We start from the raw sequence: 57,671 nt of genomic DNA on the forward strand, positions 1-57,671 counted from the left end.
GTGGCGGTCGTGCGCCGGATCACGCAAGGCTTCGCCGAGTTTTTTCCATTGTTTGTCCAGGCGCTTTTCAATGCGCTTGCGCAATCGCTTGAGCAGCCCTTCGCGTTGGGCGGCGCGCACGAAACGGGGGAACGCGTCGAGGATCATCAGCAGGTGGGCCAACTCAGGACTACCGGCCACCGCGGGATAGGCGTCGGTCATCTGCACCCGACGCCACTGGGCCGCTTCTGTCTGGCCGTGCAGCTCAAGATACGCCGCCAACACTTCCCGATCACGCAAAGGCGTGGTCAGGGCTCCCACTGCGGAAGCGGCGGCTTCCAGTTGCTCGACACCAGGTAATCCGCGCAACGGACGCAACAAGCTGCGCAAACGGCGCACCGTGGTACGCAGGTCATGCAGCGCTTCGCTGTCGGTATTGGCATTCAGGCGTGCCTGACACGCCAGCAGCCGCACTTGCAGGCCCACTATCCGGGCCACCAGACGATCGATCATGGGGCGCACTCCGTACGCAGTTGCAAGCTACAAGCTTCGAGCTGCAAGTGAGAAGCGATGCCCCCCTCTTGCAGCTCGAAGCTTGTAGCTTGCCGCTGCTTTTGTCCTTATCGCCCTGCGCGGGATTCGCGAATATAGAAGCGTGCCTTCTCGGCTTTGCGGGTGCAGCCTTCAAATGCCTCGAACTGCTGCTGGGTTTTGGCGCCGGTCAACAGCGACAAGGCCTTGGAGTAGCTGACGGTCCCGGCGAAGCCTTCGGCCTTGGCCAGGTCCAGTTCATGCCAGGCACTGTCGAGCTGGCTGCCGCAACTGTCACGGTAAGCGGTCTTGCCTGCGCAACCGGCCAGGGTCAGGACCATCAGGGATGCCACCAAGGGTAGGCAAATCCGGGCTTTCATCGATTACACCTCAAGTCAGGTAAAACAGTCGTGCTGATAAGACGGTCCCGCCGACAAAAAGTGCCTTGGCCAGACCGCCTCTATTCAAGTGTGGACGAGAATACGCAAATGCCACCCCGACGTGTCAAAAAACGACGCTTGTGCCGCAACGATTGAGCCGGGCCGTCGATGGGTGCATTGTTGAACCTGATCGACAAGAGGCCGGCTCATGACAAAACGTGTGGCATTGGTATTGGGTTCGGGCGGCGCCCGGGGCTACGCCCACATCGGGGTAATCGAGGAAATCGAACGACGCGGCTATGACATCGCCTGCATCGCCGGTTGCTCCATGGGTGCCGTCGTGGGTGGGATCTACGCCGCCGGCAAGCTCGATGACTATCGCAACTGGATCGAAAGCCTCGACTATCTGGATGTCCTGCGGCTGGTGGACGTCAGCTTTCGCCTAGGGGCGATTCGTGGGGAAAAAGTCTTCGGGCAGATCCGCAAGATCGTCGGCGAACTCAACATCGAAGACTTGCGCATTCCCTACACGGCCGTCGCGACCGACCTGACCAACCAGCAGGAAATCTGGTTCCAGGAGGGCTGCCTGCACCAGGCGATGCGGGCCTCGGCGGCAATCCCCAGCCTGTTCACACCCGTCATGCAAGGCAACCGGATGCTCGTGGATGGCGGTCTGCTCAACCCCCTGCCAATCGTGCCCGTGGTGTCGAGCCATTGCGACCTGATCATCGCAGTCAACCTCAACGCCACCAACCAGAAACAGTACGCACTGCCGGAGATCCCGCGTCCTGCGGCGTTCCGGCGCCGCTTCGATACCCTGGTCAGCTCCTTGGGTTCGCGCCTGCCGTTTCGTCGCAAACAGGCCGAGCAGTTGCTGCTGCTGGAGCAGGAAGCCTTGAAGGCCGAAGCCGCCGAGATCAGCCCATGGATCGAGTCGGCCGAACCCGAAGGACAACAACCGGCCGCTGCGCCTGAGGCCGACGGGGCACCGAAATCGGCCACCGGTTCGTTCATCATCGACAACGTCGGGCCGGCCTCGTTGCTGGACTTGATCAACCAGAGCTTCGAGGTGATGCAAACCTCGCTGGCCCAGTACAAGATCGCCGGTTACCCGCCGGACGTGCTGATCAACGTGCCGAAGCGGGTGTGCCGGTTCTTTGAGTTCTACAAGGCGCCGGAGCTGATCGCGTTGGGGCGGCAGATTGCCTGCGATACTTTGGATCGGTATGAGAACGAGCAGAACTGAGCAGGGTTTCTCACCACAACAGCACTTGGCTTAAACCTTATGGTTAACCCAACAACCGATACCCCACCCCCGCCTCGGTGACAATGAACCGGGGCCGGGTCGGGTCGTCGGCCAGTTTCTGGCGCAGGTGACCGACCACGATCCGCAGGTAATGGCTGTCTTCGGTGTGGGTCGGTCCCCAGATGTCCTTGAGCAGTTGCTGCTGGGTGATGACCCGCCCCGGATGCCGCGCCAGTTGCGCCAGCACGGCATATTCCTTGCGGGTCAGGGCCACTTCGGTGTCATCCAGCAGCACCCGTCGATACGCCAGGTCGACCGTCAGCGGACCGAATTTCAGCGAGGCTTCCTGGGGCTCGCCCGCCGGGGCCTGGCGCAACAAGGCGCGGACACGCGCCAGGAATTCCTGAATGCCGAACGGCTTGGTCACGTAATCGTTGGCACCGTTGTCCAGCGCCTCGACCTTCTGCGCTTCGCTGGCCCGCACCGAAAGCACCAGCACCGGCACCGTCGACCATTGGCGAAACTCGCGCAGCACCTGTTGGCCATCCATATCCGGCAGGCCCAGGTCGAGCACCAGCAAGTCGGGCTTGCTCAAGGCCGCCTGCGCCAACCCTTCTGTGCCGGTACCGGCTTCCAGCACCTTATAGCCTTGGGAGGAGAGGCTGATACGCAGGAATTTGCGGATCTGCGGTTCATCGTCGATGACCAGGAGGGTCGAGGTCTGGCTCATAGGGTCCGTTCAATGCAATCAACTGGAAAAGAGAGTAACGCAGAACCGCTCAAGCTTCATTTTCCAAGCCCGGTTGAGCCTGCAACGGCAAGTGCAGGGTGATACGGGTACCCTGTCCGTCGAGCCCATCGCCGACGCTGATCCGCCCGCCGTGGGCGCCGATCATGCCCTGGCAGATCGCCAGGCCCAGCCCGGTACCCTGCCCGCCTCGATCGCCACGGGCGGCGGTGTAGAACATGTCGAAGATTTTCTCCCGTTCTTCCTCGGGAATCCCGGGACCCTCATCGGCAACGGCAAACCGCACCTCGTCGTCGGTGGCCTCGACACTCAGCAACAGCCGCCCGTGGGCCGGTGAAAAGCGCGCCGCATTTTCCAGCACGTTCACCAAGGCCTGCTCGACCAGCGCGGCATGGACATACAGCAAGGGCAACTCGGCGGGCACCTCGATGCCGACCGCAAGAGGCGCCAGCACGGCCCGCAGGCGGTTCAGCGCGCTGCCGACGATATCGGCCGGCGCCACCCAGTCCCGCGCCAGTTTCAGGGCGCCGTGACCGAGACGGGTCATGTCCAGCAGATTCTGAATGTAGCGATCCAGGCGCTCGGCCTCATCACGGGTGCCCTCGAGCAGCTCGCGTCGATCCTCCATCGGGATGGCTTCCCCCAGCGCCAACAGGCTGTCGATGCTGCCGCGCATGGCGGTCAGCGGTGTGCGCAAATCGTGGGACACCGACGCGAGCAAAGCGCTGCGCAATTGTTCGGTTTCCCCGTGCAGGCGCGCGGCCTCCAGGTCCTGGGCCAGTTGTGCCCGGGCCAATGCCTGGGCCAGTGGCTGGCTGAGAGCAGCCAAGAGACGGCGACGCTGGCCGCTCAGGGGCTTGTCTTCCTTCGGACATACCCCGAGCAACGCCAGCGGCCCGCCCTCCGCCGATAACGGCCACCACCACCAGCGCCCCGACGGCAACGTGCCAGTGCCAGCGCCGGCTGGTTGATCGTGCTGCCAGGACCAATCGGCCGCGGCGCGCTCAGCCTCCGTGAACGTCATGGGCTCACCACTCTCGACCTTCCAGCCAGCCTGGCCGTCACGGTTGAGCAGGCACAGTTGCAAGTCATGCCAGCCATCGAGGTGCTGCGCGGCAGCGCTGATGACGGCCTGGCGGTCGGTGGCGGCGGTGAGTTTGCGCGACAGGTCGAGCAATTCGCCAGTTTCCTCCTGGGTGTCGCGCAGGGCTTGTAATTGGCGACGCTGACGGGCCGCCAGATTGCCGGTCAGGGCCGCCATCAGCAGGAAGAACACCAGCGTCAGTACGTCTTCTTCACGCTGGATGGTCAAGGAAAAATTCGGTGGGATGAACAGGAAGTCATAAGCCAGGAACGACAGCGCCGAGCATGCCAACGCCGGCCCGAGGCTGCTGCGCACCGCCACCAGCAACACCGCCATCAAGAACACCAGGGAGATATTGGGCAACGCCAACAGCCCCGAAATCCCCCAGGCCAATGCGCTGGCCACCAAGGTCGCCACCAGCGCCAGCACATAATCGAAGCCGGTTTGCACGGTGTTCGAGCGCACACGGGCCGGACGAGGCTGTTCGTCGCTGTCCAGCACGTTGATCTCCAGCCCGCGGGCATCGCGCAGCAAGCGTGACGCCAGGCTGCCACCGAACCATCGTCGGCGCAACCGCGGCCGCGATTGGCCCACCAACAGCAGGGTGGCGCGCCGCTCGGTGGCGTGCTGGATCAAGGTTTTCGCGACCTCGCCGGCCCGCAGCAGCACCACTTCCCCACCCAGGCGCTCGGCCAGTTGCTGGGCATTCTGCAAGCGCTGGCGCGAGGGCTCGTCCCGGGCGCTGCCGTTGTCCACGTGCACCAGGCTCCAGGGCAGATGCCGACGTTGGGCCACCCGGCTGGCGTGACGTACCAAGCGTTCTGCCTGAAGATCCCCGTCGACGCCCACCAGCAATCGACCACGCACCGCCGGTGCCGCCTGGCCCAACTGTCGATAACCTTGGGCAAGGTCATTGTCGACCTGGGCCGCAGCGGTCTGCATCGCCAGTTCACGCAGCGCGGTCAGGTTGGTCTGGGTGAAAAACGCATCGATCGCCGCGCGGGCCTGTTCCGGCACGTAGACTTTGCCATCGCGCAAGCGCTCCAGCAGTTCCCGTGGTGGCAGGTCGATCAGCAACAGCTCATCGGCTTCCTGCAGGACCCAGTCCGGCAACGTTTCGCGAACCTGTACACCGGTGATGCCGCGCACCTGGTCGTTGAGGCTTTCCAGGTGCTGGACGTTGACGGTGGTATAGACATCGATGCCAGCGGCGAGCAGTTCCTGAATGTCTTGCCAACGCTTGGCATGGCGACTGCCCGGCGCGTTGCTGTGGGCCAGTTCGTCCACCAGGACCAGACTGGGCCGGGCAGTGAGCAAGCCATCGAGGTCCATTTCCTCGAGCATGACCCCGCGATACTCCGAACGCACCAACGGCTGTTGCGCCAGGCCGCCGAGCAGCGCTTCGGTTTCACTGCGACCGTGGGTTTCCACCACGCCAGCAACGACTTTCACCCCCTGGCGCATCCGGGCATGGGCCGCCTGCAACATGGCGAAGGTCTTGCCGACACCGGGCGCCGCGCCCAGGAAAACCTTGAGCCGACCGCGATCGCTGCGGGGCAGATTGGCTAACAGTGCGTCGGCGCGGCCGGAGTCGCTCATGCTCGGGGTTCTCTTGTTTCGAGTAGATTCTTACAACTTTTCCAAAGCCAGGTTCAACGCCAGCACATTCACCACCGGCGGCCCCACCAGGGGCTGTTCGATGTGAGCATCGAGCAGTTGTTGCAAAGTCGACACCGGCAGGTTGCGCGCGGCGGCGACACGCGCCAGTTGATAGGCAATCGCCGCCGGTGGCAAGTGCGGATCCAGGCCACTGCCAGAGGTGGTCAGCAATGCCAGCGGCACCGGGCCCTGGTCCGGCACCTGAAGTTTGCGGGCATCATCGATCACCCGCGCCGCCAGGGCCGGGTTGCTCGGGGAAAGGTTGCTGGCGCCACTGGCGACCGTGGCGAAGGCACCGGCCGAGGGTCGTGGGTGAAACCAGGCATCGCCGGTGAAATCCTGGGCGATCAAGGTTGAACCACGGACCTTGCCCTCGGCATCCTGAACCAGGCTGCCATTGGCCTGGACGGGAAAGGCGACTTGCGCCACGCCGGTGACCACCAGTGGGTAAGCGACGCCGGTGATCAGGGTCATCAGAAACAATAGGCTCAAGGCCGGGCGAATCAGAGTGGACATCTCAAAATCCTCGAATTGAAGTAAATCCTGTGCAAGCAACGCCTGTGGAGATCACCTTGTGGGAGCAAAGCTTGCTCGCGATACAGACACTTCGATCTCAAGCAAGACCGCGTCATCGTTCATCGCGGGCAAGCCTTGCTCCCACAAGAAATGGTGAACTCAAACCAGGTGCAACGCCGTCAGCAACATATCGATCGCCTTGATCCCCACGAACGGCACCACAATCCCGCCCAGGCCATAGATCAACAGGTTGCGCCGCAACAGCGCCGCCGCGCTCGCCGCCTGCACCCGTACACCGCGCAGGGCCAACGGGATCAGCACGACGATGATCAAGGCGTTGAAGACGATGGCCGACAGGATCGCGCTCTGCGGGCTGCTCAGGTGCATGACGTTCAACACGCCCAGTTGCGGATAAATCGAAGCGAACAGCGCCGGCAGGATGGCGAAGTACTTGGCCACGTCGTTGGCGATGGAAAAGGTGGTCAGCGCCCCACGAGTCACCAGCAATTCCTTGCCGATCTGCACCACATCCAGCAGCTTGGTCGGGTCGCTGTCGAGGTCGACCATGTTGGCCGCCTCACGCGCCGCCTGGGTGCCATCGTTCATCGCCATGCCGACGTCAGCCTGGGCCAGGGCCGGGGCATCGTTGGCACCGTCACCGCACATGGCCACCAGCCGACCGTCATTCTGCTCATGACGGATACGCGCCAGTTTCTTCTCTGGCGTGGCCTCAGCCAGCACATCGTCGACGCCCGCCTCGGCGGCAATCGCCGCAGCCGTCAGCGGGTTGTCGCCAGTCACCATCACCGTGCGGATCCCCAACTTGCGCAGCTCGGCAAAGCGTTCGCGAATCCCCGGCTTGACCACGTCCTTCAGATGGATCGCGCCCAACAGTTTGCCGTCGGCGCAGACCAACAATGGCGTACCACCGCTCTGGGCGATCTTGTCGACTTCCCGCGCCAGCGCCGAGGGCAACTCATTGCGCGCAAGGCCGATGAAACTGAGCAACGAATCCACGGCGCCTTTGCGGTACACATGTCCCTGGTAATCGACACCGGACAATCGGGTTTCGGCACTGAACGGCACGGCCACCAACGAGTCCTTGCCGGGTTCGGGTTGCGCATGCAGGCCCCGCAGATACTCGACAATCGACTTGCCCTCGGCCGTCTCATCGGCCAGCGAGGCGAACAAGGCGCCTTCGGCCAGTTGCTTGATGCTCACACCGGGAGCGGCGTGGATCGCAGCGCAACGACGATTGCCAAAGGTGATGGTGCCGGTCTTGTCCAGCATCAGCACATGCACGTCCCCCGCCGCCTCCACGGCACGGCCGGACTTGGCGATCACATTCAGGCGCACCAGCCGATCCATCCCGGCGATACCAATGGCCGACAACAACCCGCCAATGGTAGTCGGGATCAAGGTCACCAACAGCGCCACCAGAAACACCAGCGGCAAGTTACCGTTGGCGAAGTGGGCGAACGGTTGCAGCGTCACCACCACCAGCAGGAAGATCAGGGTCAGGCCGATCAGCAAGATGTCCAACGCGACTTCATTGGGCGTCTTCTGGCGCTTGGCGCCTTCGACCAAAGCGATCATGCGGTCCAGGGTGGACTCGCCAGGGTTGCTGGTAATGCGCACCAGCAACCAGTCGGAGACCAGGCGGGTGTTGCCGGTGACGGCAGAGCGGTCGCCACCGGATTCGCGGATGACCGGTGCCGATTCGCCGGTGATCGCCGCTTCGTTGACCGCCGCGATCCCCTCGATCACCTCACCGTCGCCCGGGATCATTTCCCCGGCCTCGACGCGCACCACGTCGCCCTTGCGCAGGCGGGTGGCAGGGACCACTTCAAAGCCACTGGCGGTCTTGCGCCGGGCACTCAGGCCTTCGCTACCAGCCTTGAGGCTATCGGCCCGGGCCTTGCCGCGACCTTCGGCCAAGGCTTCGGCGAAGTTGGCGAACAGCACCGTGAACCACAGCCAAAGGGCGATTTGCGCGGCCACGAACGTTGGCACGGCACTGTCGGGAATAAAGCACAACACAGTGGTGAGGATCGCAGTCAGTTCCACCACCAGCATTACCGGGGCGCGGTGCAACTGGCGCGGGTCGAGCTTGCGGAAAGCTTGCACCAACGCCGGCCGCCACAGGGCCGAAATGGCGGTTTTAGATTGCTCCGGCGCCTTGGCGACGGCGGCTTTGCTCATCGGCATATTCATCATCAGATCCTCAGAAGCCCATGCTCAGGTGTTCGGCAATCGGGCCCAGGGCCAGGGTCGGCAGGAAGGTCAGGCCGCCCACCAGCAGGATGGTCACGGTCAGCAACGTCACGAACAGCGGACCGTGGGTCGGAAAGCTGTTCTGGCCGATCGGCGCGGTTCGCTTCAGCGCCAGGCTACCGGCCAATGCCAGCACCGGCAGGATGTAGCCGAACCGCCCGATCAGCATGCCCAGGCCCAACATGAGGTTATGAAACGGCGTGTTGGCACCGAACCCACCGAATGCCGAGCCGTTGTTGGCTCCCGCCGAGGTATAGGCGTAGAGCAACTGGCTGAAGCCGTGGGCGCCAGGGTTGCTGACGGCGCTCGCAGGGCCTGGCAGGCTCGCGGCGACGGCGCCCAGCACCAGCACACTCACCGGCATCACCAGCAAGGTCACCACCAGCAGTTGCACTTCCCGGGCACCGAGCTTCTTGCCCAGGTACTCCGGGGTCCGGCCGATCATCAGGCCGGCCAGGAACACCGCGATCAGCACGTTCAGCAGCATCCCGTAGAGCCCGGCCCCGACGCCGCCGAAGATCACTTCGCCGACCATCATGTTCACCAGCGAGACCATGCCACTGAGGGGGTTGAGACTGTCGTGCATAGCATTGACCGAGCCGTTGGACGCCGCCGTGGTGGTCACCGACCACAGCACCGTGGCGGTGGTACCAAAGCGTGCTTCCTTACCCTCCAACGGGGCGGTTTGCTCCACCGCGGCGTTGTTCAGCGCAGGATTGGGCTGATACTCGGCCCACAGCGAAGTGGCGCCGCCAATCAGGAACAGCGCGAGCATGCAGGCGATGATCGCCCGACTCTGGCGCAGGTCCTTGACGTAATGGCCGAAGGTGAACACCAGCGCGGCGGGGATCAGGATGATCGACGCGAGCTCAAACAGATTGCTCCAGGCCGTCGGGTTCTCAAACGGATGCGCCGAGTTGACGCCGAAGAAACCGCCGCCGTTGGTGCCCAGTTGCTTGATCGCGATCTGGCTGGCGGCCGGGCCCAATGGGATCACCTGGTCGGCGCCCTGCATCGTAATCCCGTGCACATAATGCGCGAAGGTCTGCGGTACACCCTGCCACACCAGGAACAACGCCAGCAGCAGGCACAGCGGCAATAATCCGTAGAGGGTCGCACGGGTCATGTCGACCCAGAAGTTGCCCAGCGTCTGGGTCGTCTTGCGCCCGATCCCGCGACACAGCGCCACCAGCACCGCCAGGCCCGTCGCCGCGCTGACGAAGTTCTGCACGGTCAGGCCAACCATCTGGCTCAGGTAGCTCAGGGACGCTTCGCCGCTGTAGGACTGCCAGTTGGTGTTGGTCATGAAACTGACGGCGGTGTTGAAGGCCTGGGTCCATTCCATGTTCGGCAATTGCTCGGTGTTAAGCGGCAAATAGCCTTGCAGCAGCAAAATCGCGAACAGCAACACAAACCCCGCCAGGTTGAAGGCAAGCAAGGCCAAGGTGTATTGCTGCCAGCTCTGCTCAACCGCAGGATCCACGCCAGCCAAGCGATAGCATCCACACTCCACTGGGCCGAGGACCGGCGAAAGCCAGGTACGCTGGCCTTCCATCACCCGGTAATAAAAACGCCCCAGAAACGGTGCCGGAATCAGCACCAGGGCGAAAAAGGCGAGGATCAACCCATAGTCATAACTGTGCATGGTCGCTCCTAGTTCCGATCCGCACGTAACAGCGCAACCAGTAGATAAATGAACAGCGCCACTGCCAGCAGCAGCGACACCCCGTCCAGAACACTCATGGGATTTCTCCGTGATACGGCGTCGTGCCGCGTGTGGAGTGATTGTCGGCAGGGAGGCTGTAAAGGAACGAGACCGAGGATGGGGTTGGGGGATAAAGAATCTGTAAAAAATCAGCTAGGAGTTGCCTGGGCAGGCCGTCAGATCGTCACCTGACGCAGGCTCGCGATGAGGCTTCTTCAGAAATTACCGCTCTAAACTGGGGCACAAAATCCAGGAATCCGATAGGAACATCCCCGAAACGACAAGATTTCACCCATTACGACCGCCCCCACCACACTGGCACGCCCACTGCACTCCCCTGCCCTAGCACTTTTGCCAAACATCAAGGGGACGCCAGCGATGAACACACAACTCAAACCCACCCTCGGCACCCTGCATTTATGGGGCATTGCCGTCGGCCTGGTGATTTCCGGCGAGTATTTCGGCTGGAGCTACGGCTGGGGCGTGGCTGGAACACTGGGGTTCCTGGTCACCTCATTCATGGTCGCGGCCATGTACACCTGCTTTATCTTCAGCTTCACCGAATTGACCACCGCCATCCCCCACGCCGGCGGCCCGTTCGCCTATAGCCGCCGGGCCTTTGGCGAGAAAGGCGGGTTAATTGCCGGACTGGCCACCTTGATCGAATTCGTCTTCGCGCCGCCCGCCATCGCCTTGGCCATCGGCGCCTACCTGAACGTGCAATTCCCGGCACTCGACCCGAAACACGCCGCCGTCGGTGCCTACCTCGTATTCATGGGCTTGAACATCCTCGGAGTGAAGTTGGCCGCGACCTTCGAGCTGATTGTCTGCATATTGGCTGTGTTCGAACTGCTGGTGTTCATGGGCGTCGTCGCCCCGGCGTTCAGCTTCAGCCACTTTGCCTTGAACGGCTGGGCCGGCTCCGATGCCTTCGGCGCTCCGGCCATCGCCGGCATGTTCGCCGCGATTCCCTTCGCTATCTGGTTCTTCCTGGCCATCGAAGGCGCAGCCATGGCGGCCGAAGAAGCCAAGGACCCGAAACGCACGATTCCCAAGGCCTACATCAGCGGCATCCTGACCCTGGTGTTCCTGGCCATGGGCGTGATGTTCCTGGCCGGCGGCGTCGGCGATTGGCGCACCCTGTCGAACATCAACGATCCGCTGCCCCAAGCCATGAAAACCGTGGTCGGCGAAAGCTCCGGCTGGCTGCACATGCTGGTGTGGATCGGCCTGTTCGGCCTGGTGGCCAGTTTCCACGGCATCATCCTCGGCTACTCGCGCCAGTTCTTCGCCCTGGCCCGCGCCGGCTACCTGCCCGCCTCCCTGGCAAAACTGTCCCGCTTCCAGACCCCGCACCGAGCCATCCTCGCCGGTGGCGTGATCGGCATCACGGCAATCTACAGCGACGGCCTGATCAACCTCGGCGGCATGACGTTGACCGCTGCGATGATCACCATGGCCGTGTTCGGCGCCATCGTCATGTACATCATGAGCATGCTCAGCCTGTTCAAACTGCGTAAAACCGAACCCAACCTGGAACGCACCTTCCGCGCCCCCGGCTATCCGCTCGTACCGGGAATCGCCCTGTTGCTGGCCGTGGTGTGCCTGGTGGCGATGGCCTGGTTCAACGCGCTGATCGGGCTCATCTTCCTCGGCTTCATGGTGCTGGGCTTCCTGTATTTCCTGCTCACCGCGCAATTGCGCGCCGACGCCCCGACCGATGCAATGTTGACCGGGCTGTGAGGTGAACCCGGCGCAACGGGCGTAATATGGAACCACTGCGAACGACCTTCGCTCATAAGTGGTAGGTGCGATGGATCAATTCATCCATCGCACCCTCGAGGAGAGCCCTATGCCCTGGTATGCCTGGTTGATCCTGATCGTTGCCATCGGCTCGATCGTTGGTAGCTTGATGCTGCTGCGCGACACCGCCAACAAGGTCGAGCTGACGGATGAACAACGCAAGCGTGTGGCCGAGCGCAATGCGGAAATGGATGCGAAGGAAGCCAAGGATCGCTGATTAGCATTCCGCTTTTGTGGCGAGGGAGTTCCCTCGCCACAAAAGCCTCGCGCATTGCGCGTGTTACTTCTCCCAATCCGCCTTCGCAATATGCAACCCATGCAGCCCCTTGTATGCCGCTCGCTCCGGCTGGCTCCAGCCCTGCAGCAACGAATCCTCCAACCGATAAATCTCCACCCCCAACGGACGACAAACGCTAAGAGGGTCCTGCGCATCCGGGCCCCACATCGCCAGCGACAAATCACCACCAGGACACGTGGACAAGGCGCACAACAGATCGATCTCGGCAAAGAATTCCAGGTAATCCCCCTTCTGCGCCGGACAGGCCTTCATGAAGTACATGTCGTCGTGGTTCAGGCCCGTGCACTGGAAAATATTCAACACGTCATGCACGTCAAACTCCGTCAGGCCGTGGGGCAGCACCGCACGGGTCAGGTTCGAGTGGCAGTGATGATGGAAGTCCTCCCCAGTCAGCATCTTGTTCACATACGGATCACAACGCGTCCCCAGTAGATCGTGCAAGCGTCCCCCGTGCTCGTCGATACCATAGCCGACCAGGCTGTCATCGGTGATAGTCACCAACGGCCGCAGAAATGGCAGGTTCGACCACAACCGATCATGGGTGCTGACATGGGCGCCCTGAAGCTGACGCGTGCGCGCCGCCCACAGGCGTTCGCGCGGATCGTTGGCATTCCACACATTGAAATCCCCAACCTGCGGGCCTACAGGGGTGGTGACGCGGAATACATGACCGGCCGGTACATGCCAGGCGCGACCCGTGCGGATCGGTACCTCGAACTGTTCGATCAGGGTGCGCTTGTCTTGCTGGGTGCGGATGCGGTCATAGAAAGGTTTGTCCACCTGCAGGGCTGAACCTTTGCTGACTTGGTAGGCGGCTGGGTAGTCTTTGTACATGACGCGGGTCCTCGATCAGCGATGATTGGTGGGTGCACAACTCGAATATGATGGGGTCAGCAAGCGTTCACAATTCATACCGCGTTGGGATTGCTCAACGATCACATAACCACGTTCTGTGCCAAGCGAATATCAGGGAGACGGCTCGTAATCGACCCTCGGTCGTCATCCCGACTTTTTCACCTGCCAGAATTGAAAAAGGCCGGTCATGCGACCGGCCTTCCGCCATACCTCAGTTCACTTCCAGCTTGTCACGGTTCCTGTCCAGGATTGCCTTGCCAATGCCCTTGACCTCCAGCAACTCCTCTACCGACGAGAAAGGGCCATTAGTTTCACGATATGCAACAATCGCATCAGCCTTGGCCTTGCCGACTCCCGCCAACTCCCGTTGCAGCGTAGCGGCATCCGCCTCGTTGAGATCCACTTTGACAGCGTGGGACTTCACCAGCTCTTCCGAGGCCTGCGGCGCAGCCATCGTCCCTGGCGTAGCCACCGGCGCCGCAATGCTAGCGATAGAAGCGCTGGTCAGAAGGGCAAAGACCAGCGAATAGAAGTAGCTTGTACGCATAAGTGACGCTCCATGACATCGTTAAGAAAGAAGCAGCTTTTCCGAAGCTGCTCCTCAAACTTAGGCGATGGTGGATGGCTGTCAAAAATGTGTACGTTACGAGGTGTGTAACAATCAGGGTTCGAGGCGACGTTGCTGGTAGATCCAGTCGACGATTTCGCCATCCGGGGAATAGCCACTGACGGTATCGCGAAGCAGCTGGCGAACGCGGGTGTAGTCGTCGCTCTCAATGGCCGCCAACAGATCCATCAGCCTGGCCTTGAGAACATCCCAAGGCAGGTAGTCCTCATTGGCGCTCATGATCATCGGGTGCTGGGTTGCTACGACGTTGTCGCCTATCAGCAATTCTTCGTAAAGCTTCTCGCCGGGACGCAGACCCGTGAATTTGATTGAAATATCACCTTGAGGGTTCCTCTCCGAGCGGACACTCAAACCAGACAGATGAATCATTTTCTCCGCCAGTTCGACAATTCTTACTGGCTCACCCATATCCAGAACGAACACATCGCCACCTAACCCCATGGAGCCGGCCTGAATCACCAGCTGTGCGGCCTCGGGAATGGTCATGAAATAACGCGTGATCTTCGGGTGTGTAACGGTCAACGGCCCGCCGGATTTGATTTGTCTATGGAACAAGGGAATAACCGAACCGGACGATCCCAACACGTTACCGAATCGGACCATGGTAAAACGAGTTTTATTGACCCGAGATACATTGGCATTATCGCCGAATAATACGGGCGCCAGTTCACGACTGAGGGCCTGCAATGTCAGTTCCGCGAGCCGCTTGGTGCTGCCCATCACATTGGTGGGGCGTACGGCTTTATCAGTGGAGATCAAGACGAAGTTCGATACACCTGCCTGTAATGCAGCCTGAGCGGTGTTGAGCGTCCCGATCACATTGTTCAGGACACCCTCGGCAATATTGTGCTCGACCATAGGCACATGCTTATAAGCCGCAGCGTGATAGACCGTATCGACATTCCAGGTCTTCATCACATCCAACAACTTGGCCTGATCCCGTACCGAACCTAATATGGGCAGTAAACGAACAGACAAGGACTCCCGCGTAGTCCGTGGTTCAAGTTCGGACAAAATGCTGTAAAGATTGAACTCGCTGTGTTCATACAACAAAAGCGTGGTGGGCTTGAGCGCCAGGATCTGCCGACAGAGTTCCGAGCCGATTGACCCGCCTGCTCCGGTGACCAGAACCGACTGCCCGGTGATGCAATGCTCGAGCAAATCAGGTTGCGCAGGTACCGGATCACGCCCGAGCAAGTCCGCAATATCTACTTCCTGGATGTCATCAACCTTGACCCGGCCACTGGCCAGGTCCATGAAACCCGGGACGCTGCGTACATGCAGCGGGAACCTCTCAAGCAAGGTCAGGATCTCTCGGCGACGACCTCTGGACGAGGAAGGTATTGCCAGTAAGATCTCCTGCGCACCTGTTGTATCGATCATCTTTTGAATCTGCTTGGGCTCGTAGACCTGAAGTCCAGCGATGACGCGATCTGCGATGCTGCTGTCATCGTCAATGAATGCGACCGGTCGCATTGCCCGCCCCATTCGCAGGGCAGCCACCAATTGGTTTCCAGCAGCTCCAGCGCCATAAATAGCAACCTTGGGCAAGCCATCGTCACGGTTGGCAAACGGGACATGTTGGGCAGCGGCGAACCAGTCTCCCAAGAAATACTGCCGCATCATCAGACGAAGGCCGCCAATCATGATCAAGCTCAACCACCAGTAGTTGAAGATGATCGAGCGAGGTACAACCGTTTTATGGTTGCTGTACCAATACACCACCAGGGCCAGCAGCAAGGCAGAGAGGCTGACCGCTTTACAGATGGCAATCAACGCGTCGTTACCGAAATAACGCATGACGGCGCGGTACATGCCAAAGCGTATGAAAATCGGAATGGCGACCAGCGGGGCGGATGCGAAAAGCCAAAGATGCGTTTCGACCGGAGTGGCCAGTGCCTCGATTCCGAGACGAACGACAAACGCGAGCCATAGCGCGACCCAGACCAGAATGACGTCTGTAGCTACCTGAATCGCCCGCTTGTGGCGCCTTGGCAATCCCAGCAACGCTGTTCTTAATTTACCCATAAATCCTTCGTGCACCTCGGCCAACTCCTAACCCAATCCGATCCTGATAGGCGCGGCCCCGTCATCGACCTTTGGACAACCGATAAACAAAAACGCGAATTTTTACCTTTAAATCAGGCCTTCCCAAGCTCGCCAGCATGAAATCTGACGGCCAGCGGTAGCAAAGGCACATAGACAACGATGAATGCAAGCCAGAGGGCAAGCCATACCAGCCCCTTCCTATTCCACGCATTCGTCCTGCCTGGGCGGTGTAACCTGACCAAAGGCAGAGAAGTTCGAACTTGGGCGGTATCACATGTTTTCATACGCTAGATACCATCCAGGATTTCATTTTCCAGCGGCGTCGTGCATGACCATTGTCAACACTTCGCAAGTCTTGGCCATTTCGGCGTCCGTCAGCGTTGGATGAACCAAGAACATCAGGCTTGTTTCTCCAAGTCGCGCAGCCACTGGCAAGCTCTCCTCGGGTCGCCACGGCGTGTTATCGAAAGCCTTCTCCAGGTAGACCTCTGAGCATGAGCCCGAAAAGCAAGGCACGCCGCGGGCGACGATCTCGTTAAGAATCCGGTCCCGATCCCACCCATCTGCGAGTTGATCCGACTCTACGAAGACATAACACTTATACGCTGCATGCACGCTGTCACTGGGAATCTCAGGAACACGCAAGCCTTGCAAAGCCTTGGCGCAATCCCAGATACGGCGAGCGTTAGCCAACCGCGACTGGTGCCACTGAGGCATCCGTTTCAGCTGAATCCTGCCAATCCCGCCTTGTACCTCCAGCATTCTCCAGTTGGTGCCGAAGCTCTCGTGCAGCCAACGAAATCCTGGGGCATGCTGTCGCTCATACACGGCTTCCCAGCTCTTCCCATGATCCTTGAACGACCACATTTTGGCCCAAAGTTCACGATCATTCGTCGTAACCATGCCACCTTCACCGGCAGTAGTCATAATCTTGTCCTGACAGAACGACCAAGCACCGATATGACCTATCGAGCCGATCGCCTTGCCCTTGTATCGGGCACCATGCGCCTGCGCACAGTCTTCAATTACTCGGATCCCGTGCTCAGTCGCCAGCGCCATGATGGGGTCCATATCACAAGGCCATCCGGCAAGGTGAACGCAAATGATGGCTTTGGTACGAGGAGACAGGACTGCCTTGATGGTTGACGCATCAATATTCTGCGAATCTGCATTTACATCCGCGAATACAGGGATGGCGCCAGCGTTAACGATGCTGGAAACAGAGGCTAAAAAGGTTCGGGAAGTTACAATCACTTCATCACCAGCACCAATATCCAGCGCGTGCAATGCCAAGTCGAGAGCTACCGTACCATTGGCCAGTGCGACTGCATAATCAGTCTCGGCCCAATCGGCAAACTCTCGCTCAAATTGGCGGCACTCCTGCCCGGTCCAATAGTTTACTTTGTTGGACAGAATGATGTCGCGAGCGCAGTTTGCCTCCTCTTCAGAGAAAGATGGCCACGGAGAAAAGGGGGTATTCAGCATTGAACTAATCCTGATTCGTCAAACTGGCAAGAACGCATACGGCTACAAAACACAGTCTACCGTCGCATGGCCAAAATTAGTGGAATTGTTTTAAAACCCGCGCCGGAACGCCAACCACTGTCATACCTTCTGCCACATCTGTCACGACAGCAGCCCCAGCCCCCACTACCCCGGCAGCACCGATGGTTAGCATTTGCTTTACGCACGCGCCGATGCCTACCCATGTGCGATCGCCTGCCACGACCCCACCGGCAAGCCTAGCACCAGGGCTGATATGAACGAAATCACCTAGAACGCAGTCGTGATCGACACTACACCCAGTGTTCAAAATCCCGCCCAGCCCCACCCTGGCACCGGCATTGAGAACAGCTCCGGCAAATATCACGGTACCCGCTCCCACTGTCGCATGGCAGCTGACATAAGCGGCAGGATGGATCAGCGTTAGTAAAATAGCGCCATGCTGAATGAGTGCGGCCTGCTTGGCCTGGCGAACAGCATTATTACCAATAGCTACAATTACACCGTCAAACTCACGGACTCGCTCAAGCAACTGGTTGCAAGTACCAATCACAGCCCAAACGCCATTATTGGTGACGGAAGGCCATGCGTCATCGAAGAAAGTAATATCTCCCCACCCGCAATATTCAGCGGTATCGGCAACCACTTTCCCATGCCCACTTGCACCAAGGATTGCGAGCTTTTTCATTACTTGTTGCCCGTGAATTTTGACATAGTGGCCTCTCCGCTAGCGCTAATACCATCCTTCTTCACAACCTTCTTCACTGTCAAAGCGATGATCTTCAGATCTAGCCAAAAAGAGCGATTTTCCACATACCAGACATCCAGTTCGAATTTCTCCGGCCAGCTCAAAGCGTTTCGCCCATTGATCTGCGCCCAACCGGTAACACCTGGCCTTACCGTATGCCGAAGGTATTGTCGCTCGTTATAGAGCGGAAGATACTCCATCAACAGCGGTCTAGGCCCCACGAGGCTCATGTCGCCTTTAAGTACATTCCACAGCTCCGGCAATTCATCCAGGCTGCTGGAACGTAGGAAACTACCGAACGGCGTCATTCGCTGTGCATCGGGCAGCGGAACATTATTGTGATCGTAAGCATCACGCATGGTGCGGAATTTGATCATCTCAAAAGGCTTACCCTCACGTCCGGGGCGAGCCTGCCGGAATAACACGGGCCCTCCTAGCCTGCGCTTTATCAATAATGCCACGATCAATATGACCGGTGACAAAATGATCAAGCCCATAAGGGCTCCGGCGAAGTCAATGACTCTCTTCATCTGCCGGTCTCACAAGCTTCATTCAAACAACGCGCCAAGCTTCCTGCAAGCTTGTCGAAACCATGCTCGACTTCTACGTAATGTCTTCCCGCGTTCCCCATGGCCGCTCGCTCGGCACTCGTCAGGCTGGACAGCCTGACGACCGCGTCGGCTAGCGCCTTGGGATTACCTGGCTCGACCGTATATCCGGAACCGGAATCTTCGATGGGGTTGTTGCCCGCATCACAACAGAACAGAACCGGACGCTGGCCTGCCATGAAATCAAACAACTTATTTGAACTGATTCCGTATTTGAACACTGGAGCGTTAATCAGGTTGAAAACAAACGCGTCCGCCTGCGCGGCCAACGCCGGTATCTCACGCTTGGGAACAGGGTCTTCAAAACTGACGCGTTTGAGGCCCAGCTCTTCAGCCAAGGTAATCAATTCGGCCTTGCACGGGCCATTGCCAATAATCCGTAGCCGAACATGCGACATTTCGGGATTTTCTTCGATGATATGTTGCGCACGCAGAACATTATCCAATCCATTGGCTGGACCATGAGCTCCGAAATACATAAGCGTGAACTCACCTCCAGCCACCTTATCCTCCGGGCGAGGAAAGTCTTGGAGATCGACGCCGTTGGGAATCCAGGCGATCTTCTTCGCATCAATGCCCATAGGCACTATGTATTCATGCGCCTTAGGCAGCAGCACAACAATCCGCTTCGCACGCTTATAAAGCCACTTCTCCAACACGCGAAGCGTCCGAGCGATCATGCTGTTGCGTTCTAACCGCCCCATATCGATCAGCGTTTCCGGCCACAGATCCCGCACTTCGAAAACGAAAGGTACTCTATATCGCCACGCAAGCACTGCCCCAGCGGCTGCCGCAAACGGATGAACACTCGAGCCAATGATGACGTCGGGCTTCTTCAATGCAGTAAGCTTACCGGGCTTAACAACCTGCCAGGTGTACTCCAGCATATTCCGCATGCGCGCAGTACCGTTCCCCTCATATTCCGATGTTTTCAACCACAGGAAGGGAACGCCGCCATACTGATCAAGCCTGGCGGACTCCGAAATTGCAAGACGCTGCCGACCAGACTGGTGTTCCACACTGGCTGCGACAATCGAAGCCTCCCACCCATGCGCAGGCAAATTCTTCGCCAACTGGTAATGACGAGTACCGCCGGCCCCCCCTGGTTCCTGCGCGTAGTGGTTGAGGATCCAGACATTCTTCATTCAGCAAGGTCCTCGACAAGGCGGCATATGATCAGCTCTGCCGCGTTGCCTTGACCATATGGCTGCACTGCCTGACCTTTGCTACCCAAGGCTTGACGAACGGCAGTTGCCACTTCTTGCGAAGACTTCGGCGAAACCAATCGATTCCATCCAGCCTCGACCAATTCGACCCACTCGGTTTCATCTCGTAGCGTGACACATGGAACGCCGTAAAAGAATGCCTCTTTCTGAACACCCCCTGAATCAGTGGCGATGAGTGCTGCATGCTTCTCAAGCTGTACCATATCCAGATAACCGACTGGATCAATAAGGTGCAGGTTCTCAGGTATATCATCCAACTGCCCGCGCTTCTGCAGAACCGCCTTCGTCCGCGGATGCACTGGCCACACGATTGGCAAATCGGCAGACAGGTCGCGGAATGCTTCAACAATCGCGGTAAGCCGTGCGGGGTCATCGGTATTTTCAGCTCGATGAACTGTCGCAAGTACAAAACCCGCTTTCTTGAGGCCAAGCTTGGCCATCACACGTCCACTGGCGTCAACCCGCTCGCCATGAAACTTCGCAACATCATACATGACGTCTCCGACAGGAATGATGCTGGCTGTCCTCACGCCCTCTTCTTTCAGATGCTTCGCAGCGGTTGCGGTTGGAGTAAACATCCAACGTGAAACCCTGTCGGTCAAAATCCTATTTACCTCCTCAGGCATCGCCATGTTAAAAGAGCGCAGTCCGGCTTCAACATGGGCAACTGGGATATGCAACTTGACCGCAGCTAATGCACCAGCCAACGTGGAGTTAGTATCGCCGTACACCAATACTATATCAGGGCACTCTTGCAGCAGAACCTTCTCTACTTCAATTAACATCCTGCCAGTCATGTCACCATGACCCCCACCGTGGATATCTAATTGATAAGCTGGCGCACTCATACCCAGCTCCTCAAAAAAAACATCGGACATATTCGAATCGAAATGCTGCCCTGTATGAACAACAACTTCTTCGACCCCCGGCAAAGTGGAAATGAAGTGAGACACAACACTCGCCTTAATAAACTGAGGGCGAGCGCCCAAAACTGTTAAGATCTTCATTTCTTTACCTTCTTCGAAAGTTGTTCATAACAAGCCAAAAGCTTTTTTGACTCGATATCCCAATTGTACTGTACGCTTACTGCTTTCCGACCATTCTCACCAAGAAGACGCGCGCGCTCAGGGTCTTTGGCCAAGGCATCAATGGCATGAGCAATTGAGCGTGGATCCATTGGATCAACCAATATGCCACACTTACTGCCATCTATTATCTGGCGCCACAGAGGAAAGTCCGACGCAATTACAGGTATCCCTGCAGACATATACTCGAACATCTTATTAGGTTGGGCATCAATGTGATTGGGTAACGGATGAAAGGTTACCAGACCAGCCAAAGATCGAGACAGAACATCTCTTACCTGCGATCGCTCGAGTTGACCTAGCTGATTAACAGAGGCCCAACCTTCGAGTTCCTGCACCCGTTGTTCGACATGAGGCTCGCTGAAACGCCCAACCAGATTGAGACGCACGCCCTCTGAAACGTGCCTGAAGGCATCAACGACTTGTGAGATACCACGAATGTTTGCGATACCACCAACATAACATACTTCTTTTTTCTTTTCTTCCCAAGAGACAGCAGCATCCAACTCGCCAACCATCGGGAAGTTATTTATATCGATACTGGCCGGATTTATGCGTAAAAACTTATCGCGAATAAAAGGCGTCGCCGCAAAGATAAAATCCAAGTTACGACATGCAAAACGCTCATACACAAAAAAAGCAACAGATATGCACCTCATAAGAAACGGGTGCAAATAGGGTTTACTCAAAAGTTGCTTAGGAACATCTTCATGAGAATCAAAAACAACAACTTTCCCTGCTTTTTTCAATTTCACACCCACCGGAAGCAATTCTGGGTCATGAAACTGATATATATCCGCATTAAGTAACAGCGCTTTAGTAAAAACATCATCCGTAGTTTTGAACATCCGTTGCAGCCTGCCTTTAGGCTTACCGACATCCAATATCTGGATCCCGTTTACTTGTTCATCACCTTTACCATCTGCAACGATCAACGTGACATCATAACCTGCACTTGCAAGCGTACGACATTCTTTTTGAAAAATTCGAATATCGTATCGAGAATGCACCGACGTCAAGTGAACTACTTTCATCATATAAACCTATGCAAATGGCTCTCAGGAATAGATTCGAACTTTTCTACCCATCAGCTTCTGGAGCAATCCTTGCGCACGTTTAGCAAAACGTTGCAATCCATCCCAGTTCTTGAAGTCGGAGTAGTCGTGTATGGGCACATTCATCAGCTCGTCGAACTGAGATCGCGAAATCCTGATCTTCTTGCAGAAGTACTCGATATCAGCCTCTAATTCCTCAGTGTCGTAGAGTGGCTCGGCAAGCTTTATAAGAGCAGCTTCTCGGGTCAGTTGACCTGAAAGAATCATACTAGAGTAATGAAGCTTTCGTTTATCGTAACCAAATCTAGTTGGCAGATAATAATTCTGGAAGAGCTTGGTAAAAATAGATTCACCATGTTTACGAGCGTAAGAGCGATACCCTATTGTATCTCGCAAATAGACTTCCGCCTCGGCTTTATTATAGTTCATATAATTCAACGGACGAACAGTTCGCATACCCTTCACGAAGGGATACCAGAAATAATATTCAAAAAAACTAATAGTCTTATAATCATTCAACGCGCGCTCCCCATAAGCTTTATGTATTGCGCGCAAATTAATCGCATCCATAGCACTGCCGTGCCATGATTCTGGGAAAACCGCTTCGGTCGCCAGATTTCCGCCACTAAGAATGTATTTAATATTATTCTTAACTGCAAAATGATACATACTTGAAAAGAAGGCATGATCCTGGGGTACATCCTGATTCGCGACAGCTGCACGCATGTAAGCCAACTGCAGATCCCGAACCTCTTCCCAGTTCATAACATGGGTGTGCAAATCATAACCGCAATACTTGATTATTTTTTCAATATTACTAACCGCAAGTTCGCTATTCCACCCAGCATCGACATGCACTACAAGCGGACGCAAGCCATAGTCTTTGACCTTAAGAGCCAAATAGGAACTATCGACCCCCCCGCTCAAGCCAATAATACAATCATATTCCTTACCGGCACCGTCTTTTTTTATCTGAGCAACGATATTCTCGAGTCGTTGAACACCCGAGTCATCGGTAAATAGCTGCTGACTCTGAACGTCATCAAATTTGCGACAGTGATTGCAAACGCCATGATCGTCAAAAACGATTTGGGAGTCTGAAGTATCCATTACACACCGGGAGCACACTTGGGTCACTGCACACCTCAATAGAATTCATTAGTTACGGAGATCGCTTGATCGAATTTAACCCTATAGTATGATGCTTCGGGAATTTTCTCAAACGCTACGCTTCGGTCGTTGACAGGTAGGTGTGGAAGCTGCTTCCAGAATACCACATCACTTGAATACTCAAGCTCCAAACTGGCAACACCTGGAACATCGGCTCTCTTAACATCAATATTCAAAACTTATTTTTTCATTTCACTTTTTGGGATCAGGAGCTAGCCTGCGCAGCGTACCGGAGTTCCGGTAGAGGGATCACCATCAGAAAATTTTTCTAGTGAAACAAAGTAATCACACCTATCGACTATATATTTCTCCGGATTCGCCTTAAACACAGCCACTCCATCCAAGGCCATATTCGATTACTGCTATCAGAAAGCATGTAAAATTTAATATAGCGAGTGGTCACGAGATAAGTAAAAGGCACAACAAGCCGATAATCGGCCATTCGCGCTTGCAAAATTCCCGGGCGTATCGAAAGCGGTGAACGCATGAACACCGATTTCTTTTCCAAAAGCGCTACTAAAGAAAAAAACCAGCAACAACGAAATGTATTTCACTTATTTTCCTTGTTAATGTCTGGATAGCTGATCAAGACTGCCCTGTGTTTTCCGTGAAATACAAAAAGACTACCTGCCGACACAGCAGAAACTTCGCAGTGGTTGAATACAGCAAGCAAATCATCTGTAGAACCGGCACCACCGCAGGCCACGACGGGTACATGTACACTATTAACCACATTTGAAATCAGCGAAAGATCGTACCCCTTTTGTGTTCCGTCGCGGTCAATAGAATTCAGAAATATCTCTCCTACCCCAGCCTGTTCTAAAGCCTTCGCCCACTCCACTGGAGACTTCTTGATATCTCTGGACCCGTTGTGAGTGCAAACTGTATACCCACCAAAAAGTCCCTTTCTGCAGTCGATTGAACCCACTACGCTCTGCGAACCATATTGTGCTGCAATGTTGCTGATCAGAGATAGGCCATCTGCCGAAGCCGAATTTATAGCAACTTTTTCAACACCCAAAGCAAAAAGCTTTTGTGCGTGCTCTAACTTGGTGATACCTCCGCCATAACAAATTGGCATAAAGCACTCACCCGCAATCTCTGCCACAAGCTCAAAGTCCGGATCACGCTTCGCTTTCGTAGCGCTTATATCAAGAAGAACTAATTCATCAACTTCTTTTTCGTTGAAGATTCTAATAGCATTAATAGGATCTCCAACATATTTCGGCTCCTTAAATTTTACCGTTTTAACCAATCCACGATCTTGCAAAAGTAAACAAGGAATAACACGCTTCCTAATCATTGCTCGAGACCTACAAAGTTTTTAAAAAGTTGCATACCAAACTTGTGACTCTTTTCGGGATGAAATTGAAATCCGAATATATTTTCCCTCATCACCCCAGCAGTAAATTCCTGGCCATAGTTAGCAATCAATAAAGTATCGCTTTCGACCTTGGGCAGCATGTAATAGCTATGGACAAAATAGAATCGACTTTGTTCGTCTAGCCCATTCAAAATGGGATGATCCGCTCTAGGCTGTACATAGTTCCAGCCCATGTGTGGAACCTTGCGCCCTTCTCGTTTTTCGAAGCGCACAATATCCATATCAATCCAACCCAAACCTTTCTCCTGCCCTTCCTCGGAACCGCATCCCAGCATTTGCGAGCCTAAGCAGATACCCATGACAGGTTTGCGAACGGTTAATGCCTGTTCATTCAGTACATCGATCAAACCGCTTTCACGTAGACAGCGCATCCCGGCATCGAATGCTCCCACGCCAGGAAGGATTAGTTTTTCCGCTTTTTCCAAATCAATCGGTGAATTTGATGCTTTGGCTTTGGCGCCAACTTTTTTGAGCATATTGAGTACAGAAGCAATATTACCGACACCGTAATCAACAACGACGATCATTGCGAATCTCCTTTCGCCGAACGATAGGACATCCAAAAATATATCATATACATCACCGCATATCCGATTGAATAAGACCACAGAGCGGCATCAATTTCCGGGGAAAACATGAAGCATAGGCATGTAAACAAAAGCAAACTTACCTGCCACAACAAGTCCAGCTTCTGCTTTTGCGCAATATAAATTGTATAACTTAGCGGACTTACAACAAATCTCATGAAAAATAACGGAATCAGTAGCACCGCATAGCGTCCTGACTCTGTCCACTCTTGGCCAAATAGTAAGCCGAAGATCCATTCACCCACCAATGCAAAAATCCCGAACGGAACTATAGCAAGTGATACCAACACGAAGAACGTCCTCAAGAATACTCGATAACAATTCCCTTGCGTTCTAAAATCACGTGCTGCCTGTTCTTTGAAAACATCAAGCACCGAAGCTGCCAATAAAGAAATAGGCGCGCCCATCATTTTTAACGTCAACGCAAACCAACCTGCTGCCTCGCTTCCAAACCGGGCAGCAATGAATATAACCGGAAGCTGGCTCGCAGCGGTGTTCAAAAGATCAGCAGGAAGCGAGAACTTTGGAAAGTTCTTATGCCGATATGCCGCCTCCTTCACAGACAACCAGCCCGAGCTAATGCTGCCCCTCAGCCAGGCACTGTTAATCCAGAACAATGAAAGGCACGTCGCTGTAATGACCCCGATTACTTGGCCGTGAATCAAACCCGAAACGCCCTGAGAAAAATAGGCGGCAACGACTTGTGCAACCGCAATACACGCCGCCAGGCTGATTCGAGAAATGCCAAGCTTATTGAACGCTTGCTGATAGGTCAGCAACGACAATACGACCTTATTCATCCCTATGCCAAAAATCACAGCAACAATCGACACCCAGAATATAGAAATCACAGGCGGCAATTTATAGAAAATTCCATCCCACAATATAGCGGCACCGACGATCCCCAACGAGGTGAATACCGCAATCATGAAGATAAGTTTGAGTATCGCCTGAACTTCATACGCCTCACTGCAGTTAAAAATCGCCATTTCATAACGACCTGTAATAGCAACTGCAGCTATTGTAGCAAATGATAGCCAGACACTAAATTCACCGAGATCGGCAGGTGTGTAAAGGCGAACAAGAAGGAGCATGACCCCCATCGTGATGAGCTGAGCTCCAATCGTGCCCAGTAGGACACGAGCGATACGCCCAAAGAAACTAGCGCTCATTGAATTTACTTCTCCCTGGGGTAAAGGGCAAGGAGACAAGCACAATGAACCCTAGCATAAAGAACACACCGGACCCCATTAACACAGTCAAAAGCGATTGTTCCAAGATCTTTGTCGCAAAGAGAAGCGCAACAGGGATCGTGAGGAAGGCGACATAGCGCATGTACAATAAATTCAACAGCAGCACAACCCCGCTTACAAACAGGGATTCAACGGCGACCCCGACATATTTAGCCTGCAAATAAGCAATAGCAAAAAAATTTACGTTGGCATTCAAACTCGGATTATCGAAAATTTCTCGCCCAATTCGAAAAGTCAATGGCTCTGACTTCGCCCCCCCCACAACAGAACTAAGAAGGGTATCACTATAGAAATTATAACCAAACAATAAAACAAAATTATCCACAGCCCCTAACAACGTTGAGGGAACGATGAATGCACGACGCACGAGATAGTCATTCAGATATGAATAACCAAACAACTCAAATTCAAGCGCTCCAGCCAACAGAAATATAATTGCACCAGACAACAACCAATAAATTTTTACACTACCGTATCGCCTAAAGTACTGCATGAAAAGATAAATAAGCAATAGCACCATAAACGGATATTTTTGACCAAATGCACCCCACAACACAAAGGCATTTGCCAAACCTAGCAGCATGTATATACGCGATTTCTGGTAGACACCCCATGCAAAAAGCACAGGAAAAAATGCCTGCGTGCCTATGGATGCGAGATAACCTCCAGCCGAACCCGCTTGGAATACATCACGCGCCATGGCTCTTCGCACGTACTGATCAGAAAAGCTAAAAGAAAAATAACTTGCACTTTTTAAAAAAATAAAAACAAGCACTAAAATATTGGCAAATGCTAGAACTGCCAAACACTTTCGACTTACTACATTACTTTGCCTACTTTGACTTTCGTAAAATCTAATTTTATTCGCGAAAGCGATTATCATCACCCCAAACATCACACCCAGTGACACACCATCCCATGGCTTCGCATAGGGTGAAAAAATATTTGCGGCATTCAGAACAAGGGCATGGGGTACTACTACGAGAAAAAGTAGACTGACGATAAAATCTCCTGGCCGCTCCACGCGCGCCCCACACAGCAACGCACATATCGAAGCCAGAACTGCCAGGTAAACTATCAGCCCGAAATCGATATGTTTTGCCGCAGCCCCCATGGATTCATGAAGTACATAAACATAGCTATTGTTCACCCATACCAAGGTCAGAAAATAGATGAAAAACAGCAAAGCATTCGACAATATCGACCTATCGAGACGGGCTGATAAATACATAATATTATCCCGCAATAGCTGCAGCGATTTCCATTACAGACGCCTCATCCAAATATGGATGCATCGGTAGGCTCACCACTTGCGTTGCAACTTCATCACCAACCGGCAGAGATACCGAAGAATCAGCTACTGCGGGCTGTTTGTTAAGCGGAATTGGATAATGAACAGCAGTTGGGATCCCTGCTGCTTTCAATTTTTCCTGAACAGTGTCGCGATCTTGTACGCATATCGTATATTGAGCGTAGGCACTCACATTCTGTTCAGCGATGTATGGAATGCTGTTTACTCCTGCCGTATTCAACGCAACGTCATACCATTTAGCTACTTGCTGACGCAGCGCAATCTCCTCTTCGAAGATTTCAAGCTTAGGCAGCAGAATGGCCGCTTGCAGGGTATCCAGCCGGCTGTTCACCCCAACCCGGATGTGGTGATAACGGCGATCCTGGCCGTGCCGGGCAACCTGGCGAATAACGGTGGCCAACGCTTCATCATTGGTAAAGATCGCGCCGCCATCGCCATAGCAACCCAACGGCTTGCTAGGGAAGAAGCTGGTGCAGGAAACGGTCGTAAGGTTGCACGAGCGCTTGCCTTTGTACGAAGCACCAAAGCTTTGCGCTGCGTCCTCGATCACTGGAATGCCGTATTTGGCAGCAATAGCGTTGATCGCATCAAAGTCAGCACATTGCCCGTACAGCGATACTGGAATAATCGCCTTCGTACGTGGCGTAATCGCCGCTTCGAGCAACTGCGGATCAAGGTTGTAGGTACGTGGGTCGATGTCCACATATACAGGCTTGGCACCCAGCAGGGCGACTGTTTCGGCAGTGGCAATGTAGGTGAAGCCCGGAGTGATCACCTCGTCACCTGGACCAATGCCCAGGGCCATCTGCACGATCTGCAGAGCATCGGTGCCGTTGGCGCAACTGATGCAGAACTTGGCGCCGACAAAGGCGGCCAGGCGCTCCTCCAGTTCCTGCACTTCTGGACCGAGAATGTACTGGCCGTGGCTTAAGACACGTTGGATGCCGGCATCAATCTTGTCCTTGATACGTGCTTGCTGACTTTTCAGGTCAATGAATTCAATCATGCTCAGGCATCCATCTTGTTCAAAAGTTTTCCGTTCAGCACATAGCGCGCTCCCGTATGCGAGCAGAAGGCCTCGCCCTGCTCGTCCAACTGCAACTGCTCGCCAAATTCGCTCATCCAGCCAATCTGCCGTGCGGGCACACCCACCATCAATGCATAGGCAGGCACATCCTTGTTGATGACCGCGCCGGCACCGACGAAGGCATATTCACCAATGATAACGCCGCAGACGATGGTGCAATTGGCGCCAAGCGTCGCGCCCTTTTTTACCAGCGTATCGAGGTACTGGTCCTTGCGCTCTATCAGCGAACGCGGATTATAGACATTGGTGAAGACCATGCTGGGGCCACAGAACACCCCCTCCTCCAGCGTGACATTGTCGTATACCGAGACATTGTTCTGGATCTTGCAGCGGTCGCCGATCACGACCTTGTTCCCCACAAACACATTCTGGCCGAGAGAAACGCCGGCACCGATCCGGGCGCCCCCACAAACATGGACAAAGTGCCAGACACGGGAGTTTTCACCGATCTGCGCGCCCTCATCGACGATCGCGCTGGGGTGCTGATAGTAATTCATGGCATCAGACTCACATTGGACTGAGGTTGATCGAAAGCACGCTGCAATTGCTCGGCAGCATAGTGCCCATAACGACTTGCACCTACCTCGTTGAGGTGGTGGCTGTCACGGTAGATGAGCAAGCCTTGCTGATAAGGCGCAGTGACGAAGAAGCTGCTGTTGGAAAAGTCCAGGAAGCGCGCTCCTGGCGTGCGCTCGACAATGGTCTGAACTTGCTGGTTGGCAACCTGCCACTCGCGATTCAATGTCAATGGCGCCGGCAGGCCAATCTCGGTAAAGCGCCTTGCCCGTTGTACATCTGTTTCAAACATGGGTATCTGGGCAAGCACCACAATGAGTTTATGGGCTCCTGCAGTATCGACGAGAAACTCAGCAAACGCCTTGGCGAATGCTTGGCTCTGCATCTGGTACTGCCACATGCCTGCGATGATCACCCGCTCCACCTTCGGCAACTCACGGACGACGGCCTCGATCTGCGCGCGACAAGCTTTTTGCGCCCAGGCTGGCAGGCGTTCAAAGTCGAAACCAGGGATAGGCACGCAACTGCTGGCGGTGAGCACGCGGTAAGCGACGCCCTTCTCTTCCCCCACCCGGTCGAAGAAGTAGTTCAACTGGGCAGCATGGCTATCGCCAATTACCAGGACTGACACTTCGGCATCTGCCTTACCTCGCTTGCACGCCCCCACCTGGGTGCCATGGCAAATCAGTTCTGGTGCAGCATAACGGGTGAGCTCCACAGGCAACGGAGCGACCAGCGAAGCGTTCACACGTTGCCCACCCCATACCACCAGCACGACGACAGCACCGGCTACAGCCCACTTGGGCACCTGGCGCATCATGCCGGAAGCGTTTCTGGCGGGTGTTTCGACCAAGCGATAGGAAAGCCATGCCAGCAGTACAGAGCTGGCCACGAAAACCGGCAACCAGGCAGCCGTCAGCTCGTACTGCCCCGTGTAATAGCGAATGAACGCCAGCACCGGCCAATGCCACAGGTACAACGAGTAGGAAATGCCACCGATCCAGACCATGGGCCGAGTGGCCAGCAACGCGCTAACCGGACCACGTCGGGCGACGATGAGCAACCCTGCCGCGACACAAGGCAGGATAGACCAGAAGCCTGGGAAGTGTTGCTTATCGATAGCCAGCACCGCCCAAGCCAGCAGGATTGCGCCCAGTCCCCCGAACACGCTTGCAAGCAACATGGGTAGCTCACGCTGGCGCATCAGTAAGGCAACGATGGCACCGACCATGAACTCGGGAATCCGTGCCGACAGGGAAAAGTACATCCCATCTTGCGATTCGCCCAGCCCACGGTAACCACTCCAGGCAAACAGACTGGCGGCTAGCAAGGCAAACACCACGAGACGCCATTGCTTTGGCAAGCAAATGACCAGCACTGGGAAGAACAGATAGAACTGCATCTCGATGGCCAAGGACCAGGTATGCAGAAGCGGCAACTCATCGGCCCGCGGCGCGAAATAACTGCCGAAGCCAGCGAAGTACTGGTTGCTGGTAAACAGCGCCGAGGACTTCAGGCTGGCGAGGAAAAATGCAAAGTCATCAGGCACAAACAGAAACGCTGACAGCGCACACACTACCACCAGCATGACGAAATACGCCGGCAGAATGCGCTTGATGCGGCTGGCATAGAATGAAACGAGATCGACCTTGTCGCTTCGCTCGGTCAACAATGCCGTTATGATGAAGCCAGAGATGACAAAAAAGATGTCGACGCCAACATAGCCGGCTTTCAGCCAGCCACTATTGGCGTGATAAAGCATGACCGCTAGCACTGCGATTGCACGCAAGCCCTGAATATCGAAACGAATACTACGCGCGTGGCGCATCGCACCCGCTTTGTTTGGCTTGTTGAAATTATCGTTCGACACGTTGACTCGCGATCCTGCTTTAGAAACTTGAAAATGGGTGGCGCAAAGCCACCCGTATTGTCTCGCAGGTCAGCGAGAAAGGGCTTGGACGAACGGATGGGCTTCGTTGTCCGCAGCCACGACGATGGCCGCACTGCGAATGGTATTGACCGTCTCCACGCAATGGCGAGCATCCTCGATGCCATAGCCACGACCAGCCAGGATTTCCTCGTAGCTGGTGGTGTGCAGGTCAGTGAAGCCTTCGGAGAACTCCATTTCCTCGCCGTTGACGGTAATCGAACGGTAAGTTGGCTTCTTGCCCTTCACCGATTCCGGCAGGTCGTTGGCGTCGACCGACAGGAACCAGCGTACGCGCGCTTTCTCGTACTCCAGGTAGCCGGCCGCCTTGTGTTCGGAAGTGAAGTGCACAACGTTACGCTGCAGCTTGCCGAAGATGAAATGCAGCATGTCGTAGAAGTGCACGCCGATGTTGGTGGCTACGCCGAACGACTTGCGTGGATCACCTTTCCAGCTTTGCAGGTACCACTTGCCGCGGGAAGTGATGTAGGTCAGGTCGACTTCGTATTTGTGCGGATTGTTCTCGCGGGCGACCTTGTCCTTCAGGGCAATGATTGCCTGGTGATGGCGCAGTTGCAGGATGTTGAAAAGGCGCTTGCCAGTTTCCTGCTCGATCAGGGCTAACTGGTCCAGTTGCTGTGGGGTCGGCACCAGCGGTTTTTCGCAGATCACATCACAGCCCAGGCGCAGACCGGCGGCAATGTGTGGGTGGTGCAGGTAGTTGGGCGAGCAGATCGACACGTAATCCAAGGCGGTCGCTGGGTCGCGCTTGAGGCCGTGGGCGTGATCAAGGAAGAACTCGAACTCGGTGAAGAATTCGCTTTGCGGCGAAATGCTGTCGATGATGCCTACCGAGTCATTGATATCGTAGGCGGAGACCAGGCGGTTGCCCGTATCTTTAATGGCGCGCATATGCCGAGGGGCGATATAGCCTGCGGCGCCGATGAGAGCGAAGTTTTTCATGAGGTTTCCTTTGAAAACGAAGGAATCCGCCTGGCCTTGGGGCACGGGCGGATCGACGGCGAACGATGCTGATCAGGCTTTGATGATGTGCGTGGCCGGGATGCGGTATTTACCACGGCTGTCAATGATCAGTTTGGCCTTGGACTCGATCAACTCATAGTCGAACTTGTCATGGTCGGTCGCCAGGACGACTGCATCGAAGCTTGCCAGGTTCTCGGCAGTCAGCGGCTCGCTGTCCAGTTCGAAGTGATGCTCGCGCATTTTCGGGAATTGCGGCACATGTGGGTCGCTGTACGCGACGACACCGCCCTTGGCCTCGATGAGTTCCATGATCTCCACGGAGGGCGACTCACGCATGTCGTCGACGTTTTTCTTGTAGGCAATGCCCAATATCAGGATGCGGCTGCCCTTGAGCGCCTTGCCCGATTCGTTCAGGCCATCCATCAGCTTGTTTAACACGTACTCAGGCATCGCCTGGTTGACTTCACCGGACAGCTCGATGAAGCGGGTGTGCAGGCCGTATTCGCGCGCCTTCCAAGTCAGGTAAAAGGGATCGATTGGAATGCAGTGGCCGCCCAGGCCAGGGCCTGGGTAGTAAGGGGTGAAACCGAACGGCTTGGTTGCCGCGGCATCGACCACTTCGAAGATGTCGATACCCATGCGGTCGGCGACGATCTTCATTTCGTTGACCAGACCGATGTTCACCGCGCGATGGATGTTTTCCAGCAGCTTGGTCATCTCGGCAGCTTTGGTGGAGCTGACCCGTACAACCTGATCAATGGCTTGCTCGTACAGGGCAACACCGACTTCCAGGCATTTTGGCGTATGGCCACCGATGACCTTTGGAATGGTGCGGGTTTCGAAGTTCGGATTGCCCGGGTCCTCACGCTCTGGCGAGTAGACCAGAAAGATGTTCTCACCGACTACCAAGCCACCTTCCTGTACGCGTGGCAGCAACTCTTCTTCTGTCGTGCCAGGATAAGTGGTGCTTTCAAGAGAAACGACCTGCCCCGCCCTTAGGTAAGGTTTGATTGCATCAGTAGTATTTATCACGAAACTCATATCCGGCTCGCGATACTTATTTAACGGCGTAGGCACACAAAGAATCAGTGCATCGCATTCAGGCACCCGAGTAAAATCGGTAGTCGCTTCAAACCCACTTTGGCAAGCGACCTCAATTTTTTCGCCTGGAATGTGCTCAATGTAGCTCTTACCTGAATTCAACAGACTGACTTTTGAACTATCGATGTCGAGTCCAATCACTTTAAACCCAATCGCATTATAACGTAGCATCAAAGGCAGGCCGACGTATCCAAGACCGACGATACCGATAACGGCCTTTTTTTCTTTGAATTTGGCGACGCTCGCCTGCTTTATGCTCGACATCCAACTCTCCATTTAACTTTTCAAAATCATCTAATTGTTAGAGGCCTGATCCAGGCTCAGCTTCTACCATAACGGCTGCTAAAGCCCTTACCTACCTACGAGACTGACGCTGAGCGCTGTCATTTCATTCCTTTCGCGCTTCCAGACCTCGCAAATGGTACGGTGTCTACTCCCAAGCCTAACGCTCATCCCCAACGCCGCACGGTTTGTCGCCGACAACCGCTAGCACATGTTCACCACCAAGCCATCACAGACCGCCATTATGCCCGTTACGTAATAAAATGGCTTTCTCGGATTGTACATTCATGAGCGCCCAACTTGCTTTCATCGGTTTTTCATTAGCTAGCTTGGCTTTTTTGCCATCACTATAGCATCAATCACTGAGCGCCTGTGCATCAAGCAGCCCTCCTCCCCCTAGCAGCCTGGATGATAACTCTAATATCACTCATCGATCTCATTGGCAGCCCAATAACTCATCCTCGCTCCGATAGCGCTTGTTTCATCTATCAACAAAAAGCCCATCCTTACAAAGATAGTCTTTATAAAGACGGGCTCAAACATAGCTGCTCGACAACGATCATCGCAACAGGAATATCTAATTCTTACTGTTAATCATGCCAGCGACTCATTTCTCTTTGGTTCGACTTATAACAACTCGAATCAAAGCCATGAAACCACCTAACAAGCCCCCCATAATGACACCCAACAATAAGATCAACATTCTCCTTGGTTTAATCGGACTCTCCGGCACCTCAACACTACCATCCTGTCGATAAACCAAAATACGCTCAGGATCAATATTCAGCTTGCGGTAAAAGTTATAACGCATCTGCAAGGTTCGCAAATCAGATATAAATGCGTCATCAGAAGCCCTCGACTCCAGCGCATTGATCTCGGCAGCCAAAGCCTTACTACCCCGCTGATAATCCATTTTACTTGCAGCCTCAACAGTAATATCTACGGCTGCCGAGGAGTTTATTGTTGGTGTTGTCAAGCCAATCGCCTCGGCGATTTTTAATGCCTCTCGCAACTGCTGAATCCGATCCTCACGTACCCGCTGTGCGGTCTCACGCAAGCTCACGATTCGCTGTTCCAGGTTGCGAGCCTTCACGATCGCCTCAGTCGTGACGTTCTTGATCAGCTCCGACTCTGCCGCATCACTAGCACGCTGTACGTAAATCTTCGTCCATTCAGTGACACGAACAGGGTCACCACCCTGGACAGTCACCGAATAGCGGTCCGGCGTATCTTTTCCCGGCCCTTTGATCACCAACTCGCGAGAGAAGCGCTCGTATATGCGATCGAGCGCCCCTTCCCGCTGAGACTCGTCGAGAGAGGGAAGATAGACTTGATTAAAGAACGCTTGACGAAGAGATTCAGCTTGCAGGTTCCGAGCGAATACATCGTAAACATAATTAATGGAGTACGGTTCCAGCTCAGTGCTTTTCCCCCGCCCATAATTCAGCTCAGCAATACCATTCTGAGTAGGCGGCATAATGAAGAGCTTGGCTTCATAGACAGGCTTGCTGCGGAACGCATAGGCGGCTGCGCCAGCGGTGACCAAAAGAGTAATGATCAGGATCAGCCATTTCTGAGCCCACAACCCACGCGCAAGCGCAATCAGATCGATCTCATCGGCACTATTGGCTTCAATACGATTATTCTGCATCCATGACCTCGCTCCCTTTCTTCAACATTGCGTTTGCAGACAAACCATACGCATTAAAAGGCAAGACGGGCACGTCCCCGGCAGACACAGCGATAAAATGAATCAAATTAACTAAAGACAAAAATATACCCTAAGTCAGAAAAATTTTAGAAGCGATCCTTACTCCAAGACTACAGGGTTCAAACATCCATTATTTCAACCGCCGACGCATCCCCCAGGACCACACGAGCAAGGGCCCGATCATCATGCCGACGAGAAATGCCAGCAACACAAAAAACGAAACAGGAAGTTGCGGGGCTGACCAGCCCAGGAACAGCAGCGCGACAGGCTGATTATTCTCAAGCACGAACAACACGACAGCCGCCGCGACGAGCACGAAGGTTACGACAAGAGCCAAACGCTTAAAGTTCCACATGAAAACCTCTTTTTGGGAGCGCCTCGTCAAAGATCACCACCCTCCTCTTCTTCATTCACACGATCCCTAAGCTCCTTACCCGGCTTGAAATGAGGGACGAACTTCCCGTCAAGACTGACGGACTGCCCGGTCTTCGGATTACGCCCCACCCGCGGCGCACGGTAATGCAGGGAAAAGCTGCCGAAACCACGGATTTCAATACGATCCCCGGTCGCCAGGCATTGTGACATCTGCTCAAGCATGGTCTTGATAGCTAGCTCCACGTCCTTGGACGAGAGCAGCCCTTGATGGGTGACAATTCGCTCGATCAACTCCGACTTCGTCATGTTTTTCCCTTCTTTTTCAAGCAGCTAGGAAAATCGCTTCAAAGGTTTTAGCACGCCCGGAGGAATTTGAACAGCCTGAGTATTGACATACATCGCCAGCGCCTTGCCTGCCCCTTTTTCGTGCAGATCAAGAATTGTTCCTATCGGCACATAACCAGCATCGTGCGAGTCACATAACCTGCCGGATTGAAGCCAAAGGGGTATGGATCCTCATCCTTTGCATCATCAGATCGGGTAATCACTTTGTAGCCGGCACCCTTACATTCTTTCGCAGCGCGCTTGTAGCACCTCTCCCAGCCAGAGCCCAACCCTGAGCAGTCGATTTCAATACCACTGACGCCGCGCACAGCATGGGTTTTGGCGTTTGTGGAACAACCGGACAACATCAGCGAGAGCAACAGAAAGAAAATTTTGTTCATTCAAATCCTTCAAGCCAGAGACTCGACTCGACAACCACTTCAAGTCTAAGCGTAGCCCTCAAACAACCGACAACACACTTAATCAAGAGACAGCATTTTAGACAGATTGGTTTCAAAGCGAACCACTGACGGGTCGCGGCGCAGCCAAAAGATCCCGATAAATCAAAGCCAAAAAAAAGGGCGACCGAAGTCGCCCTTTTTTACAGAACGCCAGAACTTAGTTCTGCTTTTCCGCTTGTGCAGCACGCAGCAGATCACCCAGAGTGGTGGCTACTGGAGCATCCGAAGCAACTGGCTTGTCGCGCAGGCTCTGGATGGCTTCTTTCTCGTCTTCAACGTCTTTCGACTTGATCGAGAGCTGGATTACGCGGCTCTTGCGATCAACGCTGATGATCTTGGCTTCTACTTCTTCGCCTTCTTTCAGGACGTTGCGTGCGTCTTCAACGCGGTCACGGCTGATTTCGGAGGCTTTCAGAGTCGCTTCGATATCGTCGGCCAGGGTGATGATGGCGCCTTTGGCGTCAACTTCTTTCACGATGCCCTTAACGATTGCGCCTTTGTCGTTCTCTTGAACGTACTCGGAGAACGGATCGCTTTCCAGTTGCTTGATACCCAGGGAGATACGCTCGCGCTCTGGGTCAACCGACAGGATAACGGTGTCCAGCTCGTCGCCCTTCTTGAAGCGGCGGACAGCTTCTTCGCCCACTTCGTTCCAGGAGATGTCGGACAGGTGAACCAGACCGTCGATGCCGCCGTCCAGACCAATGAAGATACCGAAATCGGTGATCGACTTGATGGTGCCGGAGATCTTGTCGCCCTTGTTGAACTGGCCAGAGAAGTCTTCCCATGGGTTGGACTTGCACTGCTTGATGCCCAGGGAGATACGACGACGCTCTTCGTCGATGTCCAGAACCATGACTTCCACTTCGTCGCCGACTTGTACGACTTTCGAAGGGTGGATGTTCTTGTTGGTCCAGTCCATTTCCGAAACGTGTACCAGGCCTTCAACGCCTTCTTCCAGCTCAGCGAAGCAGCCGTAGTCAGTCAGGTTGGTTACACGAGCGGTAACACGAGTGCTTTCTGGGTAACGGGCTTTGATAGCAACCCACGGATCTTCACCCAGTTGCTTCAGACCCAGGGAAACACGATTGCGCTCGCGATCGTACTTCAGAACCTTGACATCGATCTCGTCGCCAACGTTGACGATTTCCGATGGATGCTTGATACGCTTCCAAGCCATGTCGGTGATGTGCAGCAGACCGTCGACGCCGCCCAGATCCACGAATGCGCCGTAGTCGGTGAGGTTCTTGACGATACCCTTGACCTGCTGGCCTTCCTGCAGCGATTCCAGCAGAGCTTCACGCTCGGCGGAGTTCTCGGCTTCCAGGACGCTGCGACGGGAAACGACAACGTTGTTGCGCTTCTGGTCCAGCTTGATGACCTTGAATTCCAGCTCTTTGCCTTCCAGGTGCGTGGTGTCGCGCACTGGACGGACGTCAACCAGGGAACCTGGCAGGAACGCACGGATGCCGTTAACGTCGACAGTGAAGCCGCCTTTAACCTTACCGTTGATAACGCCCTTGACCACTTCCTCAGCTGCGAAAGCCGCTTCCAGAACGATCCAGCATTCAGCGCGCTTGGCTTTTTCACGGGACAGCTTGGTTTCACCAAAGCCATCTTCAACCGAGTCCAGCGCAACGTGAACTTCGTCACCGACGTTGATGTTCAGCTCGCCAGCGTCGTTGTAGAACTGCTCAAGCGGGATGAGCGCTTCAGACTTCAGGCCAGCGTGAACGGTTACCCAGCGAGCTTGGTAATCGATATCAACGATAACACCGGTGATGATGGAGCCTGCCTGAAGGTTCAGGGTTTTCAGGCTTTCTTCAAAGAGTTCCGCAAAGCTTTCGCTCATTTTAATTCCTGTCGATTAGGGCGAAGAATACGCCCGCCTCCACACCCCAGACGGTGTGGGTTAGTTTCATATAAAGAAAGCACCGCAGGACTATGACTGGTCCCCTGCGAAGCTTCCGGGTCACCCGGCGATATCGCGAATGGCGATCTCGCTCATGATGCGTTGCAACACCTGCTCGATGGACAACTCCGTGGAATCCAGCTGTATCGCGTCGGCCGCCGGCTTGAGCGGGGCCACTGCGCGCTGGGTGTCACGCTCGTCGCGTGCACGAATCTCATCTAGCAGACTCGACAGACTAACATCCTCGCCTTTGCCCTTCAACTGCAAATAACGGCGGCGGGCCCGCTCCTCCGCGCTGGCGGTGAGAAAAATCTTCAGTGGCGCATCGGGGAACACCACGGTGCCCATGTCGCGACCATCGGCCACCAGCCCCGGCGCTTCCAGGAAAGCACGCTGGCGTTGCAGCAACGCTTCGCGCACCGCAGGCAGCGCAGCGACCTGGGAGGCACCGGCGCCCACGCTTTCGGTGCGGATGACATCGCTGACTTCATCGCCTTCCAGGATGATGCGTTGCAACTGGCCATCCGTCGCGGCGATGAACTGCACATCCAGATGCGCAGCCAGTGCCTTGAGCAGCTCTTCATTGGTCAGGTCGACGCCATGGTTGCCGGCGGCGAACGCCAGCAGACGATACAAGGCACCCGAATCGAGCAGGTTCCAGCCCAACTGCCTGGCCAGGATCCCGGCGACGGTACCCTTGCCCGAGCCGCTGGGACCATCGATGGTGATGACCGGCGCCTTGATGTTCACGACTGAGCCTCTTGTGCTACTCGGATACCGACCTGTGCGCACAGCGCCAGGAAGTTCGGGAACGACGTCGCGACGTTGGCGCAGTCATGGATGCGGATCGGCGCACTGGCGCGCAACGACGCGACACTGAAGGCCATGGCGATACGGTGGTCGCCATGCCCATGGACTTCGCCGCCACCGATCTGGCCGCCATCGATGATGATGCCGTCCGGGGTCGGTTCGCATTTGACACCCAGCGCCAACAAGCCGTCCGCCATGACCTGGATACGATCCGACTCCTTGACCCGCAGCTCCTCGGCCCCCGTCAGTACGGTCCGCCCTTCTGCACAGGCGGCCGCAACGAACAGCACCGGGAACTCGTCGATGGCCAGAGGAACCAGCGCCTCAGGAATCTCGATACCTTTGAGTTTAGCTGCTCGTACGCGCAGGTCCGCCACTGGCTCGCCACCGACTTCCCGCAGGTTTTCCAGGGTGATGTCGGCGCCCATCAGACGCAGGATATCGATCACACCGGTACGGGTCGGGTTGATGCCGACGTGTTCCAGCACCAGGTCGGAACCTTCGGCGATGGACGCAGCGACCAGGAAGAATGCGGACGAGGAAATATCGCCCGGTACTTCGATATGAGTAGCCGTCAGCTTGCTACCCGATTCAACGGACGCGGTGGCGCCATCGACGCTGACCGGGTAGCCAAAGCCACGCAGCATGCGCTCGGTGTGATCGCGAGTCGGGGCCGGCTCGGTGACGGTGGTCTTGCCTTCGGCGTAGAGACCGGCCAGCAGCAGGCAGGATTTTACCTGGGCGCTGGCCATCGGCATGGTGTAGGTCAGCCCCTTAAGCTTGTTGCCACCACGAATGGTCATAGGCGGACGACCGTCGGCCGCGGTCTCGATGACCGCACCCATTTCCCGCAACGGGTTGGCAACGCGATTCATCGGACGCTTGGACAGCGAGGCGTCGCCGGTCAGGGTGCTGTCGAAATCCTGCGCGGCCAGCAAGCCGGACAACAGGCGCATCGAGGTCCCGGAGTTGCCCAGGTAGATCGGACCCGGCGCCGGCTTGAGGCCGTGCAGGCCGACACCATGAATGGTCACGCGACCGTGATGAGGACCTTCGATGACCACGCCCATGTCACGAAACGCTTGCAGCGTCGCCAGGGCGTCTTCGCCCTCGAGGAAGCCTTCCACTTCGGTCACGCCTTCGGCCAGGGAGCCAAGCATGATCGAACGGTGGGAAATCGATTTATCGCCTGGTACACGAATACGCCCACTCAGGGAGCCACCAGGTTGTGCCAGGAAAATCAGATCGTTGGAGTTCATAGCGTCCACATAGGCCCGACGGGCCAGGATTTTACTGAAATGCTCGCGGGCCACCCTGGCGCGTGTGAAAACGCCCAGCAATTGGTGCCCGTCCCCAGCATCGACCGCGTCGCGCAAGGCGTCGAGATCGCTGCGAAATGTATCGAGTGTGCGCAGGACAGCCTCACGGTTGGCGAGAAAGATGTCGTGCCACATGACCGGGTCGCTTCCGGCGATTCTCGTGAAATCGCGGAAGCCGCCGGCAGCGTAACGGAAGATCTCAAGATTTTCATTGCGTTTGGCCAATGAGTCCACCAGGCCGAACGCCAACAGATGCGGCAAATGACTGGTGGCAGCCAGGACTTCGTCGTGGCGCTCGACCTGCATGTGCTCGACGTCGGCACCCAGCTCGCGCCACAGACGGTCCACCACCGCCAGCGCAGCGGCGTCGGTCTGGGCCAACGGTGTCAAGATCACCTTGTGGCGACGAAACAACTCGGCATTGGACGCTTCCACGCCACTCTGCTCGGAGCCGGCAATCGGATGCCCCGGCACGAACCGCGCAGGCATCGCACCGAAGGCCTCGCAGGCCGCACGCACGACATTGCCCTTGGCACTGCCAACGTCCGTGAGGATCGCCTGCCCAAGGTCCATGGTCGCCAGGCGCGCCAGCAACTTCTCCATGGCCAGGATCGGCACCGCCAGCTGGATCACGTCGGCCCCCTGGCAGGCGATCGCCAGGTCATCCTCGCAACGATCCACCACGCCCAGTTCCACTGCCAGCTTGCGCGATTGCGGATCCAGGTCGACACCGATCACTTCACGACACAGACCACTTTCGCGCAGGCCCTTGGCAAACGAACCACCGATCAATCCCAGGCCGACCACCACCAGGCGACCGATCATAGGGACAGCAGGTTGCAGCGAAGTGACATCAACCACGAGCCAGGACCTTGCTCAACGCCTCGAGGAAACGGCTGTTTTCCGCCGGTAGGCCGATGGTCACGCGCAGGTGGTTGGGCATGCCGTAGTTGGCCACCGGGCGCACGATCACGCCCTCGCGCAGCAACCCCTGGAACACCGGTGCCGCAACGCGCCCGACGTCGACGCAGATGAAGTTGCCTTTCGATGGAATCCAACTCAAGCCCAGCTCACGGAACCCGGCTTCGAGCTGCTGCATGCCGGCCTCGTTCAAGCGACGGCTTTCAGCCAGGTACGCGTCATCCTGCAACGCCGCGCAGGCAGCGGCCAAGGCAAAGCTGTTGACGTTGAACGGCTGGCGCACGCGGTTGAGCACGTCAGCCACCACGGCGGTGGACAAACCGTAGCCGACCCGCAGCGACGCCAGGCCATAGGCCTTGGAGAACGTGCGCGACACCAGCAGGTTCGGGTAGGCAGCAAGGAAATCCAGGCCATCGGGCAAGTCGCTGCCTTCGGCGTATTCGATGTAGGCCTCGTCCAGCACCACCAGCACGTGCTCGGGCACGTCCTGCAGGAAATCATCCAGCGCCTGGGCATCGAACCAGGTGCCGGTCGGATTATTCGGATTGGCAATGAAGACCACACGGGTGCTGGCGTCGATTGCGGCCAGCATGGCCGGCAGATCGTGCCCCCAGTCCTTGGCTGGAACCACATGGGCATCGGCGCCGACGGCCTGGGTGGCGATCGGATAAACCGCGAACGCGTGCTCGCTGAACACCGCGTTGAGGCCCGGTGCCAGATAGGCGCGCGCCACCAGTTCGAGAATGTCGTTGGAGCCGTTACCCAGGGTCACCTGGCTCAGCTCGACGCCACAGCGCTCGGCCAACAGGCTTTTCAACGCAAACCCATTGCCATCGGGGTAACGGGTCAGCGCGGTCAGTTCGTCACGGATGGCTGCCAGAGCCTTGGGACTCGGGCCCAGCGGGTTTTCGTTGCTCGCCAACTTGACGATGCTGGCCGGATCCAGGTCCAGCTCACGGGCCAGTTCGTCCACAGGCTTGCCTGGAACGTAAGGCGAGAGTTGTTGCACGCCTGGCTGGGCCAGGGCGAGGAAGTTGCCACTCATTTGCTATCCGCCCTTAAAGAACTGCCTTGGGGTAGGAACCCAGCACCTTGAGTGCCACCGCTTCCTGACTAATTTTCTCCAGCACACCTTTTACCAGCGGATCGCGGTGGTGGCCGACGAAATCGATGAAGAACACGTAGGTCCATTTACCGCTGCGCGACGGACGGGTCTCGATTCGCGTCAGGTCGATACCGTTGTCGTGGAACGGCACCAGCAGCTCATGGAGCGCACCCGGCTTGTTGCTCATCGACACGATGATCGAGGTCTTGTCATCACCGGTCGGTGGCACTTCCTGGTTGCCGATCATCAGGAACCGCGTGGAGTTGTCCGGACGGTCTTCGATTTTCTCGGCCAGGCGAGTCAGCCCGTAGAGGCCGGCCGCCATGTCACCGGCAATCGCCGCCGAGTTCCACTCACCCTTGACCCGCTTGGCCGCCTCGGCATTGCTCGATACCGCCACGCGTTCGACGTTCGGGTAATGGGCGTCCAGCCACTTACGGCACTGGGCCAGCGATTGGGCGTGGGAATAGATCCGGCTGATACTATCGGTCTTGGTGTTCTCGCCCACCAACAGATGGTGGTGGATGCGCAGCTCGACTTCGCCGCAGATCACCATGTCGTGTTCCAGGAAGCTGTCCAGCGTGTGGTTGACCGCGCCTTCGGTGGAGTTTTCCACCGGCACCACGCCAAAATTCACCGCGCCGGCCGCCACTTCGCGGAAGACTTCGTCGATGGCCGCCATCGGCTTGCTGATCACCGCATGGCCGAAATGCTTCAGGGCAGCGGCCTGGGTGAAAGTGCCTTCCGGGCCCAGGTAGGCGACTTTCAGCGGTTGCTCGAGCGCCAGGCACGAGGACATGACTTCGCGAAACAGCCGCGCCATCTCTTCGTTGCTCAACGGCCCCTTGTTGCGCTCCATGACCCGCTTGAGCACCTGGGCTTCACGCTCGGGGCGATAAAACACTGGCACTTCGCCTTCGGCCAGGGAGGCCATCTTCACCCGGGCGACTTCCTGGGCGCAGCGCGCGCGCTCGCTGATCAACTCCAGGACTTTCTCGTCCAGGGCGTCGATGCGCAGGCGCAGCGCCTTGAGTTCTTGCTCAGACATCAGCCATGTTCCTTCTCGAACTCTGCCATGTAGGCGACCAACGCATTGACGGCGTTGATGTCGACGGCGTTGTAGATGGAAGCGCGCATGCCGCCCACCGAACGATGCCCCTTGAGATTCAACAGGCCACGTTCGTCGGCACCGGCCAGGAACGGCTTGTCGAGACGGTCGTCGGCCAGGCGGAACGGCACGTTCATCCACGAGCGATCGCTCTTGTTGATCGGGTTGCTGTACAGGCCGCTGGCGTCGATGAAGTCATACAGCGTGCGCTGCTTCACTTCGTTGAGCTTGGCGATGGCCTCGACGCCACCCTGCTCTTTCAACCACTCGAACACCAGGCCGGACAGGTACCAGGCCAGGGTTGGCGGCGTGTTGTACATCGAGCCGTTGTCCGCCGCGACCTTGTAGTTGAGCATGGTCGGGCACAGGGAACGGGCGCGGCCCAGCAGGTCCTCGCGAATGATGCTGACCAGGATGCCGCTCGGGCCGATGTTCTTTTGTGCGCCGGCGTAGATCATACCGAAGCGGGAGATGTCTACCGGACGCGACAGGATATCGGAGGACATGTCGGCGACCAGCGGCACGTCGCCGGTTTCCGGGATCCAGTTGAATTCCAGGCCACCGATGGTCTCGTTCGGCGCGTAGTGAACGTAGGCCGCGTCCTTGGACAGGTTCCATTCGTTCTGGCCGGGAATGGCGAAATAGTCGTAGGGCTTGGCGGAAGCGGCGACGTTGACGCGACCGTAGCGCGAAGCCTCCTCGATGGCTTTCTGCGACCAGATGCCGGTGTCGATGTAGTCGGCCTGGCCGTTCTCCGGCAGCAGATTCAGCGGGATCTGGGCGAATTGCTGGCTGGCGCCGCCCTGCAGGAACAGCACCTTGTAATTGGACGGGATGTTCAGCAGATCACGCAGGTCCTGCTCGGCCTTGGTGGCGATGGACACGAACTCATCGCTGCGATGGCTCATTTCCATCACGGACAGGCCCTTGCCATGCCAGTCGAGAAGTTCGCCCTGGGCACGTTTCAGGACCGCTTCAGGCAGCGCCGCCGGGCCGGCACAGAAGTTATAGGCTCTCTTGCTCACATCCAATCTCGCTCTGATCTGGGGGTTCACGCAATTAATACGGTATCAGGTGGTGCGCACTGTGGGAGCAAGGCTTGCCCGCGATGGCTGACCGACATTCAACATTGATATTGACTGATCTATCGCTATCGCGGGCAAGCCTTGCCTCCACAAAGGTGTCATTCGATATAAAGCTTTCAAAAGGGACAAACAACAAGGGGGCGAATCTTCATCCGCCCCCTGCGCGTCCGCTTAGTCCTGCGGTTCTTCTTCGTCTGCGGCGGCGTCGAGCGGTTGATCGTCGATCACGTCGTCGACATCCGCACCGATGGCGCCATCGAATGCCGCGCCTTCGTCGCCTCCCAGCTCCTCGCCTTCGACTTCCGATGGCTCCTGCACCCGCTCAAGCCCTACCAGCGTCTCGTCGTTGGCCAGTTTGATCAGGGTTACGCCCTGCGTGTTACGGCCTAGGCTGGACACTTCGTCGACGCGTGTACGCACCAGGGTGCCCTGGTCGGAGATCAGCATGATTTCCTCGCCGTCGAGCACCTGGACAGCACCCACCAAGCGACCGTTACGTTCGTTGCTGACCATGGCGATCACGCCCTGACCGCCGCGCTTGTACTCGGGGAATTCGCTGATGGCGGTGCGCTTGCCGTAGCCACGCTCCGAAGCGGTGAGGATCTGGCTGCCTTCTTCCGGGATCAGCATGGAAATCAGCTTCTGGCCTTCCGGCAGGCGCATACCACGCACACCGCGAGCAGTACGCCCCATGGCACGAACGTCGGACTCCTTGAAGCGGGTCACCTTGCCACCGTCGGAGAACAGCATGACTTCGCGCTCGCCATCGGTAATGGCTGCGGAGATCAGTACGTCGCCCTCATCCAGCTCCAGGGCGATCAGGCCGACACTGCGCTGACGACTGAAGGATTCCAGCGGGGTCTTCTTCACAGTGCCGTTGGCGGTCGCCATGAAGATGTAGTGGCCTTCGGTGTACTCCTCGACCGGCAACATGGCGGTGATGTACTCACCCTCGTCCAGCGGCAGCAGGTTGACCAGCGGACGACCGCGCGCAGCACGCGATGCCTCGGGGATTTCATAGGTCTTGAGCCAGTACACCTTGCCTTTGCTGGAGAACAGCAGCAGCGTGGTGTGGCTGTTGGCAACCAGCAGGTGGGCGATGTAGTCCTCGTCCTTGACACCGGTAGCCGACTTGCCTTTGCCGCCGCGACGCTGGGCCTGATAGGCAGCCAGCGGTTGGGTCTTGGCGTAGCCACCGTGGGAAATGGTCACCACGCGGTCTTCTTCCGGGATCATGTCACCCAGGGTCAGGTCCAGGCGCGCATCGAGGATCTCGGTGCGGCGCACGTCGCCGTATTCGGCGCGGATCACTTCCAGCTCTTCGCGGATCACTTCCATCAGGCGCGTGGCGCTGTTGAGGATGCGGATCAGCTCGCCAATCTGGTTGAGGATCTCCTGGTACTCGGCCAGCAGCTTCTCGTGCTCCAGGCCGGTCAGACGGTGCAGGCGCAGCTCCAGGATGGCTTGCGCCTGTTCCGGGGACAGGAAGTACTTGCCGTCGCGCAGGCCATATTGCGGGTCGAGGTTTTCCGGACGGCACGAATCGGCGCCAGCGCGCTCGACCATGGTCATCACCGCGCTGGACTCCCAAGGCGTGCTGACCAGCGCTTCCTTGGCTTCCGATGGCGTTGGCGAGGCCTTGATCAGGGCGATGACCGGGTCGATGTTCGACAGGGCTACGGCCTGGCCTTCGAGGATGTGACCACGTTCACGAGCCTTGCGCAGCTCGAACACGGTGCGGCGGGTCACCACTTCGCGACGGTGACGCACGAAGGCTTCCAGCAGGTCCTTGAGGTTCAGGATCCGCGGACGGCCGTCGATCAGCGCAACGATGTTGATGCCGAATACGCTTTGCAGCTGGGTCTGGGCGTAGAGGTTGTTGAGGATCACCTCAGGCACTTCGCCACGACGCAGCTCGATCACCACACGCATGCCGTCCTTGTCGGACTCGTCCCGCAGCTCGGTGATGCCTTCGAGCTTCTTCTCTTTCACCAGTTCGGCGATCTTCTCGATCAGGCGAGCCTTGTTCAGCTGGTACGGCAGTTCGGTGATGACGATCTGCTGGCGACCACCGACCTTGTCGATGTCTTCGACCGTCGAGCGAGCACGCATGTAGATGCGGCCGCGACCAGTGCGGTAGGCCTCGATGATGCCGGCGCGACCGTTGATGATCGCGGCGGTCGGGAAGTCCGGGCCGGGGATGTACTGCATCAATTCATCGACGGTCAGCTCGGGATTGTCGATGAGGGCCAGGCAACCGTCGATGACTTCACCGAGGTTGTGCGGCGGGATGTTGGTCGCCATGCCCACGGCGATACCGCTGGAACCGTTGACCAGCAGGTTCGGGATACGGGTCGGCATGACCGCTGGGATCATTTCGGTGCCGTCGTAGTTCGGCACCCAGTCCACGGTTTCCTTGTGCAGGTCGGCCAGCAGCTCATGGGCCAGCTTGGTCATGCGTACTTCGGTGTATCGCATGGCCGCGGCGTTGTCGCCGTCCACCGAACCGAAGTTGCCCTGGCCGTCTACCAGCAGGTAACGCAGGGAGAAGGGTTGCGCCATGCGAACGATGGTGTCGTACACGGCAGTGTCGCCGTGGGGGTGATACTTACCGATCACGTCACCGACGACACGGGCGGACTTCTTGTACGGCTTGTTGAAGTCGTTGCCCAGTTCGCTCATCGCGTACAGCACGCGCCGGTGCACGGGCTTCAAGCCATCGCGCGCATCCGGCAGCGCCCGCCCGACGATCACGCTCATTGCGTAGTCGAGGTAGGACTGTTTCAGCTCGTCTTCGATATTGACCGGGAGGATTTCTTTGGCCAGTTCGCCCATGAGAAGCCTGATTCCTTTTTCTGGTGAAACCTCGTCACATCCAGATGGGACGAACGAAGCTCGCCGCCGCCGGACAAGTGCCGTGCAGCGACTTACGACAAATCAACGAGTTATGCCATGGATCTGCGCAGTAAAGGCCACCTCGCGAGGCGGCCTTGGAAACCGCCGGATGTTATCACAAGAGCCGCCACGCACCTATCCCCCAGATGCGCATGGAGCATAGTTAGTGGACCGGTGACAGGCTGATAGAGGACGAGAGAGGCTCAGAAGCGTTGCGGGTGGAGATTCAGGGGGCAAAATGCACGTATTAGCTGCTTGTAAGGACCTATTGGCGAGCAAGCCCCTCCTATCCGCTGATGGCCCCAATCCTAAAAGCCCTCAATGCAACCGCTTGCGGCACATCAATTGGGCGATTTTCGCGGTATCAGGCCGTTCGATGACGCCCTTTTCCGTGACAATCGCGTCGATCAGATCCGCAGGGGTGACATCGAATGCCGGATTGAACACCTCTACATCCACCCCGACCTGCTGGCCGCCGATCTCCAGTAGCTCGCGCGCATCGCACTCTTCGATAACGACGTCGTCACCGCAGGCCAGGTCCATGTCGATGGTGGAACTCGGCGCCACCACCATGAAGCGTACACCGTGATGCATGGCGCAGACCGCCAGTTGATAGGTACCGATGCTGCTCGCCACGTCGCCATTGGCGGTGATGCGGTCGGCGCCGACGATGACCCAGGTCACACCCTTGGCCTTCATGATGTGGGCCGCGGCGGAATCGGCGCCGAGGGTCACCGCCATCCCGTCACGGGCCAACTCCCATGCAGTCAGGCGCATCCCTTGCAGCAATGGACGGGTTTCGTTGACATAGACGCGCTCGACCATGCCGTCGAGGTAGGCGCCACGAATCACCCCCAGGGCCGTACCGAAGCCCCCCGTAGCCAGGGCACCAGCGTTGCCGTGGGTCAGGATGGCCTGGGCGTTGCCCTGGTGCCTGCGGATCAGATCGACGCCAAGCTGGGCCATGGTCAGGTTGGCTTCACGGTCGCTCTCATGGATGGCGAGCGCTTCGGCTTCGAGGCTCGCCAGGGGCTCGGCATGCTCCCTGGAGCGCTCCAGGCGATCACGCATCCGCTCCAACGCCCAGACGACACTCGTCGCCGGCCAGACGTCCGCCAACGCAGTGAAATCCGCTTCCAGCGCCGCCGGCCAGTCACCGCCCGCAGCCATCCTGGCTCGTGCCGCCAGGACCACGCCATAGGCCACGACAATGCCGATGACCGGTGCTCCCCGCACCACCTTCGAGCCAATGGCATCAACCACCGCAGCCACGCCGGCACAGGCGATCCAGCGCTCCTCGAATGGCAAGGCGCGCTGATCAAGCAGGTACAGGACGCCATCACGCCAATCGATGGCTTTCACCTTCTCCGCAGCCAACAATCGATCGCGCATCCCTCACCCCGCACTCATGAACAAAAGCCGCCGATTATAGCGATCCCTCCGCGAAGACGCTCGGGTATACTTCGCCACTCTTTATAACCCATGGAACCGCTCCACGATGCCCAAGCCTGCCATTGCGCTCGACTTATTATTGCTGCCGAGCTGGTTGGTGCCTGTCGAACCCGCCGGCGTGGTTCTCAAGGATCATGGCCTGGGCATTCGCGATGACTGCATCGTGTTCATCGGTCCCCGGGCAGAGGCCCTGAAGTGCGACGCGGCGCAGGTCCGTGAATTGCCCGGCATGTTACTCAGCCCAGGCCTGGTCAATGCCCATGGCCATGCGGCGATGAGCCTGTTCCGCGGCCTGGCCGACGACCTGCCCCTGATGACCTGGCTTGAACAACACATCTGGCCGGCCGAGGGCAAATGGGTCGACGAACAGTTCGTGAGCGATGGCACCGACCTGGCGATCGCCGAGCAAATAAAGGGCGGCATCACCTGCTTCTCCGACATGTATTTCTATCCCAAGGTTGCCAGCGAGCGCGTCCATAACAGTGGCGTGCGCGCGCAAATCGCCATTCCCATCCTGGACTTCCCGATCCCCGGCGCCGCCAGCGCCGACGAAGCGATCCGCCAGGGCATCGAATTGTTTGGCGACCTCAAGCACCATCCCCGGATCAAAGTCGCCTTCGGCCCGCACGCGCCGTACACGGTGGGCGACGAAAACCTGGAGAAAATCCGCGTGATCGCCGAGGAGCTGGACGCGGCGATCCACATGCATGTTCATGAAACCGCCCAGGAAGTCCAACAGGCACAGGATACGACTGGCGAGCGACCGCTGGCGCGCCTGGGTCGGCTTGGCTTGCTGGGACCACGTTTTCAGGCCGTGCACATGACTCAAATCAGCGCCGAAGACCAGGCCTTGCTGGTAGAAAGCAACTGCAACGTCATCCACTGCCCGGAATCGAACCTGAAGCTGGCCAGCGGATTCTGCCCGGTGGAGCGTTTGTGGCAGGCCGGCGTCAACGTGGCGGTCGGCACTGACGGTGCAGCCAGCAACAATGACCTCGATCTGCTCGGCGAGACCCGCACCGCTGCCCTGCTGGCCAAGGCCGTTGCCGGTTCGGCCACCGCCCTGGATGCGCACCGCGCGTTGCGCATGGCGACGCTCAATGGTGCGCGGGCGCTGGGTATCGAGACGACCGTCGGCTCACTGGAAGTCGGCAAGGCCGCCGACCTGGTGGCCTTCGACCTGACGGGGCTGGCGCAGCAACCGATTCACGACCCGGTGTCGCAGTTGATCTATGCCACCGGCCGCGATTGCGTGAAACACCTGTGGGTAGCCGGCAAGCCATTGCTGGAGGATGGACGGCTGACCCGCCTGGACGAAACACAATTGATTGCCACGGCCCAGGCCTGGGGTCGTCGCATCGGCGGCCATCACGAATAACCAAACCCCTTGAGCCACGGCTCGGGAACATGATTTTTCAAGCTTTTCGAGGATCTGCACATGAGCAACGTCGACCACGCCGAAATCGCCAAGTTCGAAGCCCTGGCCCATCGCTGGTGGGACCGTGAAAGCGAGTTCAAACCGCTGCATGACATCAACCCGCTGCGGGTCAACTGGATCGACGAACGGGTCAACCTGGCCGGCAAGAAGGTGCTCGACGTCGGCTGCGGCGGCGGCATCCTCAGCGAAGCCATGGCCCAGCGCGGGGCGACGGTGACAGGCATCGACATGGGCGAAGCGCCATTGGCAGTCGCCCAGTTGCATCAACTGGAGTCCGGCGTCAACGTCGAGTACCGGCAGATCACCGCCGAAGCCCTGGCTGAGGAAATGCCCGGCCAGTTCGACGTGGTCACGTGCCTGGAAATGCTCGAACACGTGCCGGATCCGTCATCGGTCATCCGCGCGTGCTTTCGCATGGTCAAACCGGGCGGCCAGGTATTTTTCTCCACCATCAACCGCAACCCCAAGGCCTATCTGTTCGCGATCATCGGTGCCGAATACATCATGAAGCTGTTGCCGCGTGGCACCCACGACTTCAAGAAATTCATCCGTCCGTCCGAGCTGGGCGCCTGGAGCCGCGCCGCCGGGCTGACCGTCAAGGACATCATCGGCTTGACCTACAACCCGCTGACCAAGCATTACAAGCTGGCGGCCGATGTCGATGTCGATGTCAACTACATGATCCAGACCCTGCGCGAGGAATAAATCGATGCGTCTCAAAGCGGTTCTCTTCGACATGGACGGCACGTTGCTCGATACCGCGCCGGACTTCATCGCCATCTGCCAGGCCATGCGCGCCGACCGCGGCTTGCCGCCGATGAATACCCAGCACATCCGCGACGAGATTTCCGGTGGCGCACGGGCGATGGTCGCGGTGACCTTTTCCATGGATCCGGAATCGCCGGGCTTCGAGGAACTGCGCCAGGAGTTCCTCGAACGCTACCTCAAGGCCTGCGCGGTCCACAGCCACCTGTTCGACGGCATGGCCGAGGTGCTGGCCGATATCGAGGCGGCGAACCTGATCTGGGGCGTGGTCACCAACAAACCGGTGCGCTTCGCCGAACCGATCATGCAGCAACTGGGCCTGGCCGAACGCTCGAAGGTGCTGATCTGCCCCGACCACGTCAAAAACAGCAAGCCCGATCCGGAACCGCTGCTGCTGGCCTGCAAGATGCTCGACCTGGACCCGGCCAGCGTGCTGTTCGTGGGCGACGACCTGCGGGACATCGAGTCTGGTCGCAGTGCCGGCACCAAGACCTGCGCAGTGACCTATGGCTACATTCACCCCGACGACAACCCCAGGCACTGGGGCGCGGACGTGGTGATCGATCACCCATCGGCGCTACGCGAAGTGCTGGACAACGCGTTGTGCAGTTGCTGAGTTGACGTCGGAGATACCGCTCTGTGGCCCGAGGATTCATAGGATTCATAGGATTCATAGGATTCATGGGATTCAAGCTGTGGGAGCAAAGCTTGCTCGCGAAACAGGCGACTCGGTTTCCGAGGGACCACGTCACCTTCATCGCGAGCAAGCCTTGCTCCCACAGGAAGTTCACATAGCCACAACAGCGCATCACCCCGCACCTGTTTTGTTTCGTGAGGTTTTATATGTTTGATTATTCCGCCCGCCCCGACCTTCTCCAGGGCCGGGTCATCCTGGTCACCGGTGCCGGTCGCGGTATCGGCGCCGCCGCCGCGAAAGCCTATGCCGCCCACGGCGCAACCGTATTGCTGCTGGGCAAGACCGAAGCCAACCTGACCCAGGTCTACGATGAAATCGAGGCAGCTGGCTATCCGCAACCGGCGGTGATCCCGTTCAACCTCGAAACGGCCCTGCCCCATCAATACGATGAGCTGGCGGCCATGATCGAGACCGAGTTCGGTCATCTCGATGGCTTGCTGCACAACGCTTCGATCATCGGTCCACGCACGCCGCTGGAGCAATTGTCCGGCGAGAACTTCATGCGCGTGATGCAGGTCAACGTCAACGCAATGTTCATGCTCACCAGCACCTTGCTGCCGCTGCTCAAGCTATCCAAGGATGCGTCCGTGGTGTTCACCTCCAGCAGCGTCGGCCGCAAGGGCCGTGCGTACTGGGGCGCCTATGGCGTCTCCAAGTTCGCCACCGAAGGATTGATGCAGACCCTGGCCGACGAAGTCGACACCGTCGCCTCGGTACGCGCCAACAGCGTCAACCCGGGCGCCACCCGCACCAGCATGCGCGCCCAGGCCTACCCCGGGGAAAACCCGCTCAACAACCCGACGCCCGAAGAGATCATGCCGGTCTACCTGTATCTCATGGGCCCGGACAGCACTGGCGTGAACGGCCAGGCCTTCAACGCCCAATAATGGGTTTTTCCGGTGTCGCGACATTTTACCGTCGCGACACCGGTGTTCTTCGACATCCAGCCAGGCGAAGCGCCAACTCCATGTCGCCACCTCCCCCGTGACAGTCATCAACCCATTGGTTTTCGGTCATTTTTATGCAAATGACCGACATGGCACGACTTTCGCTCTAGCTCCCCTCAACACGCTAAATTCGACCGGTAACGGACACTGAGACGAGAACGACGCTTGAGAAAGAAAGCGGACTAAACTCAAATCAGACGTCCTACGGGACTGAAGGATCAGTACGACGCGCAGCCCAAAGCCGCCACACCCAGCCTGTCAGGAAAGATCCAGCTCAGGGGCACACGCCAAATGAAAACGCCCACCCAGGCCAGTACGATTGACTTCGATAGCGCCAAATTGCAGCGCTTGGGTTTCAACCAGCCGTCGCCACTCGCGGCACGCTCAACCAGCCTGGCGCAAGTGCGCCAGCAGCTCGTTCAACAATTGCAGACCAGCCTGGAGCCACAACGGATCCTCGGCCTGTTTTTCCGAGAGGCTCAGCGAGTCGTCCCCCTGGACGCCTTGACCTATCAACACAAACCCAGCGACCTGCGCCTGGAATTCGGGCAGCGGGGGCATCACACCCTCAGCTACAACCTCAGCCATGAGGCAGAGCATCTGGGCGAACTGGTGTTGCGCCGCAATCAGCGCTTTACCGAATCAGAGCAGGGCGACCTCGAATCCGTGATGTCGACGCTGCTGTACCCCTTGCGCAACGCGCTGCTCTATCGGGCCGCCACCCAAGGCGCCCTGCGCGACCCGCTGACAGGTGCGGGCAATCACATCGCCATGGACCAGACACTGGAACGGGAAATCGACATGGCCAAGCGGCATATGCAGCCGTTGTCGGTCCTGATGCTCGATATCGATCATTTCAAGCGTATCAATGAACGCCACGGGCACGGCGTCGGCGACGAAGTGCTCAAGGCCGTTACCGAATCGATCAAGAGCCCTTTGCGCAACGTGGACATGGTCTTCAGGTTCGGCGGTGAAGAATTCCTGGTCCTGCTGGCCAACACCAGCCGGGATGCGGCGGCGATCGTTGGCGAACGACTTCGTTACGCCGCCCAGACACAGGATTATTTTGCAGGCGGCACGAGGATTGAACTGACGGTCAGCCTGGGTTGCGCGACGCTGTTGCCGGGAGAGTCGGCGCAGAGCCTGTTGCGCAGGGCCGACAGCGCACTGTACGTGGCCAAGCGTGAAGGGCGAAACCGATTGGAAATGGCAGGTTGAAGACAACTGGAACGCGCAAGACACCGAGTCCTTAGTAAGCGAGCCTGCTCGCGATGACAGCCTGACAGTCACCTCCCCGTGACTGTAGAACCCTCTCACCAGCGGACTCGCCCCCACATCCGGTGCTTATGCGCAGCGGCGCAAATCAGCTCCCGGCGAGCGCCAGACGCTCACGGCTGGATGTTTTACTGACCGTTTCCGAGTGTTCCAGCTGCATGCAGCGCTCCAGGAACAGGTACATGTAGTCATAGCTCTTGCACACCGCCTGGCGCAGTTCCGTCTGCAGGGCCTTGCTCGGGTTCATGCCAGCCAATGTGCAGATGATTTCCAACGCTTCCCAAGGATGGGCATCGTCGTACTGGGCGTGCATCTTCAGCCATTTCATGGCCCGCTTGCGATCGTCATCGGCAAACGCCGCCGCATAGACGCCAGTGGAACATACCAGCGCCGACCACTCCCCGGTCGCGCCCTCGATGGCATAGTTGGTCGCGGCGATGGCCACGATCAGCGAGTCCGACGAGCTGGTATGCCAGCACCAGTGGCTCAGCGCATGAAGCTCGGGCGGCACGTGCTGCGCTTGCAGGTCTTCCAGGGTCACGCCGTGGGCAGCGCTCCAGTTCACCCAGTAGTCGGCGTGGTTGAGTTCGACACGAATGTTGCGCATCAGCCAGCGACGGGCCATGTCCTCGCCGGGGTGGCGGGCAAAGCGGGTCTTGGTGAGATTCTGTGCCATGTACAAAGCGAACTGTTCAACGACCGGCCAACCACCAATGAGGTAGTGACGCATGGTCTTGGCGCTGAGCTTGTTATCGCGCATGCGTTGATACAGCTCATGTTCGACAACCCGGCGCTTGCTCTCGCGGCAATCGGCAATGAGCTGCTGCGCCCATTGCGGATAGCTGGTGGCGTCCATGAGCGGGCCTGTTCGGTTGAATGTGTCGATCACTGTCGGGCTCCTTTTGATTGTGATTTTACGGATCAACAAGAGGTTCAGCGGAACGTGCTGGGGGCCTTGAACAACAGCGGTTGCGGCCGGGCCGGCCTGCATTGCAACGTGTCACAGGTAAACAATTGCGGGCGCTCGATCACGTACCCCTGAGCGTAATCCACTCCGATCTCGAGCAATGCCTGCTCGATCTGGGTCGTTTCAACGAACTCGGCAATGGTGCGCTTACCCATGACATGGCCGATATGATTGATCACCTCGACCATTGCACGGTTAATCGGGTCGTCCAGCATGTCCTTTACGAAACTCCCATCGATCTTGAGGAAGTCTACAGGTAAATGTTTCAAGTAAGCGAACGAAGACATTCCGGCGCAAAAATCATCCAGCGAAAAGTAACAACCCAAGCTCTTGAGTTCATTGATAAAGCGGATCGCGCTGCCTAAATTCGCAATAGCGCTGGTTTCGGTTATTTCAAAACAAATCATTTCCGCTGGAATCGAATAAGCCGCGAACTGTTTACGCAGGAAATCGAGAAACGCCTGATCTCCTATAGTGGTGCCTGACAGATTGATCGCACACATGGCCAGGGGCACCTGTGGCGACTCATCCAGGCATTGGCGGATGATCCTGAATACGTTCTCCACCACCCAACGGTCCAGCGATGTCATCAGGCCATAGCGCTCCGCCGCGGGAATGAAGCTGTCCGGCAGGATCATCCGCCCGGCTTCATCGTGCAACCGCAACAGGATCTCAACATGCCCACCGCCGTGCTCACCCGGCGCCAGCGCAGCGATTTCCTGGGCATAGAGACAGAAGCGATTGTCCTCCAGCGCCATGTGCAAGCGCTGGACCCAGGCCATTTCGCCGAACCGCAGGGACAACTCCGAGTCGTCGGCGTGGTAGACCTGAACCCGGTTGCGACCTTTTTCCTTGGCCATGTAGCACGCCATATCGGCGGCTCGCAGGGACGCTTCCAGGGTCGTCGGGGTCTGGGCGACATGCACCAGGCCAATGCTCACCGTGGTCACGAAAGGTCGACCCTTCCATACAAAATGCAGATTCTGCACGGTCTGGCGCAGCCCTTCGGCGATTTTCTCGGCGGCCTCTGGCGAACAGTTTTCCAGCAAGATGCCGAACTCGTCCCCACCGAGCCGGGCCAGGGTGTCGTTTTCCCGCAGCCCCGATTGCAACAGGGCACAGATGTGTCGCAACAACTCGTCACCGGCGGCATGACCACTGGTGTCGTTGACCAGTTTGAATTGATCCAGGTCGAGAAACATCAAGGCATGGCGGCCAGACTGGCGCGTGAGGTTGTGCAAGGCCTGCTCCAGGCGATACTCGAACTCACGGCGATTGGCCAGGCCAGTCAAGGCATCATGGGTAGCCTGCCACGACAGGTTGGCGATGTATTGGCGTTCCTGGGTCATGTCGTGCAGCACCAGCACCGCGCCACTGACTTTGCCGGCGTGGCGGATCGGCGCGCCCACCAGCGTGACGGATACGGTGCTGCCGTCCAGGCGCTGGATCAACTTGGAGTGCTCGCTGCCACCACTGAGGCGACCGCTGAGGATGTGTTCGATCAGGGTCAGCCCTTCGGACTGGGCATTGTCGTCGAGCAGATTGAACAGCGCGGCAAGGGGCAAGCCTGTCGCATGCTCGGCCTTCCAGTGGGTCATCGCTTCGGCGGCGGGGTTCATGTAGGCAATGGCCCCCTCCACGTCGGTGGTGATCACCCCGTCACCGATCGATTGCAGCGTGATCTGCGCCCGCTCCTTCTCCAACTGCAACGCATTGGCGAACACCTGCCGCTGGGCCAGCAATTTATGGGTGCGCAACAGGGCCAGTGCGATCAGCCCCAGGGCCGTGGCGAAGTTGGTCACCAGCAGCAGCCGCAGGATAAAGCGCGATCCTTCGCCCAGCGCATCGCTGAAGGCCTTGGCGGCCGGGGTGACCGAATCGTTGATGGCGAAGATCTGTGCCTTCCAACCCCGGATATCGGTTTCCGACGCCTCGCCCGCGGCAATGCTGGCGTGCATCTGCCGGGCGACGTTATCCAGCTCGATGAGGTAGCCGTCACCCACCGTCCACAGGTCGATGGCTTCTTCCAGATAACTGAAATGGCGAAAATTCAGGTAGAGCCAGATCAGGCTGGCCACGTCATCGGGGTGGTTGCCGCCCTGGAGAATGCCCGCCTTGGCGGCCGCCAGGTCCGGCGGCTCACGGTCCAGCGCCACACGAAGGTCGTGCCCCCCCTCAGGGACGGCGATGGCTTGCCGGTACTTGCGAAAAATCGCCTCATCACGGCTGTCGGCATAGAGATTGAGGTAATAGATGGCGTCTTTCTGGCCTTTGGACCAGAGGCTTTCCCCAGCCACATAGCCGCGGACCGCGGACAACACATAAAGGCTGACGCCCCCCAGCAACGCCTGGAATAGCACCACGGCAATAAAGGGCCAGACGATGCCCAGCAGCCGTGGAGTTGCGAAAGTCTGCTTGCGCTTCATGAAGTCCCTTGCACAGGTATTGCTGGATGAACACCCACTACAATTCCACCCCTGAATCCACAGCCTAGGCTAGTTTTCACCCATACGAATGACGG

The 57,671-nt window shown here is 57.2% G+C and carries 49 protein-coding genes (1 of these 49 running past the window's edge); 8 read left to right on the top strand and 41 right to left on the bottom strand.

What is annotated here, in order from left to right; genetic code table 11:
• Together N4Q37_RS03000 and N4Q37_RS03005 are read right to left on the bottom strand one after the other, a co-directional pair.
• Positions 1 to 492, bottom strand: the 5' portion of a protein-coding gene (locus N4Q37_RS03000; RefSeq protein WP_260955194.1) for a CHAD domain-containing protein. The gene continues 261 nt to the left of window position 1, outside the view; the window shows 492 of its 753 coding nt (coding positions 1-492); it begins with the start codon at positions 490 to 492; the stop codon falls past the left edge of the window.
• 107 nt (positions 493 to 599) lie between these two features.
• The gene (locus N4Q37_RS03005; protein WP_260955196.1) at positions 600 to 890 is read right to left on the bottom strand and encodes a hypothetical protein; all 291 of its coding nucleotides are present in this window, start codon (positions 888 to 890) and stop codon (positions 600 to 602) included.
• Between the two features lie 208 nt (positions 891 to 1,098).
• Between N4Q37_RS03005 and N4Q37_RS03010 the strand changes: the two genes are divergently transcribed.
• Entirely contained in the window at positions 1,099 to 2,136 is a 1,038-nt protein-coding gene (locus N4Q37_RS03010; protein ID WP_260955198.1) for a patatin-like phospholipase family protein, read from the top strand.
• A gap of 43 nt (positions 2,137 to 2,179) precedes the next feature.
• Here N4Q37_RS03010 and N4Q37_RS03015 read toward each other — a convergent pair whose 3' ends face one another.
• The 6 genes from N4Q37_RS03015 to kdpF form a co-directional block, all read right to left on the bottom strand.
• Positions 2,180 to 2,866 carry a response regulator gene (locus tag N4Q37_RS03015; protein ID WP_260955201.1) on the bottom strand — a complete coding sequence of 229 codons (687 nt, stop codon included), beginning with the start codon at positions 2,864 to 2,866 and terminating at the stop codon, positions 2,180 to 2,182.
• A gap of 49 nt (positions 2,867 to 2,915) precedes the next feature.
• A complete protein-coding gene (locus N4Q37_RS03020; RefSeq protein WP_260955202.1) occupies positions 2,916 to 5,567 on the bottom strand; it encodes a sensor histidine kinase in 2,652 nt (883 codons plus the stop codon).
• Between the two features lie 30 nt (positions 5,568 to 5,597).
• Positions 5,598 to 6,143 (bottom strand): potassium-transporting ATPase subunit KdpC, encoded by a 546-nt coding sequence (kdpC, locus tag N4Q37_RS03025; protein ID WP_260955203.1) that lies wholly within the window; start codon positions 6,141 to 6,143, stop codon positions 5,598 to 5,600.
• A gap of 159 nt (positions 6,144 to 6,302) precedes the next feature.
• Entirely contained in the window at positions 6,303 to 8,357 is a 2,055-nt protein-coding gene (gene kdpB, locus N4Q37_RS03030; RefSeq protein WP_260955204.1) for a potassium-transporting ATPase subunit KdpB, read from the bottom strand.
• 10 nt (positions 8,358 to 8,367) lie between these two features.
• A complete protein-coding gene (kdpA, locus tag N4Q37_RS03035; protein ID WP_260955205.1) occupies positions 8,368 to 10,062 on the bottom strand; it encodes a potassium-transporting ATPase subunit KdpA in 1,695 nt (564 codons plus the stop codon).
• 8 nt (positions 10,063 to 10,070) lie between these two features.
• Entirely contained in the window at positions 10,071 to 10,160 is a 90-nt protein-coding gene (gene kdpF / locus N4Q37_RS03040) for a K(+)-transporting ATPase subunit F (protein ID WP_003218754.1), read from the bottom strand.
• Positions 10,161 to 10,500: 340 nt separating this feature from the next.
• Here kdpF and eat point away from each other — a divergent pair, with 340 nt between their 5' ends.
• Both eat and N4Q37_RS03050 read left to right on the top strand, forming a co-directional pair.
• Entirely contained in the window at positions 10,501 to 11,865 is a 1,365-nt protein-coding gene (gene eat, locus N4Q37_RS03045; protein WP_260955206.1) for an ethanolamine permease, read from the top strand.
• A 109-nt stretch (positions 11,866 to 11,974) separates the two neighbouring features.
• Positions 11,975 to 12,142, top strand: coding sequence for a DUF2897 family protein (locus tag N4Q37_RS03050; RefSeq protein WP_260955207.1), 168 nt, complete (start codon positions 11,975 to 11,977; stop codon positions 12,140 to 12,142).
• Positions 12,143 to 12,205: 63 nt separating this feature from the next.
• Here the strand turns inward: N4Q37_RS03050 and N4Q37_RS03055 are convergent, their stop codons facing one another.
• The 31 genes from N4Q37_RS03055 to mtnA form a co-directional block, all read right to left on the bottom strand.
• Entirely contained in the window at positions 12,206 to 13,057 is an 852-nt protein-coding gene (locus tag N4Q37_RS03055) for an urea carboxylase-associated family protein (RefSeq protein WP_260955208.1), read from the bottom strand.
• A 232-nt stretch (positions 13,058 to 13,289) separates the two neighbouring features.
• On the bottom strand, positions 13,290 to 13,625 hold the full coding sequence (locus N4Q37_RS03060; RefSeq protein WP_260955209.1) for a ComEA family DNA-binding protein: 336 nt from the start codon (positions 13,623 to 13,625) through the stop codon (positions 13,290 to 13,292).
• Between the two features lie 114 nt (positions 13,626 to 13,739).
• Positions 13,740 to 15,734 carry a polysaccharide biosynthesis protein gene (locus N4Q37_RS03065; RefSeq protein ID WP_260955634.1) on the bottom strand — a complete coding sequence of 665 codons (1,995 nt, stop codon included), beginning with the start codon at positions 15,732 to 15,734 and terminating at the stop codon, positions 13,740 to 13,742.
• Between the two features lie 327 nt (positions 15,735 to 16,061).
• A complete protein-coding gene (locus N4Q37_RS03070) occupies positions 16,062 to 17,240 on the bottom strand; it encodes a DegT/DnrJ/EryC1/StrS family aminotransferase (RefSeq protein WP_260955211.1) in 1,179 nt (392 codons plus the stop codon).
• A 76-nt stretch (positions 17,241 to 17,316) separates the two neighbouring features.
• Positions 17,317 to 17,946 carry an acetyltransferase gene (locus N4Q37_RS03075; protein WP_260955212.1) on the bottom strand — a complete coding sequence of 210 codons (630 nt, stop codon included), beginning with the start codon at positions 17,944 to 17,946 and terminating at the stop codon, positions 17,317 to 17,319.
• On the bottom strand, positions 17,946 to 18,536 hold the full coding sequence (locus tag N4Q37_RS03080) for a sugar transferase (protein WP_260955213.1): 591 nt from the start codon (positions 18,534 to 18,536) through the stop codon (positions 17,946 to 17,948). The genes N4Q37_RS03075 and N4Q37_RS03080 overlap by 1 nt, the downstream gene beginning before the upstream one ends.
• Entirely contained in the window at positions 18,533 to 19,759 is a 1,227-nt protein-coding gene (locus tag N4Q37_RS03085; RefSeq protein ID WP_260955214.1) for a glycosyltransferase family 4 protein, read from the bottom strand. The genes N4Q37_RS03080 and N4Q37_RS03085 overlap by 4 nt, the downstream gene beginning before the upstream one ends.
• On the bottom strand, positions 19,756 to 20,847 hold the full coding sequence (wecB, locus tag N4Q37_RS03090; protein WP_260955215.1) for a non-hydrolyzing UDP-N-acetylglucosamine 2-epimerase: 1,092 nt from the start codon (positions 20,845 to 20,847) through the stop codon (positions 19,756 to 19,758). The genes N4Q37_RS03085 and wecB overlap by 4 nt, the downstream gene beginning before the upstream one ends.
• Positions 20,844 to 21,959, bottom strand: a complete 1,116-nt coding sequence (locus tag N4Q37_RS03095; RefSeq protein WP_313958309.1) for a glycosyltransferase family 4 protein — start codon at positions 21,957 to 21,959, stop codon at positions 20,844 to 20,846. Before N4Q37_RS03095 ends, wecB begins: the two co-directional genes overlap by 4 nt.
• A gap of 24 nt (positions 21,960 to 21,983) precedes the next feature.
• The gene (locus tag N4Q37_RS03100) at positions 21,984 to 23,117 is read right to left on the bottom strand and encodes an N-acetyl sugar amidotransferase (protein WP_260955217.1); all 1,134 of its coding nucleotides are present in this window, start codon (positions 23,115 to 23,117) and stop codon (positions 21,984 to 21,986) included.
• A 583-nt stretch (positions 23,118 to 23,700) separates the two neighbouring features.
• The gene (locus tag N4Q37_RS03105; RefSeq protein ID WP_260955218.1) at positions 23,701 to 24,453 is read right to left on the bottom strand and encodes an AglZ/HisF2 family acetamidino modification protein; all 753 of its coding nucleotides are present in this window, start codon (positions 24,451 to 24,453) and stop codon (positions 23,701 to 23,703) included.
• Positions 24,450 to 25,061: an imidazole glycerol phosphate synthase subunit HisH gene (gene hisH, locus N4Q37_RS03110; RefSeq protein ID WP_260955219.1), complete on the bottom strand. Its 612-nt coding sequence runs from the start codon at positions 25,059 to 25,061 to the stop codon at positions 24,450 to 24,452. Before hisH ends, N4Q37_RS03105 begins: the two co-directional genes overlap by 4 nt.
• Positions 25,058 to 26,293, bottom strand: coding sequence for an oligosaccharide flippase family protein (locus N4Q37_RS03115; protein ID WP_260955221.1), 1,236 nt, complete (start codon positions 26,291 to 26,293; stop codon positions 25,058 to 25,060). Before N4Q37_RS03115 ends, hisH begins: the two co-directional genes overlap by 4 nt.
• Complete coding sequence (locus N4Q37_RS03120) at positions 26,283 to 27,605, bottom strand: hypothetical protein (protein ID WP_260955228.1); 1,323 nt, start codon at positions 27,603 to 27,605, stop codon at positions 26,283 to 26,285. Before N4Q37_RS03120 ends, N4Q37_RS03115 begins: the two co-directional genes overlap by 11 nt.
• A 4-nt stretch (positions 27,606 to 27,609) precedes the next feature.
• The gene (locus N4Q37_RS03125) at positions 27,610 to 28,692 is read right to left on the bottom strand and encodes a DegT/DnrJ/EryC1/StrS family aminotransferase (RefSeq protein ID WP_260955230.1); all 1,083 of its coding nucleotides are present in this window, start codon (positions 28,690 to 28,692) and stop codon (positions 27,610 to 27,612) included.
• A 2-nt stretch (positions 28,693 to 28,694) separates the two neighbouring features.
• Complete coding sequence (wbpD, locus tag N4Q37_RS03130) at positions 28,695 to 29,270, bottom strand: UDP-2-acetamido-3-amino-2,3-dideoxy-D-glucuronate N-acetyltransferase (RefSeq protein WP_260955232.1); 576 nt, start codon at positions 29,268 to 29,270, stop codon at positions 28,695 to 28,697.
• On the bottom strand, positions 29,267 to 31,117 hold the full coding sequence (locus N4Q37_RS03135) for an acyltransferase family protein (protein ID WP_260955636.1): 1,851 nt from the start codon (positions 31,115 to 31,117) through the stop codon (positions 29,267 to 29,269). The genes wbpD and N4Q37_RS03135 overlap by 4 nt, the downstream gene beginning before the upstream one ends.
• A gap of 111 nt (positions 31,118 to 31,228) precedes the next feature.
• A complete protein-coding gene (wbpB, locus tag N4Q37_RS03140; RefSeq protein WP_260955233.1) occupies positions 31,229 to 32,179 on the bottom strand; it encodes a UDP-N-acetyl-2-amino-2-deoxy-D-glucuronate oxidase in 951 nt (316 codons plus the stop codon).
• Positions 32,180 to 32,251: 72 nt separating this feature from the next.
• Entirely contained in the window at positions 32,252 to 33,565 is a 1,314-nt protein-coding gene (wbpA, locus tag N4Q37_RS03145; RefSeq protein ID WP_260955235.1) for a UDP-N-acetyl-D-glucosamine 6-dehydrogenase, read from the bottom strand.
• Between the two features lie 625 nt (positions 33,566 to 34,190).
• Positions 34,191 to 35,234 carry an LPS O-antigen chain length determinant protein WzzB gene (locus N4Q37_RS03150; protein ID WP_260955236.1) on the bottom strand — a complete coding sequence of 348 codons (1,044 nt, stop codon included), beginning with the start codon at positions 35,232 to 35,234 and terminating at the stop codon, positions 34,191 to 34,193.
• 190 nt (positions 35,235 to 35,424) lie between these two features.
• The gene (locus N4Q37_RS03155; RefSeq protein WP_260955238.1) at positions 35,425 to 35,649 is read right to left on the bottom strand and encodes a LapA family protein; all 225 of its coding nucleotides are present in this window, start codon (positions 35,647 to 35,649) and stop codon (positions 35,425 to 35,427) included.
• Positions 35,650 to 35,675: 26 nt separating this feature from the next.
• Positions 35,676 to 35,975, bottom strand: a complete 300-nt coding sequence (ihfB, locus tag N4Q37_RS03160; RefSeq protein ID WP_260955240.1) for an integration host factor subunit beta — start codon at positions 35,973 to 35,975, stop codon at positions 35,676 to 35,678.
• A 140-nt stretch (positions 35,976 to 36,115) separates the two neighbouring features.
• Positions 36,116 to 36,394 carry a hypothetical protein gene (locus N4Q37_RS03165; protein WP_260955242.1) on the bottom strand — a complete coding sequence of 93 codons (279 nt, stop codon included), beginning with the start codon at positions 36,392 to 36,394 and terminating at the stop codon, positions 36,116 to 36,118.
• 217 nt (positions 36,395 to 36,611) lie between these two features.
• A complete protein-coding gene (gene rpsA / locus N4Q37_RS03170) occupies positions 36,612 to 38,306 on the bottom strand; it encodes a 30S ribosomal protein S1 (protein ID WP_024778729.1) in 1,695 nt (564 codons plus the stop codon).
• Between the two features lie 120 nt (positions 38,307 to 38,426).
• On the bottom strand, positions 38,427 to 39,116 hold the full coding sequence (gene cmk, locus N4Q37_RS03175) for a (d)CMP kinase (RefSeq protein WP_260955249.1): 690 nt from the start codon (positions 39,114 to 39,116) through the stop codon (positions 38,427 to 38,429).
• A complete protein-coding gene (locus tag N4Q37_RS03180) occupies positions 39,113 to 41,320 on the bottom strand; it encodes a bifunctional prephenate dehydrogenase/3-phosphoshikimate 1-carboxyvinyltransferase (protein ID WP_260955637.1) in 2,208 nt (735 codons plus the stop codon). Before N4Q37_RS03180 ends, cmk begins: the two co-directional genes overlap by 4 nt.
• Before the next feature lie 28 nt (positions 41,321 to 41,348).
• A complete protein-coding gene (gene hisC / locus N4Q37_RS03185) occupies positions 41,349 to 42,461 on the bottom strand; it encodes a histidinol-phosphate transaminase (protein ID WP_260955251.1) in 1,113 nt (370 codons plus the stop codon).
• A gap of 13 nt (positions 42,462 to 42,474) precedes the next feature.
• Positions 42,475 to 43,569 carry a prephenate dehydratase gene (gene pheA / locus N4Q37_RS03190; protein WP_053146538.1) on the bottom strand — a complete coding sequence of 365 codons (1,095 nt, stop codon included), beginning with the start codon at positions 43,567 to 43,569 and terminating at the stop codon, positions 42,475 to 42,477.
• On the bottom strand, positions 43,569 to 44,654 hold the full coding sequence (gene serC / locus N4Q37_RS03195) for a 3-phosphoserine/phosphohydroxythreonine transaminase (RefSeq protein ID WP_260955255.1): 1,086 nt from the start codon (positions 44,652 to 44,654) through the stop codon (positions 43,569 to 43,571). Before serC ends, pheA begins: the two co-directional genes overlap by 1 nt.
• 231 nt (positions 44,655 to 44,885) lie before the next feature.
• Complete coding sequence (gene gyrA, locus N4Q37_RS03200; protein ID WP_260955257.1) at positions 44,886 to 47,549, bottom strand: DNA gyrase subunit A; 2,664 nt, start codon at positions 47,547 to 47,549, stop codon at positions 44,886 to 44,888.
• Positions 47,550 to 47,927: 378 nt separating this feature from the next.
• Positions 47,928 to 49,001: an S-methyl-5-thioribose-1-phosphate isomerase gene (gene mtnA / locus N4Q37_RS03205; protein WP_260955259.1), complete on the bottom strand. Its 1,074-nt coding sequence runs from the start codon at positions 48,999 to 49,001 to the stop codon at positions 47,928 to 47,930.
• A gap of 106 nt (positions 49,002 to 49,107) precedes the next feature.
• Between mtnA and N4Q37_RS03210 the strand changes: the two genes are divergently transcribed.
• The 5 genes from N4Q37_RS03210 to N4Q37_RS03230 all read left to right on the top strand — a co-directional run bounded on the left by N4Q37_RS03210 (position 49,108) and on the right by N4Q37_RS03230 (position 54,126).
• A complete protein-coding gene (locus N4Q37_RS03210; RefSeq protein WP_260955260.1) occupies positions 49,108 to 50,439 on the top strand; it encodes a TRZ/ATZ family hydrolase in 1,332 nt (443 codons plus the stop codon).
• A gap of 60 nt (positions 50,440 to 50,499) precedes the next feature.
• On the top strand, positions 50,500 to 51,204 hold the full coding sequence (ubiG, locus tag N4Q37_RS03215; RefSeq protein WP_260955262.1) for a bifunctional 2-polyprenyl-6-hydroxyphenol methylase/3-demethylubiquinol 3-O-methyltransferase UbiG: 705 nt from the start codon (positions 50,500 to 50,502) through the stop codon (positions 51,202 to 51,204).
• 4 nt (positions 51,205 to 51,208) lie between these two features.
• Complete coding sequence (gene mupP / locus N4Q37_RS03220; RefSeq protein WP_260955264.1) at positions 51,209 to 51,880, top strand: N-acetylmuramic acid 6-phosphate phosphatase MupP; 672 nt, start codon at positions 51,209 to 51,211, stop codon at positions 51,878 to 51,880.
• Positions 51,881 to 52,107: 227 nt separating this feature from the next.
• Positions 52,108 to 52,848: a YciK family oxidoreductase gene (locus N4Q37_RS03225; RefSeq protein WP_260955265.1), complete on the top strand. Its 741-nt coding sequence runs from the start codon at positions 52,108 to 52,110 to the stop codon at positions 52,846 to 52,848.
• A 351-nt stretch (positions 52,849 to 53,199) separates the two neighbouring features.
• Positions 53,200 to 54,126, top strand: a complete 927-nt coding sequence (locus tag N4Q37_RS03230; RefSeq protein WP_260955267.1) for a GGDEF domain-containing protein — start codon at positions 53,200 to 53,202, stop codon at positions 54,124 to 54,126.
• A gap of 145 nt (positions 54,127 to 54,271) precedes the next feature.
• On the opposite strand, the gene N4Q37_RS03235 is transcribed toward N4Q37_RS03230, so the two are convergent.
• Positions 54,272 to 55,039, bottom strand: coding sequence for a TenA family transcriptional regulator (locus tag N4Q37_RS03235; protein WP_390897888.1), 768 nt, complete (start codon positions 55,037 to 55,039; stop codon positions 54,272 to 54,274).
• A 77-nt stretch (positions 55,040 to 55,116) separates the two neighbouring features.
• The gene (locus N4Q37_RS03240) at positions 55,117 to 57,576 is read right to left on the bottom strand and encodes an EAL domain-containing protein (RefSeq protein ID WP_260955270.1); all 2,460 of its coding nucleotides are present in this window, start codon (positions 57,574 to 57,576) and stop codon (positions 55,117 to 55,119) included.
• Positions 57,577 to 57,671 lie beyond the last annotated feature (95 nt).

Source organism: Pseudomonas citri (assembly GCF_025336485.1).
GTDB classification, from domain to species: Bacteria; Pseudomonadota; Gammaproteobacteria; order Pseudomonadales; family Pseudomonadaceae; genus Aquipseudomonas; species Aquipseudomonas citri.

Bases quoted from the DNA above. Each gene is read 5' to 3' on its own strand.
- N4Q37_RS03005 (WP_260955196.1), bottom strand. From the start codon at position 890: ATGAAAGCCCGGATTTGCCTACCCTTGGTGGCATCCCTGATGGTCCTG.
- N4Q37_RS03010 (WP_260955198.1), top strand. From the start codon at position 1,099: ATGACAAAACGTGTGGCATTGGTATTGGGTTCGGGCGGCGCCCGGGGC.
- N4Q37_RS03015 (WP_260955201.1), bottom strand. From the start codon at position 2,866: ATGAGCCAGACCTCGACCCTCCTGGTCATCGACGATGAACCGCAGATC.
- N4Q37_RS03020 (WP_260955202.1), bottom strand. From the start codon at position 5,567: ATGAGCGACTCCGGCCGCGCCGACGCACTGTTAGCCAATCTGCCCCGC.
- kdpC (WP_260955203.1), bottom strand. From the start codon at position 6,143: ATGTCCACTCTGATTCGCCCGGCCTTGAGCCTATTGTTTCTGATGACC.
- kdpB (WP_260955204.1), bottom strand. From the start codon at position 8,357: ATGAATATGCCGATGAGCAAAGCCGCCGTCGCCAAGGCGCCGGAGCAA.
- kdpA (WP_260955205.1), bottom strand. From the start codon at position 10,062: ATGCACAGTTATGACTATGGGTTGATCCTCGCCTTTTTCGCCCTGGTG.
- kdpF (WP_003218754.1), bottom strand. From the start codon at position 10,160: ATGAGTGTTCTGGACGGGGTGTCGCTGCTGCTGGCAGTGGCGCTGTTC.
- eat (WP_260955206.1), top strand. From the start codon at position 10,501: ATGAACACACAACTCAAACCCACCCTCGGCACCCTGCATTTATGGGGC.
- N4Q37_RS03050 (WP_260955207.1), top strand. From the start codon at position 11,975: ATGCCCTGGTATGCCTGGTTGATCCTGATCGTTGCCATCGGCTCGATC.
- N4Q37_RS03055 (WP_260955208.1), bottom strand. From the start codon at position 13,057: ATGTACAAAGACTACCCAGCCGCCTACCAAGTCAGCAAAGGTTCAGCC.
- N4Q37_RS03060 (WP_260955209.1), bottom strand. From the start codon at position 13,625: ATGCGTACAAGCTACTTCTATTCGCTGGTCTTTGCCCTTCTGACCAGC.
- N4Q37_RS03065 (WP_260955634.1), bottom strand. From the start codon at position 15,734: ATGGGTAAATTAAGAACAGCGTTGCTGGGATTGCCAAGGCGCCACAAG.
- N4Q37_RS03070 (WP_260955211.1), bottom strand. From the start codon at position 17,240: ATGCTGAATACCCCCTTTTCTCCGTGGCCATCTTTCTCTGAAGAGGAG.
- N4Q37_RS03075 (WP_260955212.1), bottom strand. From the start codon at position 17,946: ATGAAAAAGCTCGCAATCCTTGGTGCAAGTGGGCATGGGAAAGTGGTT.
- N4Q37_RS03080 (WP_260955213.1), bottom strand. From the start codon at position 18,536: ATGAAGAGAGTCATTGACTTCGCCGGAGCCCTTATGGGCTTGATCATT.
- N4Q37_RS03085 (WP_260955214.1), bottom strand. From the start codon at position 19,759: ATGAAGAATGTCTGGATCCTCAACCACTACGCGCAGGAACCAGGGGGG.
- wecB (WP_260955215.1), bottom strand. From the start codon at position 20,847: ATGAAGATCTTAACAGTTTTGGGCGCTCGCCCTCAGTTTATTAAGGCG.
- N4Q37_RS03095 (WP_313958309.1), bottom strand. From the start codon at position 21,959: ATGAAAGTAGTTCACTTGACGTCGGTGCATTCTCGATACGATATTCGA.
- N4Q37_RS03105 (WP_260955218.1), bottom strand. From the start codon at position 24,453: ATGATTAGGAAGCGTGTTATTCCTTGTTTACTTTTGCAAGATCGTGGA.
- hisH (WP_260955219.1), bottom strand. From the start codon at position 25,061: ATGATCGTCGTTGTTGATTACGGTGTCGGTAATATTGCTTCTGTACTC.
- N4Q37_RS03115 (WP_260955221.1), bottom strand. From the start codon at position 26,293: ATGAGCGCTAGTTTCTTTGGGCGTATCGCTCGTGTCCTACTGGGCACG.
- N4Q37_RS03120 (WP_260955228.1), bottom strand. From the start codon at position 27,605: ATGTATTTATCAGCCCGTCTCGATAGGTCGATATTGTCGAATGCTTTG.
- N4Q37_RS03125 (WP_260955230.1), bottom strand. From the start codon at position 28,692: ATGATTGAATTCATTGACCTGAAAAGTCAGCAAGCACGTATCAAGGAC.
- wbpD (WP_260955232.1), bottom strand. From the start codon at position 29,270: ATGAATTACTATCAGCACCCCAGCGCGATCGTCGATGAGGGCGCGCAG.
- N4Q37_RS03135 (WP_260955636.1), bottom strand. From the start codon at position 31,117: ATGCGCCACGCGCGTAGTATTCGTTTCGATATTCAGGGCTTGCGTGCA.
- wbpB (WP_260955233.1), bottom strand. From the start codon at position 32,179: ATGAAAAACTTCGCTCTCATCGGCGCCGCAGGCTATATCGCCCCTCGG.
- wbpA (WP_260955235.1), bottom strand. From the start codon at position 33,565: ATGTCGAGCATAAAGCAGGCGAGCGTCGCCAAATTCAAAGAAAAAAAG.
- N4Q37_RS03150 (WP_260955236.1), bottom strand. From the start codon at position 35,234: ATGCAGAATAATCGTATTGAAGCCAATAGTGCCGATGAGATCGATCTG.
- N4Q37_RS03155 (WP_260955238.1), bottom strand. From the start codon at position 35,649: ATGTGGAACTTTAAGCGTTTGGCTCTTGTCGTAACCTTCGTGCTCGTC.
- ihfB (WP_260955240.1), bottom strand. From the start codon at position 35,975: ATGACGAAGTCGGAGTTGATCGAGCGAATTGTCACCCATCAAGGGCTG.
- N4Q37_RS03165 (WP_260955242.1), bottom strand. From the start codon at position 36,394: ATGAACAAAATTTTCTTTCTGTTGCTCTCGCTGATGTTGTCCGGTTGT.
- rpsA (WP_024778729.1), bottom strand. From the start codon at position 38,306: ATGAGCGAAAGCTTTGCGGAACTCTTTGAAGAAAGCCTGAAAACCCTG.
- N4Q37_RS03180 (WP_260955637.1), bottom strand. From the start codon at position 41,320: ATGATCGGTCGCCTGGTGGTGGTCGGCCTGGGATTGATCGGTGGTTCG.
- hisC (WP_260955251.1), bottom strand. From the start codon at position 42,461: ATGAGTGGCAACTTCCTCGCCCTGGCCCAGCCAGGCGTGCAACAACTC.
- pheA (WP_053146538.1), bottom strand. From the start codon at position 43,569: ATGTCTGAGCAAGAACTCAAGGCGCTGCGCCTGCGCATCGACGCCCTG.
- gyrA (WP_260955257.1), bottom strand. From the start codon at position 47,549: ATGGGCGAACTGGCCAAAGAAATCCTCCCGGTCAATATCGAAGACGAG.
- mtnA (WP_260955259.1), bottom strand. From the start codon at position 49,001: ATGCGCGATCGATTGTTGGCTGCGGAGAAGGTGAAAGCCATCGATTGG.
- N4Q37_RS03210 (WP_260955260.1), top strand. From the start codon at position 49,108: ATGCCCAAGCCTGCCATTGCGCTCGACTTATTATTGCTGCCGAGCTGG.
- ubiG (WP_260955262.1), top strand. From the start codon at position 50,500: ATGAGCAACGTCGACCACGCCGAAATCGCCAAGTTCGAAGCCCTGGCC.
- mupP (WP_260955264.1), top strand. From the start codon at position 51,209: ATGCGTCTCAAAGCGGTTCTCTTCGACATGGACGGCACGTTGCTCGAT.
- N4Q37_RS03225 (WP_260955265.1), top strand. From the start codon at position 52,108: ATGTTTGATTATTCCGCCCGCCCCGACCTTCTCCAGGGCCGGGTCATC.
- N4Q37_RS03230 (WP_260955267.1), top strand. From the start codon at position 53,200: ATGAAAACGCCCACCCAGGCCAGTACGATTGACTTCGATAGCGCCAAA.
- N4Q37_RS03235 (WP_390897888.1), bottom strand. From the start codon at position 55,039: ATGGACGCCACCAGCTATCCGCAATGGGCGCAGCAGCTCATTGCCGAT.
- N4Q37_RS03240 (WP_260955270.1), bottom strand. From the start codon at position 57,576: ATGAAGCGCAAGCAGACTTTCGCAACTCCACGGCTGCTGGGCATCGTC.